This is a genomic window from Kribbella sp. NPDC048837 (genome assembly GCF_055586945.1).
In genome coordinates this window covers 347314-403313 of record NZ_JBVJHF010000006.1, presented here as the reverse complement: position 1 = coordinate 403313, position 56000 = coordinate 347314, and the positions used below count along the sequence as shown (strand labels likewise).

At 69.2% G+C, this 56000-nt stretch carries 54 protein-coding genes (2 of these 54 only partly in view); 25 read left to right on the top strand and 29 right to left on the bottom strand.

The annotated features are described in order from the left end of the window. Both ACZ6O0_RS28485 and ACZ6O0_RS28480 read right to left on the bottom strand, forming a co-directional pair. A protein-coding gene (locus ACZ6O0_RS28485) for an isocitrate lyase/PEP mutase family protein (protein WP_465768056.1) crosses the window boundary here: on the bottom strand, positions 1–720 show its 5' portion. The gene continues 3 nt to the left of window position 1, outside the view; the window shows 720 of its 723 coding nt (coding positions 1–720); its start codon is at positions 718–720; its stop codon lies beyond the left edge, outside the window. A gap of 8 nt (positions 721–728) precedes the next feature. Continuing rightward, the gene (locus tag ACZ6O0_RS28480; RefSeq protein WP_465768055.1) at positions 729–1196 is read right to left on the bottom strand and encodes a carboxymuconolactone decarboxylase family protein; all 468 of its coding nucleotides are present in this window, start codon (positions 1194–1196) and stop codon (positions 729–731) included. A gap of 175 nt (positions 1197–1371) precedes the next feature. Here ACZ6O0_RS28480 and ACZ6O0_RS28475 point away from each other — a divergent pair, with 175 nt between their 5' ends. After that, positions 1372–1839 (top strand): AMIN-like domain-containing (lipo)protein, encoded by a 468-nt coding sequence (locus ACZ6O0_RS28475; protein WP_465768054.1) that lies wholly within the window; start codon positions 1372–1374, stop codon positions 1837–1839. A 6-nt stretch (positions 1840–1845) separates the two neighbouring features. On the opposite strand, the gene ACZ6O0_RS28470 is transcribed toward ACZ6O0_RS28475, so the two are convergent. The 3 genes from ACZ6O0_RS28470 to ACZ6O0_RS28460 form a co-directional block, all read right to left on the bottom strand. Then, positions 1846–2772: a GNAT family N-acetyltransferase gene (locus ACZ6O0_RS28470; RefSeq protein ID WP_465768053.1), complete on the bottom strand. Its 927-nt coding sequence runs from the start codon at positions 2770–2772 to the stop codon at positions 1846–1848. An 87-nt stretch (positions 2773–2859) separates the two neighbouring features. Then, positions 2860–3531 (bottom strand): response regulator transcription factor, encoded by a 672-nt coding sequence (locus ACZ6O0_RS28465; protein ID WP_465768052.1) that lies wholly within the window; start codon positions 3529–3531, stop codon positions 2860–2862. Next, positions 3528–4694: a sensor histidine kinase gene (locus ACZ6O0_RS28460; RefSeq protein WP_465768051.1), complete on the bottom strand. Its 1167-nt coding sequence runs from the start codon at positions 4692–4694 to the stop codon at positions 3528–3530. Before ACZ6O0_RS28460 ends, ACZ6O0_RS28465 begins: the two co-directional genes overlap by 4 nt. A 151-nt stretch (positions 4695–4845) precedes the next feature. Between ACZ6O0_RS28460 and ACZ6O0_RS28455 the strand changes: the two genes are divergently transcribed. Next, positions 4846–5745 (top strand): ABC transporter ATP-binding protein, encoded by a 900-nt coding sequence (locus tag ACZ6O0_RS28455; protein WP_465768050.1) that lies wholly within the window; start codon positions 4846–4848, stop codon positions 5743–5745. Next, positions 5742–6548: an ABC transporter permease gene (locus tag ACZ6O0_RS28450; RefSeq protein WP_465768049.1), complete on the top strand. Its 807-nt coding sequence runs from the start codon at positions 5742–5744 to the stop codon at positions 6546–6548. Before ACZ6O0_RS28455 ends, ACZ6O0_RS28450 begins: the two co-directional genes overlap by 4 nt. Before the next feature lie 120 nt (positions 6549–6668). Here the strand turns inward: ACZ6O0_RS28450 and ACZ6O0_RS28445 are convergent, their stop codons facing one another. Together ACZ6O0_RS28445 and ACZ6O0_RS28440 are read right to left on the bottom strand one after the other, a co-directional pair. After that, positions 6669–7442: a hypothetical protein gene (locus ACZ6O0_RS28445; protein WP_465768048.1), complete on the bottom strand. Its 774-nt coding sequence runs from the start codon at positions 7440–7442 to the stop codon at positions 6669–6671. Between the two features lie 21 nt (positions 7443–7463). Next, complete coding sequence (locus tag ACZ6O0_RS28440; RefSeq protein WP_465768047.1) at positions 7464–8129, bottom strand: TetR/AcrR family transcriptional regulator; 666 nt, start codon at positions 8127–8129, stop codon at positions 7464–7466. A gap of 99 nt (positions 8130–8228) precedes the next feature. Here ACZ6O0_RS28440 and ACZ6O0_RS28435 point away from each other — a divergent pair, with 99 nt between their 5' ends. After that, positions 8229–9218, top strand: coding sequence for an NAD(P)-dependent alcohol dehydrogenase (locus ACZ6O0_RS28435; protein WP_465768046.1), 990 nt, complete (start codon positions 8229–8231; stop codon positions 9216–9218). 40 nt (positions 9219–9258) lie between these two features. After that, positions 9259–10638: a MocR-like pyridoxine biosynthesis transcription factor PdxR gene (gene pdxR / locus ACZ6O0_RS28430; protein WP_465768045.1), complete on the top strand. Its 1380-nt coding sequence runs from the start codon at positions 9259–9261 to the stop codon at positions 10636–10638. On the opposite strand, the gene mmuM is transcribed toward pdxR, so the two are convergent. From mmuM to ACZ6O0_RS28385, 9 genes are all read right to left on the bottom strand, one after another. Further along, the gene (gene mmuM / locus ACZ6O0_RS28425) at positions 10627–11514 is read right to left on the bottom strand and encodes a homocysteine S-methyltransferase (protein WP_465768044.1); all 888 of its coding nucleotides are present in this window, start codon (positions 11512–11514) and stop codon (positions 10627–10629) included. The two genes, pdxR and mmuM, sit on opposite strands and share 12 nt — an antisense overlap. Continuing rightward, a complete protein-coding gene (locus tag ACZ6O0_RS28420) occupies positions 11498–12424 on the bottom strand; it encodes an FAD-dependent oxidoreductase (RefSeq protein ID WP_465768043.1) in 927 nt (308 codons plus the stop codon). The genes mmuM and ACZ6O0_RS28420 overlap by 17 nt, the downstream gene beginning before the upstream one ends. Positions 12425–12445: 21 nt before the next feature. Continuing rightward, positions 12446–13543 (bottom strand): esterase-like activity of phytase family protein, encoded by a 1098-nt coding sequence (locus tag ACZ6O0_RS28415; protein WP_465768042.1) that lies wholly within the window; start codon positions 13541–13543, stop codon positions 12446–12448. Positions 13544–13617: 74 nt separating this feature from the next. Beyond that, positions 13618–14940 (bottom strand): enolase C-terminal domain-like protein, encoded by a 1323-nt coding sequence (locus ACZ6O0_RS28410; RefSeq protein ID WP_465768041.1) that lies wholly within the window; start codon positions 14938–14940, stop codon positions 13618–13620. Then, entirely contained in the window at positions 14937–15851 is a 915-nt protein-coding gene (kdgD, locus tag ACZ6O0_RS28405; protein ID WP_465768040.1) for a 5-dehydro-4-deoxyglucarate dehydratase, read from the bottom strand. Before kdgD ends, ACZ6O0_RS28410 begins: the two co-directional genes overlap by 4 nt. 52 nt (positions 15852–15903) lie before the next feature. Beyond that, complete coding sequence (locus tag ACZ6O0_RS28400) at positions 15904–16782, bottom strand: LysR substrate-binding domain-containing protein (RefSeq protein ID WP_465768039.1); 879 nt, start codon at positions 16780–16782, stop codon at positions 15904–15906. After that, a complete protein-coding gene (locus ACZ6O0_RS28395) occupies positions 16782–17456 on the bottom strand; it encodes a FadR/GntR family transcriptional regulator (protein WP_465768038.1) in 675 nt (224 codons plus the stop codon). Before ACZ6O0_RS28395 ends, ACZ6O0_RS28400 begins: the two co-directional genes overlap by 1 nt. After that, positions 17453–18574, bottom strand: coding sequence for an L-talarate/galactarate dehydratase (locus ACZ6O0_RS28390; protein ID WP_465768037.1), 1122 nt, complete (start codon positions 18572–18574; stop codon positions 17453–17455). The genes ACZ6O0_RS28395 and ACZ6O0_RS28390 overlap by 4 nt, the downstream gene beginning before the upstream one ends. Positions 18575–18612: 38 nt before the next feature. Further along, positions 18613–24165 carry a DNRLRE domain-containing protein gene (locus ACZ6O0_RS28385; RefSeq protein ID WP_465768036.1) on the bottom strand — a complete coding sequence of 1851 codons (5553 nt, stop codon included), beginning with the start codon at positions 24163–24165 and terminating at the stop codon, positions 18613–18615. A 165-nt stretch (positions 24166–24330) separates the two neighbouring features. Between ACZ6O0_RS28385 and glsA the strand changes: the two genes are divergently transcribed. Next, on the top strand, positions 24331–25695 hold the full coding sequence (gene glsA, locus ACZ6O0_RS28380; RefSeq protein ID WP_465768035.1) for a glutaminase A: 1365 nt from the start codon (positions 24331–24333) through the stop codon (positions 25693–25695). On the opposite strand, the gene glmS is transcribed toward glsA, so the two are convergent. Together glmS and ACZ6O0_RS28370 are read right to left on the bottom strand one after the other, a co-directional pair. Next, positions 25682–27502, bottom strand: a complete 1821-nt coding sequence (glmS, locus tag ACZ6O0_RS28375; RefSeq protein WP_329480004.1) for a glutamine--fructose-6-phosphate transaminase (isomerizing) — start codon at positions 27500–27502, stop codon at positions 25682–25684. The two genes, glsA and glmS, sit on opposite strands and share 14 nt — an antisense overlap. Before the next feature lie 36 nt (positions 27503–27538). After that, positions 27539–27820: a hypothetical protein gene (locus ACZ6O0_RS28370; RefSeq protein WP_442914021.1), complete on the bottom strand. Its 282-nt coding sequence runs from the start codon at positions 27818–27820 to the stop codon at positions 27539–27541. Positions 27821–28027: 207 nt separating this feature from the next. On the opposite strand from ACZ6O0_RS28370, the gene ACZ6O0_RS28365 reads away from it, so the two are divergent. After that, positions 28028–29902 (top strand): M4 family metallopeptidase, encoded by a 1875-nt coding sequence (locus ACZ6O0_RS28365; protein ID WP_465768034.1) that lies wholly within the window; start codon positions 28028–28030, stop codon positions 29900–29902. Here the strand turns inward: ACZ6O0_RS28365 and ACZ6O0_RS28360 are convergent. The 3 genes from ACZ6O0_RS28360 to nucS are packed head-to-tail and all read right to left on the bottom strand — an operon-like array spanning position 29874 to position 31202. Further along, positions 29874–30188, bottom strand: a complete 315-nt coding sequence (locus ACZ6O0_RS28360) for an ArsR/SmtB family transcription factor (RefSeq protein ID WP_465768033.1) — start codon at positions 30186–30188, stop codon at positions 29874–29876. The two genes, ACZ6O0_RS28365 and ACZ6O0_RS28360, sit on opposite strands and share 29 nt — an antisense overlap. After that, the gene (locus ACZ6O0_RS28355) at positions 30185–30502 is read right to left on the bottom strand and encodes a hypothetical protein (protein ID WP_465768032.1); all 318 of its coding nucleotides are present in this window, start codon (positions 30500–30502) and stop codon (positions 30185–30187) included. Before ACZ6O0_RS28355 ends, ACZ6O0_RS28360 begins: the two co-directional genes overlap by 4 nt. 40 nt (positions 30503–30542) lie before the next feature. Continuing rightward, on the bottom strand, positions 30543–31202 hold the full coding sequence (gene nucS / locus ACZ6O0_RS28350) for an endonuclease NucS (protein ID WP_465768031.1): 660 nt from the start codon (positions 31200–31202) through the stop codon (positions 30543–30545). A 73-nt stretch (positions 31203–31275) separates the two neighbouring features. On the opposite strand from nucS, the gene ACZ6O0_RS28345 reads away from it, so the two are divergent. The 4 genes from ACZ6O0_RS28345 (at position 31276) to ACZ6O0_RS28330 (ending at position 34772) form a co-directional block, all read left to right on the top strand. Then, positions 31276–31599, top strand: coding sequence for a hypothetical protein (locus tag ACZ6O0_RS28345; protein ID WP_465768030.1), 324 nt, complete (start codon positions 31276–31278; stop codon positions 31597–31599). Next, positions 31596–32477, top strand: coding sequence for a class I SAM-dependent methyltransferase (locus ACZ6O0_RS28340; protein ID WP_465768029.1), 882 nt, complete (start codon positions 31596–31598; stop codon positions 32475–32477). Before ACZ6O0_RS28345 ends, ACZ6O0_RS28340 begins: the two co-directional genes overlap by 4 nt. After that, positions 32447–32929, top strand: a complete 483-nt coding sequence (locus tag ACZ6O0_RS28335; protein ID WP_465768028.1) for an NUDIX domain-containing protein — start codon at positions 32447–32449, stop codon at positions 32927–32929. The genes ACZ6O0_RS28340 and ACZ6O0_RS28335 overlap by 31 nt, the downstream gene beginning before the upstream one ends. Before the next feature lie 64 nt (positions 32930–32993). Next, positions 32994–34772: a 3-hydroxyacyl-CoA dehydrogenase family protein gene (locus ACZ6O0_RS28330; protein ID WP_465768027.1), complete on the top strand. Its 1779-nt coding sequence runs from the start codon at positions 32994–32996 to the stop codon at positions 34770–34772. Positions 34773–34779: 7 nt separating this feature from the next. Here ACZ6O0_RS28330 and ACZ6O0_RS28325 read toward each other — a convergent pair whose 3' ends face one another. The 3 genes from ACZ6O0_RS28325 to ACZ6O0_RS28315 form a co-directional block, all read right to left on the bottom strand. Next, entirely contained in the window at positions 34780–35676 is an 897-nt protein-coding gene (locus tag ACZ6O0_RS28325; protein WP_465768026.1) for an RNA polymerase sigma-70 factor, read from the bottom strand. 13 nt (positions 35677–35689) lie between these two features. Then, entirely contained in the window at positions 35690–36886 is a 1197-nt protein-coding gene (locus tag ACZ6O0_RS28320) for an NAD(P)/FAD-dependent oxidoreductase (protein ID WP_465768025.1), read from the bottom strand. An 86-nt stretch (positions 36887–36972) separates the two neighbouring features. Next, positions 36973–37761, bottom strand: a complete 789-nt coding sequence (locus ACZ6O0_RS28315; RefSeq protein ID WP_465768024.1) for a phytanoyl-CoA dioxygenase family protein — start codon at positions 37759–37761, stop codon at positions 36973–36975. Positions 37762–37811: 50 nt separating this feature from the next. Here ACZ6O0_RS28315 and ACZ6O0_RS28310 point away from each other — a divergent pair, with 50 nt between their 5' ends. Continuing rightward, the gene (locus tag ACZ6O0_RS28310) at positions 37812–38621 is read left to right on the top strand and encodes a helix-turn-helix domain-containing protein (protein WP_465768023.1); all 810 of its coding nucleotides are present in this window, start codon (positions 37812–37814) and stop codon (positions 38619–38621) included. Here ACZ6O0_RS28310 and ACZ6O0_RS28305 read toward each other — a convergent pair. Next, positions 38599–39246 carry a response regulator gene (locus ACZ6O0_RS28305; protein WP_465768022.1) on the bottom strand — a complete coding sequence of 216 codons (648 nt, stop codon included), beginning with the start codon at positions 39244–39246 and terminating at the stop codon, positions 38599–38601. The genes ACZ6O0_RS28310 and ACZ6O0_RS28305 overlap by 23 nt on opposite strands. Then, complete coding sequence (locus ACZ6O0_RS28300; RefSeq protein ID WP_465768021.1) at positions 39198–40493, bottom strand: sensor histidine kinase; 1296 nt, start codon at positions 40491–40493, stop codon at positions 39198–39200. The genes ACZ6O0_RS28305 and ACZ6O0_RS28300 overlap by 49 nt, the downstream gene beginning before the upstream one ends. 201 nt (positions 40494–40694) lie before the next feature. Here ACZ6O0_RS28300 and ACZ6O0_RS28295 point away from each other — a divergent pair, with 201 nt between their 5' ends. The 10 genes from ACZ6O0_RS28295 (at position 40695) to ACZ6O0_RS28250 (ending at position 50293) form a co-directional block, all read left to right on the top strand. Then, positions 40695–41714: a fatty acid desaturase family protein gene (locus tag ACZ6O0_RS28295; RefSeq protein WP_465768020.1), complete on the top strand. Its 1020-nt coding sequence runs from the start codon at positions 40695–40697 to the stop codon at positions 41712–41714. A gap of 75 nt (positions 41715–41789) precedes the next feature. Continuing rightward, entirely contained in the window at positions 41790–43181 is a 1392-nt protein-coding gene (locus ACZ6O0_RS28290; protein ID WP_465768019.1) for a M28 family peptidase, read from the top strand. A 30-nt stretch (positions 43182–43211) separates the two neighbouring features. Then, complete coding sequence (locus ACZ6O0_RS28285) at positions 43212–43505, top strand: hypothetical protein (protein ID WP_465768018.1); 294 nt, start codon at positions 43212–43214, stop codon at positions 43503–43505. Positions 43506–43516: 11 nt separating this feature from the next. Beyond that, complete coding sequence (locus tag ACZ6O0_RS28280) at positions 43517–44281, top strand: alpha/beta fold hydrolase (RefSeq protein ID WP_465768017.1); 765 nt, start codon at positions 43517–43519, stop codon at positions 44279–44281. 100 nt (positions 44282–44381) lie between these two features. After that, a complete protein-coding gene (locus ACZ6O0_RS28275) occupies positions 44382–45488 on the top strand; it encodes an exo-beta-N-acetylmuramidase NamZ family protein (RefSeq protein WP_465768016.1) in 1107 nt (368 codons plus the stop codon). Further along, positions 45485–46450 (top strand): GNAT family N-acetyltransferase, encoded by a 966-nt coding sequence (locus tag ACZ6O0_RS28270; RefSeq protein WP_465768015.1) that lies wholly within the window; start codon positions 45485–45487, stop codon positions 46448–46450. The genes ACZ6O0_RS28275 and ACZ6O0_RS28270 overlap by 4 nt, the downstream gene beginning before the upstream one ends. A gap of 1 nt (position 46451) precedes the next feature. Beyond that, positions 46452–47732, top strand: a complete 1281-nt coding sequence (locus ACZ6O0_RS28265) for an extracellular solute-binding protein (RefSeq protein WP_465768014.1) — start codon at positions 46452–46454, stop codon at positions 47730–47732. Then, complete coding sequence (locus ACZ6O0_RS28260) at positions 47729–48667, top strand: carbohydrate ABC transporter permease (RefSeq protein ID WP_465768013.1); 939 nt, start codon at positions 47729–47731, stop codon at positions 48665–48667. The genes ACZ6O0_RS28265 and ACZ6O0_RS28260 overlap by 4 nt, the downstream gene beginning before the upstream one ends. Continuing rightward, positions 48664–49539, top strand: coding sequence for a carbohydrate ABC transporter permease (locus ACZ6O0_RS28255; protein ID WP_465768012.1), 876 nt, complete (start codon positions 48664–48666; stop codon positions 49537–49539). Before ACZ6O0_RS28260 ends, ACZ6O0_RS28255 begins: the two co-directional genes overlap by 4 nt. 10 nt (positions 49540–49549) lie before the next feature. Then, complete coding sequence (locus ACZ6O0_RS28250) at positions 49550–50293, top strand: PIG-L deacetylase family protein (protein ID WP_465768011.1); 744 nt, start codon at positions 49550–49552, stop codon at positions 50291–50293. A 195-nt stretch (positions 50294–50488) separates the two neighbouring features. Here the strand turns inward: ACZ6O0_RS28250 and ACZ6O0_RS28245 are convergent, their stop codons facing one another. Next, on the bottom strand, positions 50489–50968 hold the full coding sequence (locus ACZ6O0_RS28245) for a winged helix-turn-helix transcriptional regulator (RefSeq protein WP_465768010.1): 480 nt from the start codon (positions 50966–50968) through the stop codon (positions 50489–50491). Positions 50969–51140: 172 nt separating this feature from the next. Here ACZ6O0_RS28245 and ACZ6O0_RS28240 point away from each other — a divergent pair, with 172 nt between their 5' ends. Then, complete coding sequence (locus ACZ6O0_RS28240; protein WP_465768009.1) at positions 51141–52145, top strand: AraC-like ligand-binding domain-containing protein; 1005 nt, start codon at positions 51141–51143, stop codon at positions 52143–52145. A 137-nt stretch (positions 52146–52282) separates the two neighbouring features. Here ACZ6O0_RS28240 and ACZ6O0_RS28235 read toward each other — a convergent pair whose 3' ends face one another. Beyond that, a complete protein-coding gene (locus ACZ6O0_RS28235; RefSeq protein ID WP_465768008.1) occupies positions 52283–53266 on the bottom strand; it encodes a helix-turn-helix domain-containing protein in 984 nt (327 codons plus the stop codon). A 347-nt stretch (positions 53267–53613) separates the two neighbouring features. Here ACZ6O0_RS28235 and ACZ6O0_RS28230 point away from each other — a divergent pair, with 347 nt between their 5' ends. Both ACZ6O0_RS28230 and ACZ6O0_RS28225 read left to right on the top strand, forming a co-directional pair. Continuing rightward, on the top strand, positions 53614–54456 hold the full coding sequence (locus ACZ6O0_RS28230; RefSeq protein ID WP_465768007.1) for an alpha/beta fold hydrolase: 843 nt from the start codon (positions 53614–53616) through the stop codon (positions 54454–54456). Positions 54457–54474: 18 nt separating this feature from the next. After that, positions 54475–54684: a hypothetical protein gene (locus ACZ6O0_RS28225; RefSeq protein ID WP_465768006.1), complete on the top strand. Its 210-nt coding sequence runs from the start codon at positions 54475–54477 to the stop codon at positions 54682–54684. 106 nt (positions 54685–54790) lie between these two features. Here ACZ6O0_RS28225 and ACZ6O0_RS28220 read toward each other — a convergent pair whose 3' ends face one another. Continuing rightward, positions 54791–56000, bottom strand: partial view of an ABC transporter permease gene (locus ACZ6O0_RS28220; protein WP_465768005.1) — the 3' portion only. 503 nt of this gene lie beyond the right edge of the window; the window shows 1210 of its 1713 coding nt (coding positions 504–1713); its start codon lies off the right edge, out of view; it ends in the stop codon at positions 54791–54793.

Here is a 56000-nt window from a genome sequence, read left to right as displayed (position 1 = left end):
CGTCAGCTTCGGGAGCAGCTCCCGGAGGGTGTCCATCAGATGCCTGTGCAGGCTGGTGCCGTAGGAGATCCGGGTCGCTCCCGCGGCGATCAGCTCGGCGGCTGTCGGACCGGCGGGGGCCGCGTGGGCGTTGAGCGGTCCGCCGATGCCGCTGACCAGCTCGGGCAGCACTTCGACCGGAGCTGCGATCGGGTACGTGCAGTCCGCACCGGCCCGGCGATACTCCCGGCCCCGCCGTACCGCTTCGGCGACCGCGCCGGGTCCGTCACCGCCGGGGCGGACGAACGTGTCGATGCGGGCGTTGATGACCAGATCGGCGCCTGCGGCCGCGCGGACTTCGGCGAGGTAGTCGGCCTGGCGGGCCGGGTCCACCAACTGACCGTCGACCGAGTCCTCGAGGTTGCAGCCGACCACGCCCGCCTCGAGGACGCGGTCGACGAACTCCTTGGGTGGCAAGTGATACCCGGCCTCCAGGTCCGCGGTGACCGGTACGTCGACCGCACGGGCGATCCGCGCGACCGCCGTGAACATCTCGGTGGCCGGCGTCAGCTGTCCGTCGTCGTACCCGAGGACGCGGGCGACCGCCCCGCTGCTGGTGGCAACCGCGGGGAAGCCGGCGTCGGCGACGATCCGGGCGCTGACCGGGTCCCAGGCGTTCGGCAGGATCAGGGGAGTGCCGCCGTGGTGCAGCGCGCGGAATTCCTCTGCTGTCGCTGACATCGCGCGCCTCAGCTCGGCCTGTAGTGGCCGGGCTCCATCCTGCCGGTGACGCCGACCCGGGTCCACATGTTGATGGTGATGATCAGCGCGATCAACTGGGCCAGATCCTTCTCGTCGAAGACCGCCGCCGCAGCGTCGTACGCCTCGTCCGGTACGTGGTCGACGCTCACCAGCGTGATCGCTTCGGTCAGCACGAGCGCCGCCTGCTCCTGCTCGGTGTAGAACTTCTTCGCCTCCCGCCACACCGGCAGCAGCGAGATCCGCTGCTGCTGGTCCGCCCCGAACTGCAGCAGGTCCAGCGAATGCATGTCGGTGCAGTACGCACACCCGTTGATCTGCGAGGCCCGGACCCGCACCAGATGCGCCAACTTCGGATCCAGCCCCCGATCGGAGACCGCATCCAGCTCGATCATCGCCTTGTAGAAATCTGGAACCACGTTGGCGAGCTTCACCCGCCGCGTCGTCGTTGTGCTCATACCCCCACGCTATGACCGAACCGGCCCAGCCACGTGGTCCACTTCCCGGGAGAATCCAGGGGCCAATCCAGCCGGTCGCGGTCGGTGGGCGTTCAGGCACAGGAAATCACCGGGCCCCAACCTGAACTTCAGGCGTGAAGACGGCATCTAGCAGGTGTCTGAGGGGGACTCCACGATGAAGACGACAACAGCTGTCAGCACGGGTCGTGCCGAATGGGGATTATTGCCTGAGGCAAGCGAGTACGACGGTCTCGGACTGCTGACGAACGTCCGGACCGGGCGGCACACCTCCTTCGACCGCATAGTGTTCGACGTCCAGGGCCGGCCGTCCTGGCGCCGCGTGCACTACGTGAAGAACGTCGTCACCCTGCGGCGAGGTGACTTCCTGCCGCTCCGCGGCGACGCCAAGCTGGAAATCATCCTGTCGGTACCGTCGCACGACGCTGCCGGCCGCAGCACCTACAACCCGGCCGACCACGACGAACTGACCATCGTGCTCGCCTACCGAACCTTCCGGCAGGTCGCGCACGCCGGCAGTTCCGAGGGCCAGACCACGATCGGCCTCGGCGTCCGCGCCCACCTCCCGTTCCGCGTCTTCACCCTGACCAATCGTGTTGTGGTTGATGTCGCTCACAACTGGTAGCGACACCTAGTTGACCGGAAGGACGCGGCGCCAGCCTTCGCTGACGAGGGTCGGGGTCATGCCGACGGACAGGTAGAGGCCGAGGGCTGGGGTCGGGTTGTTGGTGTCGACGTCGAGGATGGTGCCGGCGCGGCCTTCGTCCGCGTCGGCGGCGAAGGCGTCCTGGAGCAGGAACCTCGCCAGACCTCGCCCGCGGAACTCCTCGAGTACGCCGAGAACGCGGATGTACCCGCAGTTCTCGGTCTCGACGTGGTCGTCGTCGCACAGGCGGATCGCGACCGCGCGCCCGTCGATCTCGAGCAGGGTGATCTGGGACCAGTCGAACGTGGATGTGGCGTCGAGGTACTCGATCCACTCCTCGTGCGGGCGGACGACGTAGCCGAACTGCCCGCGCATGCTCTCGATGATGACGTCGTGCGCGGTCCGGCGAGCGGCATCGTCGAAGGCCCCCCGCCGGACCACCACGCCGTCCGGCACCGCGGGCGTGGCGACCGGGCCGGTGTGATCGATCCGCATCCGGTGGTACGTCGTACTCGCGGTGAAATCGTGATCGGCCAGCAGCGTCCGCTGTGCTTCGTCGGCGCGATAGATGTCGGTGTCGACGGTGATCTCGGCGTGGCCGCTCTCGCGTCCCATCTCCCGGGCGCGTTGCATCGTCCGCTCGAACAGCCAATCGGCGATCGCCGGCTGCTGCGACCACACCTGGATCCCGACGACCTGACGGTCACCCTTGCCGAACGTGGTGCCGTACCCCACCGGCAGACTGTCCCCGGCGAACACCAGAAAGCCGTCGGTGCCAGGCTCGAAACCCGGCTCGACGATCCGGTCGGCGACTTCCTCCACCGTCCCGTCCGCGAATCCGATCAAGCGCGTGTTGTAGGCCGCAAGCATCTCGAACAATGCCGCGGCGTCGGCCGGCTCAGGTGCCCGCACGGTGCAACCGTGCGGCAGTACGGCGGTGGTATCCACACCTCACAGTGGTCTAGTCCTACCGCAGAGTCCAGTGCTCGGCAGAGTTGATCAGAGCAGGTCGGCGTCGTGGATGCGGTTCGCGATCTGCACGCGGTTGGTGGCTTCGAGTTTCACCATGATGCGCGAGACGTGCGCTTTGACGGTCGCCATGCTCAGGTAGAGCTCTTCGGCGATCTGCGCGTTGACCTTGCCTTCGCCGACCGCGATGGCGACCTGGCGTTCGCGGTCGGTGAGGGTCTTGGTCAAGGACCGTGCCCGGATGGCGCTCTGGGTGTCTGGCGCATCCGCACCCAACTGGGCGATGAGTTGGGCGGTCACGCTGGGGGAGAGCGTGTGGTCGCCCGCGGCGACCTTGTGCACCGCCTCGACGATCTCCGCGGGTGGGGTGTGTTTGAGGAGGAACCCGCTGGCTCCGCCGCGGAGTGCGCGCAGGACGTAGTCGTCGGCGTCGAACGTCGTCAGCACGATCACCTTGGGCGGTGCCGGTCGACCCATCAGCCGGGCGAGGGCCTCGAGGCCGTCGAGTCGTGGCATCCGGATGTCCATCAGGACCACGTCGGGCGCGACCCGCGCGACGAGTTCGAGCCCGGCCTCGCCGTCGTCCGCCTCGCCGGCCAGTTCGATCGTGGCGTCGTCGCGCAGGATCATCGCGAGTGCGGTGCGCACCAGCGCGTCGTCGTCGATGATCACGACCCGGATCGAGTCACCGGCAGGGTTCATGCCGGCCACGGCAACCAGGCCCGGACCACGAAGTCTCCGTCGGATCTGAGGTGCTCGAGGCGGCCTCCGATCAGCTCGGCGCGCTCGGTCAGTCCGAGCAAGCCGAGGCCGGAGCCGGGCGTCGCACTCACCGTGGAGCCGAGCCGCAGCGGGTTCCGTACCTCGAGCATCAATTCCCCTCCCGCTCGACCGCTGAGGGTCACGTCGACCGCGGTGTCCGGTGCGTGTTTGCGAGCGTTCGTCAAGCTCTCCTGGATCATCCGGTACGCGCCGCGCCCGATTACATCGGGCGCCTCGGCCAGGTCGCCGACCTGGTTGTGCAACCGCACTCTCGTGCCGGATCCGATGGCCTCCTGGACCAGCGCCGGAAGGTCGGCCAGCGTCGGTTGCGGACGCTCGGGTGAGGTATCGGTTTCGAGCGTACGCAGAACTCCGAGGATCGCGTGCAGGTCCTGCAGCGCGAGGTGGGCGCTCTTGCGAGTGATGGCGGCCGCTCGGGCCACCTCGACTTCACTCAGCCCTCGGCAGTACTCCAGCGCGCCCGCGTGCAACGCCACGAGCGACAGCCGATGGGCCAGTGCGTCGTGCATTTCACGGGCGATCCGGGCCCGCTCGGTGGCCTGCGCCTGCCCGACCCGCAGGCTCTGCTCGCGTTCCGCGCGGTCCGCTCGTTCCCGCAGAGTGGCCAGCAGTTCGCGGCGGGCTCCGACGTACATGCCGGCGGCGATCACGGCACTCACGAAGACGACCGTGAACACCAGGGTGAGAAGCAACGAATCGCCCGCGCCGGGATGGGTCCCGAAGAAGACGATCGAGGCGATGAAACCCACCACCGCGACCGGTACGATCTCGCGCCACTTCCGGCGGGTGGCCAGGGACGCCGTGGTGACGACCACCGCCCCTGACGCGGCCGTGGAGAGAGCCCCGAAGATATTGACGATCAGGGCGATGGCGAGCGGGCGGCGCCGTCTCCAGTGCAGCAGAACCACGCTGACGGCTCCGAGCAGCAGATCGATGGCCCAGAGCGGGCGCATCGCCCCGGCGTACGGGATGTAGTAGCTCGAGATCCAGAAACCGGCGCCGGCGATGATGGCGAAGCTGTAGCGCCACGTCGACTGCCAGTGGCTCAGCGGAGGTGGTGGCGCGGCTTCGAGGGCGTCCACCTGGCCCACGGTACGGGAGGCGCGTGGTTCAGGGCAGGGACCGCGGTCCGGCCCGACCCCTACCGCGGGCTACACAGGTCTGTCCCGTGGTTTGCGGTCATGGCACTGCGGCCGATGTGCCGGACGGGTGCTCGGGCCCAGGCTCGACCTCATGATCACAGTCGAAGAACTCAGCAAGCGCTACGGCGCACACCAATCCGTCGACCGCGTGTCCTTCCGGGCGCGGCCCGGATCCGTCACCGGCTTCCTCGGTCCCAACGGGGCCGGCAAGTCGACCACGATGCGCATGATGACCGGCCTGACCCCACCCTCCTCGGGTCGCAGCACCGTCCTCGGCGTTCCGTACGCCGACCTCCCCAACCCGGGCCGTCACGTCGGGGTCCTGCTCGACGCCTCCGCGCAACACACCGGGCGGACCGGGCGCGAGATCCTCCGCCTCGGCGCCACCGTGATGGGCCTGCGCCGCAGCCGGGTGGACGAGATGCTCGAGCTCGTCGGCCTGACCGGCGACGAAGGCGACCGCAGGGTCGGCAATTACTCCCTCGGCATGCGCCAACGGCTCGGCATCGCACACGCCCTGCTGGGCGACCCGCAAGTGCTGATCCTCGACGAGCCCGCCAACGGACTCGACCCGGCCGGCATCTACTGGATGCGCGAACTGCTCAAGGGCTTCGCCGACCGGGGCGGAACCGTGCTGCTGTCCTCGCACCTGCTGCACGAGATCGAGGTCATCGCCGACCACCTCGTCGTGATCGGCCGCGGTGTCATCGTCGCCGATGGCAGCAAGGCGGAACTTCTGAACGCCGTCGGCACCCTGGTCCGCGGACTGGATCCGGCTGCCTTGGCGCGCTGCCTCGACGGCGCCGGTTACACCTACCAGGCCACCCCGGACGGCGCGTACGTCGTGGAGGCCACCCGCGAGCAGATCGCCACAGCCGCCGCCCAACACGGCGTCGTCGTCACCGAGTTGCGTGGCGCGGACGGTGCCGGACTCGAGGACATGTTCCTGCAGCTCACCGCTGACGACGCACGAGAGAAGGTCACCGCATGAGTACCACGACCCGCCCGGCACCGTTCCACCTCGAAGTGTCACCAGATCCCGGCGTCACGTCCGTACCCTTCAGCCGGTTGCTGCGGGTCGAACTGCGAAAGCTCGTCGACACCCGGGCCGGCTTCTGGCTGCTCACCGCCATCGGCCTCATCACGGTCGCCGTCATCGTCGTGTTCCTGTTCGTCGCCGATCCGGACCAGCTGACGTTCCTGAACTTCGTCGCCGCGACGGCAACCCCGCAGAGCATCCTGCTCCCGGTGCTCGGCATCCTCGCGGTCACCGCCGAGTGGAGCCAGCGCACCGGCCTGGTCACCTTCACCCTCGAACCGAGCAGGATCCGCGTCGCGGTCGCCAAGCTGGTCGCCGTGACCCTGGTCGGCCTGCTCGCCGTGGTCGTGGCGCTCGGCGTCGCCGCCCTCAGCAACCTGGCCGGCATGGCGTTCATGGACGGCGCGGGCAGCTGGAACGTCGGAGCCGCCAACGTCCGCGACTTCTTCGCCGTGCAGCTGATCGGCATCCTCCAGGGCTTCGCCTTCGGAATGCTGCTGATGAACACCGCGGCCGCCATCGTGCTGTACTACGTGATCCCGATCGCGTGGGGTGTGCTCTTCTCGATGGTGGGCGCACTCGAGCACGCGGCTCCCTGGGTCGACCTCAACACCGCCATGGCGCCGGCCTTCGATCACCGGACGTTCCACGGTGACGACTGGGCGCACCTCGCGGTCGCCGGGACCATCTGGGTGCTCCTGCCCCTCGCCCTCGGCCTCCTCCGGCTACTCCGCCGCGAGGTGAAATCCGCCTGAGCCCGGACGCCCCCGCTTGCGGGTCCGCGCCCCGCGCACTCCCTCCAGTGGGCGGGGCGCGCCGCATGCGCCCCAGGCTGGTCACCATGCTCTGAAAGCCCACGGGTGTCAACGTCACCGCTAGTTGTCGCCGCCGCCGTAGTCGCCGCCTGCGTCGTGTCCACCGCCGAAGCCGCCGTCGTGGCCGCCGATGCCGTGAGCGTCGCCGCCGCCCCAGCTTTCGCCCCAGGTGCTGTGGCCGGTTGACTGGCCGTCGAAGCCTGACAGGGCGATGTAGGTGGCGCCTCCTCCCGCGCCGGCGAAGTAGCCCTGGCCGTAGGGGCCGAAGGCCCGGCCGGCCTCCCAGTAGGGGACCTGGCGGGAGCCGAGTTGCACGTAGCGGATCTCGGGTTCCTCACCGGCGCCGACTCGCGCCGCGTCCTGAGCGCACGCCGGCACCGTGCGAGTGCCGCGCCGCGGCTGCGTCCACACGACATCGGTGGTCGACGGCCCGTGCTGCGGATTGAAGAAACACGGAACGCGTCGCTCGGGTACGTCGACGCCGGCAACCCGGGCGCGGACACACGTTATGGCGTATCGCCCGGTGGCCAACGTGTCGGCAATCTTGCTGATCGCGTCAGCCGTCCGCAGCCCTTTGACCGCCAATTGCGCGGATTCGTACGCATCCAGTGCCACCTGGTAATCACGTCGCGTATCGCCGTCGAGTTCACGCCCGGCGACATCCTCTCCCAGCCGCGACAATTCCTCCCCGAGCAGAGTGATGTCCTCCTCGGCGACTTCCTTGATCTGCAGCACATCAGCCGCATCGATCCGCCGCGCCGTCCGCCGATCCCACAGCCGTCGCGCGGCCACCGCAATTCCCCCACCCAGGGCCAGGAACAAAAGCCACTCCATCGACCGACAGTACGCCTGCGGTCAGCGGGGAAGGGAGGCGTCGAGGGCGTCGAGGATGAGGTTGAGACCGAAATCGAATTCGTCGCCGAAGTCGTACGTGGTTTTGAAGTAGTAGCCGGTCGCCATTTCGACGAGGTGCGGATAGTCACCGGCGGTGAAGTGTTCCATGATCGACTCGGCGACGGGCGCCACGGTGTCGGGGCCTTCGAACGGCAGGCCGGCTTCCTGGAGGGCGAAGCCGTAGGTATAGCTGTCGATCAGGGCGTACGCGTGAGCCGTCATCTCCAGTGAGAAGCCCGCCGCGCGCAGGGTGGCGAGGACCGCGTCGTGGTGGCGCAGGGTCGCCGGGCCGGGGGAGGTGCGCGACTCCAGCAACCCGATCGCCCACCGGTGCCGCCGCAGCACCTGACGGGCCGACGCGGATCGTCGCCGCAGCTCCGCCCGCCAGTCGCCGTCGGCCGACGGGAGCTCGATCTCGCTGAACACCACGTCGACGATGCCGTCGAGGATCTCCTCCTTGTTGGCCACGTGGTAGTAGACCGACATCGGCTTCGCGCCGAGCTCCTGCGCCAGCGAGCGGATCGTGAGCCCGCCGATCCCACCCGCGTCGGCCACCTCGATGGCCGCTCGGAGCACCCGCTCCCGGCTGAGCCGGGGACGCTGGCGCGGCTTCTCGGAGGTTCCCATCCCCGGACCATAGCAGTTTCGTACAAAGTACGATACGGTTGCCGTACTTAGTACGAAAACCGGTGCGCTGGGGGCACCCGAACCCACCAGAGGATCACCATGGCCACCACCGTCACGACCACCATGCGAGCGATCGTCCAGGACCGGTACGGCGACGCCGACGTCCTGCGCCACGACCGGATCGCCGTCCCCGAGATCACCGGCCGCCAGGTCCTCGTCCGGGTCCACGCGGCCGGTGTCGACCGCGGGACCTGGCACCTGATGACAGGTACGCCGTACCTCATCCGCCTCGCGTTCGGACTGCGCAGACCCAAGAACCCGGTCCCGGGACGAGACGTCGCCGGCACGGTCGAGGCCGTCGGTCCCGAGGTCACCGCGTTCGCGGTCGGCGACGAGGTGTACGGCGTCGCCCCCGGCTCGTTCGCCGAGTACGCCGTCGCCCGCGAGGACAAACTCGCCCGCAAACCGGCCAACCTGTCCTTCGAACAAGCCGCCGTGGTGCCGATCTCCGCGCTCACCGCCCAGGACGCACTCACCGTCGGCCGGCTCAAGGCCGGCCAGCACGTGCTGATCACCGGGGCATCCGGTGGCGTCGGCAGCTACGCGGTCCAACTGGCCAAGGCGCTCGGCGCGGAGGTCACCGGCGTGGCCAGCACGCAGAAGCTGGACCTGGTGCGATCGCTCGGTGCCGATCACGTCATCGACTACACCCGGGACGACTTCGCCGCGCTGGGGAACCACTACGACCTGATCATCGACATCGCCGGCAACCCGACGCTGTCCCGGCTGCGGCGTGCCCTCACCCCCACCGGGACGGCTGTCATCACCGGTGGTGAGGACGGGGGCGGTCTGACCGGCGGGATGAACCGCCAGTTGCGCGGGCTGATCCTGTCGCTGTTCATCCGTCAGCGGATCGCCATGTTCGTCAACAAGGAGCGTGGCAGCGACCTGGTCCGGCTGACCGAGCTGATCGAGGCCGACAAGGTGACGCCGAGCGTCGAGCGCACCTACCCGCTCGACCAGGCCGCGGACGCGCTCCGCCACCTCGCCGCGGGCAAGGCGCGGGGGAAGCTCGCCATCACGATCTGAGCAGCGGTGGGGCTGGAGCCTCGGGATAAAGTCCCGTGCCATGGAGAGTTCGGGGGATGCCGCCGGGGCGGATCTTCACCTTGATCTGGCCGCGGCGCGGGGACGGAACGAGCTGGTCCGGGCGTTGCACGAGTCGATCCGGACCGGACGCCTGCCCGCCGGGACCCGGCTGCCGTCGTCGCGGTCGCTGGCCAAGGATCTCGGGATCGCCCGCAACACCGTCGCCGACGCCTACGGGCAGCTCGTCGCCGAGGGCTGGCTCACCGCTCGCCAGGGATCCGGCACCGTCGTCGCGAACCGCGCGAGTACCGCACCGGCGCCGGTCGCGTCGTTGCCGCAAGCAAGGAATTTCCGCTACGACTTGACGCCGGGCTCACCGGATGTGGCGACCTTCCCACGCGGGGAGTGGCTGACCGCGGCGCGGAAGGCGCTGACCGCCGCGCCCAACGAGGCGTTCGGGCTGGGCGATCCGCGCGGCCGGATCGAGCTGCGGCGGATGCTGGCCGACTATCTCGCCCGGGCGCGTGGGGTCCGGGCCGATCCGGAGCGGATCCTGATCTGCTCCGGGTACGTGCAGGCCGTGAGTCTGCTCGGCGAGGTGGTCAAGGCGCTGGGCGGGACGACAGTAGCGGTGGAGGAGTTCGGCTACAGCCTGCACCGGGACGTGATCCGGGCGCGTGGCCTGGAGGTTGCCGCCGTACCCGTCGACGAGCTGGGAGCGCAGACCTCGCACCTGACCGGGCAGGGGGTGTTGCTCACGCCGGCCCACCAGATGCCGACGGGCGTGCCGCTCGCGCCAGAACGCCGTACGGCGGCGGTCGAATGGGCTCGCGATGCGGGGGCGGTGCTGATCGAGGACGACTACGACGGTGAGTTCCGGTACGACCGGCAGGCCGTGGGTGCTCTGCAGGCGCTGGATCCCGAGCGGGTCGTGTACACGGGGACGGCGAGCAAGAGTCTCGCGCCCGGACTCCGGCTCGCCTGGATGGTGTTGCCGCAGCGGCTGATCGAGCCGGTGATCGCGGCCAAGCGGACCGCGGACTTCCAGACCGCGACGCTCGACCAGCTGACCCTCGCGGAGTTCATTGCCTCCGGCCACTACGACCGGCACGTACGCCGGTCCCGTCTGCACTACCGCCGGCGCCGCGACCGCCTGGTCGAGCTACTCGCCGTCCGCGCGCCCGACGTCAAGGTCGCGGGTATCTCCGCCGGCCTGCACGTCCTCCTCGACGTCCCCGGCGACGCCGACGACATCGTCACCCGCGCCGCCCGCCAAGGCCTCGGCCTCGCCACCCTCAGCAACTACCACGTCAACCCGACCCGAGCCACCCGCCAAGCAGTCATCGTCGGCTACGGCACCCCACCCGACCACGCCTACCCCGGCGCCCTCGACCTCCTCTGCCAGGTCCTAGGCGTCTAGCGCGGCGGCCAGTGCTCGGATGTCGGCCGGGCCGACCCGGCAGCAGCCGCCGATGTACGTCGCTCCCGAGCGGAGCCACCCGGGTGCGAGGGTGGCGAGGGCCGTGGCGGTTGCCGGACCGCTCCACCGGTGGCCGGCGGCGTCCCAGGACTCGCCGCTGTTCGGATAGGCGATCGCGGGTTTGCCGGTGATCTCGACGGCCGTCCCGACGGCGGCCTGGACGTCGTCCGGCCTACAACAGTTGATGCCTACGGCAACCACTTGGGAGATGGCGGCCACCACCCCGAACGCGTCGGCCAGGGGCTGTCCGGCGCGGGTGCGCGAGCCGGCGATCGAGTACGAGAACCAGGCCGGGAAGTCCAACTCACGCAGCAGCTCGACCAGGACGAGCGCTTCGTCCACATCCGGGATCGTCTCGACCGCGAGCAGGTCGGGGCCGGCGTCGATGAGCAACTCCAGCCGCGGTCCGTGGAAGTCACGCAGCACCGCCGGGCTCACGCCGTACCGTCCGCGATACTCCGAGCCGTCCGCGAGCATCGCGCCGTACGGTCCCACCGAAGCGGCCACCAGCCGGTCGCCGGCGAACTCGTCGCGCACCTCGCGCGCGATCCGCACGCTGTCCCCGATCAGCCGTTCCGCCTCAGCCCGCGGCACCCCGGCGCGCTCGAAGCCGACCACGCTCGCCTGGTAGCTGGCCGTCGTGGCCACCATCGCCCCGGCCTCGTAGTACGCGCGGTGCACCGCGGCGATCTCCTCCGGCGCGTCCTTCAGCAACCGCGCCGACCACAGCGCGTCGGACAGGTCGTGCCCGCGGTCCTCGAGCGCGTTCGAGAGACCGCCGTCGAGGATGATCGGGCGGTCAGACGCCTTGGACAAGCTCGAAGACCTCATCCGCGCAGCCCCAGGAGAGGGTGACGCCGGAGCCGCCGTGGCCGTAGCAGTGGATGACGGGCTCGCCGGTGCGGGTACGGACGAGTTCGCAGCGGATCGCGGGACGGGCGGGGCGGAGGCCGACGCGCTGGCGGAGGACCTTCGCCTTCCGGAGCTGGGGAACGAGCTCGGCCGCGCGGGCGAGGATCTGGTCGGCCGTCTCGGGGTCGACGGCCAGGTTCCAGTCGCCGGGCTGGCTGGTGCCTCCGACGACCACGTCGTTCTCACGCGGAACGACGTACGTCAGTTCGTGCGGGGCGCGGTCGGCGATCAGCCACTCGCTCAAGCCGCACTGCTCGACCGTCATCACCTGGCCGCGGACCGGCGTCACGGTCGGGTCGCCGGCGGTCAGGCGGGCGCCGAGGCCGGTGCAGTTGATGACCAGGTCGGCCGTGGTCGGCAGCGCGGACAAGGCCGAGCGGGTCAGCGTCCCTCCGGCCTGCTCGAGCCGCTTCACCAGCGCCTGCAGGTAGATCGGCATGTCGACCACCGGGGTGGTGAACGACCATCCGTCGGCGAATCCGGTCGGCGGCGACGGAACGCGCGCCAGATCAGGCAGTACGTCGGCCCAGCGCGGATCCGGCCTCCGCTCCACCAGGAACTCGCGCCCGTGCCGCATCCGCACCGACGGCTCGATCTCCGCCAGCTTCGCGAACTCCTCGTACGACGTCCTGGACCAGGCGGTGACGCGGTCCTCGGGCGCCGACAGGTACGGGTACCACAGCGCGGCCGCCACCGCGGACGTCGTCTCCAGCGGCAGATCGCGCGCGAACACCGCCACGTCGTACCCACCCTCGGCGAGCCGGACCGCGCAACTCAGCCCGATCACGCCCGCACCCACCACGATCACGCGCATTCACACATTGTGACGCGTCGGTCAGTGCAGGTCGACCGCCAGCGAGTAGAACCGGGTGATCTGGGTCGCGCCGTTGTTGTCGTCCGAGATCAGGTACAGCTGCCGCCGCCCACCCGGCAGCGAACCACCGAGCGCGAGCCCCTCCACGTTGTCCAGCAACGGGTTCGGCTGCGGCTGCTTGGCGACCGCGCCCGACGGCGGGCAGTTCACCAGGTCGAACAGCAGCTTCTTCTGCAGGAAGACGCTCGCCGGGGCATCCGCCAGCGAGACCTGCTTCGTCACGTCGACGGCCCGCTTGAGCGAGACCGTGAACACCCGGATCGTGTTCCCGACACCTGGCGTGAACGTGCGCTCCATCGAGACCAGTTCGGTCGGGTTGACCCAGGCGAGCTCGACCAGCGCGAGCCCCGGGTCCGGCTGGTAGGCGTACTGCGCGATCGGACGGTAGTCGTGCCCGGGCAGACCGACGTACCGGATGATGCGGTTGCGCGTGCGGCCGTCGGCGTCCGTACCGTCGGGCGCGAGCGGGCCTTCCATCCCGGCGAACAGCGACAGCCCGTCCCGGCTGACCGCGAGCGACTCGAACGTCGCGTTGCTCGTCGCCTCACCGGCGGGCGCGACCTGGAACCGGGCCGGGACCGGCAGCGAGCCGATCTGCAGACCGTCGGACAGCCGGAAGCGCCGGATCGACGGCTCCCGCTCGGAGGTCGCGAGGATGGTCCGGTCGCCGCGCTCGACGACCAGTCCTTCACCGTCGAAGTCGGCACCGTTGTACGGCGTACCGTCCGGGCGGCGCAGGATCGTCATCCCGTCGACGCTCGCCCAGGTCGGCGTGCTGTTGATCTTCAGGTCGAACACGCGGGCCGGCGTGGTCCCGACGTTGTCCACCAGCGCGATCGCACTGTGCCGGCCGGTCACGTTGATCGCCGACAGCCCGGCCACTGGCTGCCCGTCGAACGTCGTCTTGTCCAGTGCGTCGCTGAACCCGAGGAACGTCGCGTCCTTCGAACACGCACCCCCACCACCACCCGAGTGCCCGGACGGCGTCGCCGACGCGGTCAGCGTCGCGGTGAGAGCGGTCAGGACAACGGCAGCGGCGAGCGGCTTCTGCCAGCGCATTCTGTGCACCTTCGGGCTCCTTGATCGAGACGACAGCACCGATGGAAACCTATCCCGGGCAACGCCAGTGAACATCACCGCACCAGACAGGGCCGCTTCGGGTCGAAGGTCCAGCCGTCGATCAGGTACTGCATGGCGATCGCGTCGTCGCGGGCGCCGAGACCGTGCTCCAGGTAGAGCTGGTGCGCCGCGGCCAACGCGCTCCGATCCAGTTCCACCCCGAGACCAGGACGGTCCGGTACGGCGATCTCGCCGTCGGCGATCCGCAACGGCTCCTTCGTCAACGCCTGGCCGTCCTGCCAGATCCAATGCGTGTCCAGCGCGGTGATGTCGCCGGGCGCCGCCGCGCCGGTGTGGGTGAACATCGCGAGCGAGATGTCGAAGTGGTTGTTCGAGTGCGAGCCCCAGGTCAGCCCGAAGTCGTGGCACACCTGCGCGACCCGGACCGACCCGGCCATCGTCCAGAAGTGCGGATCCGCCAGCGGGATGTCGACCGCGTCGGCGCGGATCGCGTGGGCCAGCTCGCGCCAGTCGGTCGCGATCATGTTCGTTGCCGTCCGCAACCCGGTCGCCCGCTTGAACTCGGCCATCGTCTCCCGCCCGGAGAACCCGGGCTCGGCGCCGCACGGGTCCTCGACGTACGCGAGTACGTCGTCCAGCCCGGAGCACACCGCGATCGCCTCCCGGACCGGCCAGGCGCCGTTGGGATCGACGGTGATCCGCGCCGACGGGAACCGTTTCGCCAGCGCACGGACGGCGTCGATCTCCACGTGAGCGTCGAAGACGCCGCCCTTCAGCTTGAAGTCCGCGAACCCGTACCGCTCCTGGGCCGCCTCCGCCAGCGCCACCACCGCGTCCGGCGTCAACGCCGGCTGCCTGCGCAGCTGCGACCAACGATCGCCAGTGCCATCGTCAGTCAGGTAGGGCAGATCGGTGTGCGTCGGATCGCCGACATAGAAGAGGTAACCGAGCACGGGCACGGCCGAGCGCTGCTGGCCGTCGCCCAACAGTTCGGCGACCGGTACGCCGAGGTGCTGGCCGAACAGGTCGAGCAGCGCGGACTCGAGTCCGGTCACCGCGTGGACTGTGGTCCGGAGGTCGAAGGTCTGCAGCCCGCGGCCGCCCGCGTCCCGGCCGGCGAAGGTCTGGGTCACGGAGCGGAGGAGCTGGCGGTAGCGGGCGAGTTCCCGGCCGACGACGAGCGGCGCGGCCTCCCGGATCGTGGAGGCGATCTTCTCGCCGCCCGGGACCTCGCCGAGACCGGTGTTGCCCGAGCTGTCGGTGACGATCACGACGTTGCGGGTGAAGAACGGTCCGTGCGCGCCACTCAGGTTGAGCAGCATGCTGTCGTACCCGGCGACGGGCACGACCTCGACGGACGTGATCGTCGGGGTCACTTGATCTTGCCGATCAGATCGGTGAGCTCGGCCAGTTCGTCCTCGGTCAGGTCCTGCAGTGGTGGGCGGACCGGTCCGGCGGAGCGGCCGATCGCAGTCACGCCGGCCTTCACGATCGAGACGGCGTACCCCTTCGTCCGGTCGCGGATGTCGAGGTAGGGGATAACGAACTCGTTCAGCTTGCGGTAGACCTCCGAGCGATTCTGCGCGCGGACATCGGCGTAGAAGCCGAGCGCGAACTCGGGGACGAAGTTGAAGATCGCCGAGGAGTACGTGCTGACGCCCAGTTGCAGCAGCGGCAGCGCGAACGTCTCGGCCGTCGGCAGGCCGCCGATGTAGGTGAGCCGGTCGCCGACCCGCGCGTACGTGCGGGTCATCATCTCGATGTTGCCGACGCCGTCCTTGAGGCCGACCAGGTTCGGGTTGCGGTCGGCGAGCGCGGCGACGGTGACGTCGGTCAGGATCGCGTTCGCCCGGCTGTAGACGGTGACCCCGAGATCGGTACTGCGGCAGACGGCCGACACGTGCTCGATCAGACCACGCTGCCCCGCCTCGGTCAGGTACGGCGGCAACAGCAGCACACCGTCCGCGCCGGCTGACTCGGCGGCCCGGGCCTGCGCGATCGCGGTCGCCGTACCGCCGGTGGCAGGGGCGATCACCGGGACCTTGCCGTTCACCTCGGACACCGCCGTCCGGACGACCGTGTCGATCTCCGCCGGGGTCAGGCTGAAGCCCTCGCCGGTGCCACCCGCGGCGAACAGGCCGGCGACGTCGTACTGGCTCAGCCAGGACAGGTGCTCGCGGTAGCCGGCCTCGTGGAAGCTCAGGTCGGCGTTGAAGTGCGTGACCGGGAAGGACAGCAGTCCGGTCTTGAGCTGCGCGGCCAGTTCGGCGGGGGAGTAGTGGGTCACGTCCAGCAGCCTAGGAAGCGCGATGGATACCTGTCCAAGAGCATTTTTGGATCTAGTGATGCTCTGGGAGCATCGCCAGCACCCGGTGCACGACCGGGTTGGTGGAGTCGCGGCTCCAGATGGCGTGCAGCTCGACCGGCTCACCCGGTACGCCGAGCTCGCAGTACGTGACGCCCGTGACGCCGAGGCTGCGGGCCGAGGCGGGGACGAGCGCGACCCCGCGACCGGCCGCGACCAGCAGGATCACGGTGAGGATCTGCTGGACCCGCTGCTCGATCCGGGGATGCGCGTCGGCCAGGAACCGGACCGTCAGCTCGTGGAAGTAGCGGGCCTGGGTCGGGGAGTAGCTGATCACCTGTTCGCCGGCGAAGTCGGCCGGGGTCAGTGGGCGGCCGAGCTGCGCGAGCCGATGGTTGCCCGGGACAACGGCACACAGCGGCTCCCGGAACACGATCCGCGAGTCGAGCACGCGGGTGTCGAACGGCGGCCGGCCCAGCCCGAGATCCAGCTCGCCGCGGAGCAGCCCGTCGATCTGGCCGGGCGTCACCCGCTCGTGCAGGATCACGTCGACGCCGGGCAGCTCCTCGGACATCCGCCGAAGCAGGGGACCGAGTGTCCGGATCGCCGAGGTGGCGGTGAAGCCGAGGCGCAGCGTCCCGGCCGCACCTTGATCGACCCGGCGGGCCAGATCGCCCGCGGTCTCGACGAGCGCGAGCACGCGGCGAGCCTCGGTCAGGAACGCCTGACCCGCTTCGGTCAGCGCCACCCGGCGGTTGTCCCGCTCGAGCAACTGGACGCCGACCGCGCGTTCCAGCTTCTGCACCTGCCGGCTCAGCGGTGGTTGGGTCATGTTCAGCCGCTCCGCGGCGCGGCCGAAATGCAGCTCCTCGGCAACGGCCACGAAGGCGGTCAACTGATCGAGCGAGAACATCAGGTGAGCCGCTCGCGGGTGTTGGTCAGGTGGACGCGTGCCGCCGCGCGGGCGCAGTCGGGGTCGGAGCGGGTGATGGCGGTGTAGATGTTCTCGTGCTCGTGGACGACGCGGGTGAGGTGGTCGGGGTCCGACATCTCGTAGGCCGGATCGAGCCGGGTCCGCGGCAGCATGATCATCATCGGGCCGAGGGAGGCGATCAGGTCGGAGTAGAACCGGTTGCCTGAGGCAACCGCGATCTTCAGGTGGAACGCGAAGTCCGCCTCGACCGAGCGGCCCGGGTCGTCCCCGATCCGGCGGAACTCGTCCAGCGCCCGCTCGACCCCCTTCAACTGGTGCGGCGTACGCCGTCCTGCCGCCAACGCCGCGGCCTCGGTCTCCACGCCGATCCGAAAGTCCATCAGCTCCAGCACGTCCTGATGCGACCGAACCTCCCGCAACCCGGACGTCCGCTCAGGCACGCCCAGCACGAACGACCCTCGGCCCTGGAACGTCTCCACCAACCCAGCAGCCTGCAGTCGCGAAACAGCCTCCCGCACCACCGTCCGGCTGACCCCGAACTCCGCCACCAGGCTGTTCTCGCCCGGCAGCTTGTCCCCGGGTGCGATCTCCCCGCTGAGGATTCGCCGCTTCAGGTCCTCGACCAGGTCGTACGCCAAGCCTCGCCCGCTCATCGGGTGCCGAACTCACACGCGTCGACGGTCCAGGCCGCGCACTGTTCTGACGTCGTGAAGCCCAGGCCGGGGCGGTCGGGGACGAGCATGCGGCCGTCGAGGGTCTCCAGACGCTCGTTGAACAAGGGATTCAGCCACTCGAAGTGCTCCACCCACGGCTCGCGCGGATAGGCCGCGGCCAGGTGCAAGTGGATCTCCATCGCGAAGTGCGGCGCCAGCTGAAGCCCGTGATGATCGGCCAGCGTCGCCAGCTTCAGGAACGGCGTGATGCCGCCGATCCGTGGCGCGTCCGGCTGGATGATGTCCGCGGCCCGCGCCTCGATCAGCCGGACGTGTTCGCCGACGCTCGACAACATCTCCCCGGTCGCGATCGGCGTGTCGAGTGCCGCCGCCAGTTCGGCGTGCCCGAGAGCGTCGTACGCGTCGAGTGGCTCCTCGATCCACACCAGGTCGAACTGTTCCAGCACCCGCCCGAACCGCAGCGCCGTCGGCCGGTCCCACTGCTGGTTCGCGTCCACCATCAGCGGTACGCCGTCGCCGAGGTGCTCGCGGACCGCGCGGACCCGCTCGAGATCGACCCGGGTGTCCGGCTGCCCGACCTTGAGCTTGATCCCGCCGATCCCGTCGGCCAGCGACTTCGACGCGCGCTCCTTCACCTCCTCGATCGGCGCGTGCAGGAACCCGCCGGAGGTGTTGTACGCCCGCACCGAGTCCCGGTGCGCCCCGAGCAGCTTGGCCAGCGGCAGCGACGCCCGCTTCGCCTTCAGGTCCCACAGCGCGATGTCGATCGCCGCGATCGCCTGCGTCGCCACCCCGGACCGCCCGACCGACGCACCCGCCCACAGCAGCTTGTCGTACACCTTCCCGATGTCCGACGGATCCTCTCCGATCAGCCCCGCCGCGATCTCCTTGGCATGCGCGTACTGCGCCGGCCCACCGGCCCGCTTCGAGTAGCTGAACCCGATCCCGTGCTGGTCCTGCTCGGTCGCGATCTGCGCGAACAGGAACACGATCTCGGTCATCGGCCGCTGCCGGCCGGTCAGCACTTTGGCGTCACTGACCGGCCGGTCGAGCGGGAGGACGACGGACGAGAGCCTCACGTGGCGGATGCGATCCATCCAGTGATCGTACAAGTCATCAACTTGTCTGACAACGATCAGCCGAACAGCTTCCGCCACCCCCGCTTCGTCTGCTTCCAGGTCCACTTGCCCAGGCTCCGGTACTTCTTCGCACCCCACTTGTGGAACCGCCAGACGCCCTTCCAGTACGACGTCCACAGTCGCGACGCCTTCTTCCCCAGCCACGACCCGAACCGCTTGAGCGGGCCTACCCAGAACAGCAGATCCGACTTCCACTTCTTCTTTTTCTTCGCCTTCTTGCCGTCAAGATCGATCTTGTCGATCGGATCCGCGCACGTGTACTCGTACGCGTTGCAGCTCCCGCCGTACACCGGATCCGTCTGCAGGAACCGGCCGGTCGCCGGGTTGTAGACCCGCACTCCCATCAGCACCAGACCGCCGGGCGTGTCCGCGGCCCGCTGCTCGGCACCGAGCCAGCCGTACCGCTGCTTCCCGACCGCCTCCGGATCCCGCGGTACGCCGTACTCGTCGGCCTCGGACGTCGTCGACAGACCGGCGTCCCCGTCGTGGATGGTCGCCACCACGTCACCTGAGAGGTCGGTGACCTGCCACTCGGGTACGCCGCTGTCGCTGTCGACGACCGCGGTCAGTCCGGCCAGCCCGCTGACGAACCGCGTGAACCGGTCCGGTCCCTCCTGGGTCCACACCGGCTTGTCGTCGTCGCCGTCGTAGTGCTGCACGTTGTCCACGACCACACCGGTCGCGTTGTCGGTCCACGCGCGTACGCGTTCACCAGTCACGTCGATGGCGTAGTCCGTGGTCCGGCCGCCCTGCGTGATCGTGTCCACGAGGTCGCTCACGTGATAGGTCAGCGTGAGGTCCCCGGCCGTGGTCGTGCGACCCAGTGCGTCATAGCTGTAGTCCGCCGACGTGACCCGATCTGCTGTGTCATAGGTCCAGCTCCGGGACGAGGCGGGAGTGGTCGACTGGCATGAGCCGTCAGCCGATGGGCCATAGACGGCACTGGCCGTCCGGTCGGTCGCGGTGTTGAAGGTGTACGTCCGCGTGGTGCAGTGCTCGCCCACGGTGTCCTGCACCGCGGTGACCCGGCCGGCCGCATCGTGCGTGTAGCCCTCAGTGGACAGCGTCGAGACGCGCTTGGCTGTCTGACCATGTGCTGTGTGCGTGAGCGACTCCCGGAACAGCACACAGTCGGATCCCGGACACCCGGGCCTGCTGTAGGTGATACCGGCCTCGGCGCCACTCTCGTCGTACGCGGTCTCGACCTTGACGCCGTTCGGCCAGATCTCGCTCACCAGCCGGCCGTCCGCATCGTAGCCGCCGGTGTAGGTCCCCGCGTCGTCGTCGGTCAGCGACGTGACCAGGCCACGCGCGTCGTACGTGTAGCTCCGAGTGGCCTTGCCGTCGGAACTGGTCGCCGGCCGTCCGGCCGCGTCGTACGTCGTGGTCGAGACGTTGCCGTCGGCATCCTTGTACGCCGTCAGCCGGCGCAGCGTGTCGTACCCGCGGACGAGCTCGGCGGTGATCGTGCCGTTCACGACGGACTGGCTCCGCAGCAGGTCGCCCGTCACACCGTCGTACAAGTTCCGCTGTGTCGGCACCGCCGTACCCAAACCGGTCACTGCGGTCTCCAGCACCCGCCCGGCCGCGTCGTACGTCGTGGTTGTTGTTCGCAACGTGCCCGCACTGGTCTTCTCGGTCTTCACTCGCGGCTGGTGGTAGATGTTGTACGTCGTGACTGTGGCTGGCAACTCGGGTCCGGTCGCGGGCTGGCCGCCGGGCTGGACTCGGCACGGGAGGTTCGCCCACTCCGGTCGCAGGTCGCACTCGGCGTACCCACTGCCGCTCGTCGCGCGGTAGTAGATCGTCTTCCGCGTCGCGGGCGTGTTGGTCGTCGTACCGCCCGCCGCTTGGGTGGTGGAGGTTGCCAGACCAGTCGCCGGGTCGAGAGTCGTCCGCACGGTCTGTCCGAGGCCGCCCGGGTCGACGGTCGTCACGGTCGGCTCCCGGAGCGACCAGTTGTAGCCGGTGGTGGTCACTCGGCGGTCCGCGTCGACGGTGGTGCCGCTCGTACCCCAGTGCCGGACCAGAGTCTCTTCCGTCGTGACCAGGTTGTACGGACCACCGCTGGTGGGTGCGCCTTGGTCGTAGGTGTTGCGAGTGACCTGGCGGCCGCGCGTCGTCGTGCCGTCGCTCAGTTGCACGTCGGTCTCCGGCTCGGACGTGCTCTCGAGACGGAGTCCGTCGAAGGAGTAGGTGTTCAGCGTCGAGTTGGCCAGGGACAGCGTCTGTTCGGTGGCGTCGTCGTCGGACTGCGATCGGTTGAGTGCTCTGGCGCGGTTCTCGGCCGTCAGCGAGCGGGTCACGTTGCCGAAGCCGTCGTACCACGTGGCGGTGAGGTTGCCGCCTGGAGTGGCTGTGTTGACGAGACGACCGTTGGCGTCCAGATAGCTCACCGTTGGTTCCTCGGTGGGCGGGGAGATGGCCGTGGCGTCGGTGGGTGCTTCGAGCTGGCCCCAGCGCTTGGTCTGAGCAGGGGACCGGTCGTTCGGTGCACCGGTCCCGGACAGCGGCACCTTGTAGGTCATGGTCGCGTCGGCCAGCGTCGGGCGGGTGATCTTCTGCAGCCGGCCCGCACCGGAGTCCCCGGAGACCGTTGTGTAGCTGAACTGCCACGTCTCTTCAGCGGCCGGTTTCACGGTGCTGAGCACACCGTCTGCCTGGTAGGTGTACGCCACCTTGGAGGCCGGACCGATCCGTGGGTCCCAGGTCCCGCGCAGTCGTCCGGAGCTGTCGTACTCGTACGCCGCCATCGGTACGGTCCGCATCGCCGCGGTGTCCGGATCCCAAGCGGTGAAGGAGATCTCCTTCACCCGTCCGGCGTAGTCACCAGTGCCGTTGGTGGTGGTGGCGTAGGTGAAGTTGAGTGCCCGGCAACCACGGGTCAGTGTGGCGCAGTTGACCCCGTCCGGCACCGGAGCGAGCATCCGTGTCGGCCGGACCGCTTCACCCACCTTCTCCCAGAGGTAGGTGGTGGTCTGGTTGCTACCGGGCTGCGTGGTCGCAGTCGGGTAGTAGGTGCCGGCGGCCGACCCGATCACCCGAGTGAACGTGACCGACGTGCCGTCCTGGTCGGACAGCTTGTACGAGTCCGTCGTACTGGCGTAGGTCAGCTTGAGGAACTCCTGTCCCACCTCAGGATCGAAGTCGGTGCCGTTGCGCGCAGTGAAGCCCACAGTGTCCCCGTCGGGCAGCCCCACCTGCACGAGCGAGCCGAACACTCCCAAGGAGGTGTACGGCGTCTCCGCCTCCGCCACGAGTGCGCCCGAGATCCAGCCCGGCCCGAACATGCCGGATGCGTCCGTCTTGGTCGCCTGCCGGCTGTTGTACGTGCGACTGACGGTCAAGTCGCTGCCGTAGGCATCCACCGAGACATCGGCGTCGGCGAGACTGAAGTTGCCGGTGAGTAGGTTGACCTCGCCGGGACCGATCTGACTCGTGGCAGCGGTCGCCAGGTTGCGGTCGAACGTGAGCTTCACCGCGCCGGACGACGTACCGCCGGTGAAGGTGCCACGAAGCTGCACCGGCCCGTCGCGGGGGATGGACTGCGCGTCGGCCGCAGTGAGCGTGGCCTCCAGATCCCAGTTGAGCTTGGGGAACTGGCCGTCGCCGCTGGTCGGCAGTGGCCAGGTCACCGCGCCGCCTCCCGCGGCCAGGGTCACGTGGGCGGCCGGAATGGTCGTCCAGGTGTCTGTGTCGCCGCGACGCCACTGGTAGATGACACCGGTCGCCGTACTGCGTCCCGCACCGACGATGGCCGTTTTCGCGGCACTGACATCACCGGTCTTCGGTGCGATCACCGCTCCACCCCCGACCGAGAACACGTACGCCGTCAACGGCGACCTGTTGCCCGCCCGGTCCCGCGTGCGCACCCAGAGCGTGTGCGGTCCGTCCGCGGTCGGTGTGATGCTGACACTGGGAGTCGCGGCGTTGACGACCTGGTCGGGCGGATTCACGTCCACGCCGTACTCGTACGCCGCCACGTCGCTCACCCCGGATGCGCCGAAGGTGAACGTCCCGGCGACACCTGCTCCACCGGACCACTGTCCAGCCGGGTACGTCGTCGACGAGACCGTGGGTGCAGCACTCGGGGCGATGGTGTCGACGGTGAACTCACACCACGGTGACCAGTCGCCGGCCGTCGTTCCGTCCGTGCCTTGGACTCGCCACGCGTAGCTGCCGCCTTCGGTCAACGGTCCGGTGGTTGCCCCGAGCCACGAGCCGGATGCGCCGGGGCCGGCCGTCAGCGTGGTGACGCTGCCGCCCACTGGCTTCCATTCGAAGGTGGCGGAGACCTGTGCGCCGACGCCGTCGGTGATCTGGGCGCGTAGCTGCGGAGTGAGGCTGGAGAGGTACGGGCGCGCCGTGCCGGTCGCACACACGGTCTGGGGCGAAGTCGCCTGCGCGGTCACGGCTGTCTTGGTCTGGTAGGTGATGGTCACCGACGGCGGGTTCGATGCGGCCTCACGGGACGCAAAGCGTTTCCAGCCGTAGTTGTCCGTCTCACTGGCCTGCAGACCTATGGTCGTCTTGGCCTGCTTGGCAGTGGCCGTGTACTGGAAGGCCGCAGTCACCGGGATCGTCACCCAGCCGTCCCCGCAGGAGGTGGAGAAGCCCTTGGTCTGCGTGGACGTGCCGACCTTCTCGATCCATGTGGGCTGGTTGGTCCAACGGACCGCACTGGTCACCTCGGGAGTCCGCCAGGCCTCCCAGGCGCGCGCCGTACACGAGAAGGAATGGTTCTCCCAGAGGTTGAGCGTCGCGGCCTGGATCTGCTTGTCCCAGAGCCAGTCCTGGTTGTCGAAGCGTACGTACGAGCGGGCCTTGTTCGTGCCGCCGTCGTACGTGCCGATCTTCAGCTCGGTCGCCGTGGACCGGTCGGTCGTGTAGGTGTTCTGCACGAAGGCGTCGAAGTTGGCACCGGACGTCTGCGCCGGGCCGGCGGTCGCGCCGTTCGTCGCCACCAGACGCTGCTCGTAACCGGTCCGGGTTGCCTCGACGACGAGGTCCACACCCGGCTTGACCGCGCGATAGGTGGCCGTGGTGCCGTCGAGCTCGGGTGCCGGCAGCGGACCGGTCCAGCGCAGCGCGGGACCATTGCCCGCAGCAACCAGCACGTGGTTCCCCGGACCAGCCGCACCGGACAGCGTCAGTCCTTCCGGATGCGCCTTGGTTCGGACCGAGCCGTCCGCCTGCCGCTCCAGCGTGACGTCGATGTCGATCCACTGCCCGGCGCTGCCGCGCATCCGCACCGGCCCGGCACTGATCACCGCTTCGGTCTGCCCCGACGGCAGCGCGAAGAACTCGGTGGTCTCGGTCGTCTTCCCGCTGATCAGTACCTTCTGCCCGGTCGTCCGCGCGGTGACGTACGCCGCGGCCTCGTCGGTGCGCGCCAGTGGGCCGGTGGGCTCGGCCGGCGGGGGAGTGGCCCCGGCCGGGAGTGCGTGGAGAGCGGAGGCGGCGAGCGCGAGGGCGGCGACGATGCCGATCCAGCGTGCTGATCGGGGAGTCGGGTACGGCCGCGAGAAACAGGTCCGGGGAAACACCATGAGCTGACCTCTCTGGGGCGGGGCGGTCGCGACCAGGGTGCGGGTGCGGCGCCGTGCCGGGACAGGTCAGAAGTGGACAGCTTCCGCATCTGGCCAACGTGTGTTTGACGCTGCCGTAACACCAGGGAACCGGCGCGGAAACACGGACCCGAGAGGCTCGGCCGCATGGCCGAATTCGACGTGGAGACGCTGTTCCGCTCGCTCGACACCGACCGGGCGAACGTGGTCTGGAAGTGGAAGCTCCTCGAGGAGCTGAAGCAGGCAGGTCTCCGCGCGGACGACCCACGCGTCGAACGCGCGGTGAACTGGTCGGTGAACTCCGGTACGCCGTTCGAGCCCGGCCAGCCGGAGTGGCTGGAGCTCGAGCAGTTCCGGGCGGTCGTCCGCGAGCCGGTGATCTGGCGGGCGTTGCAGGGGCAGCTGTCGATGCCGCCGAGTGAGTTCGCCGAGTTCACCCAGAGCATCGAGCGGATCTACGCCGACCTCCAGGACGAGCGGTCCGGCGAGGTCGCGCAGTACATCCCGACGCTGCGCAACGCGGACCCGGACCGGTTCGGCATCGCAGTGTGTACCGGTGACGGCCAGGTCTTCCAGATCGGCGACGCGAACGTCGGGTTCAGCGTGCAGTCGACGTCGAAGCCGTTCAGCTACGCGATGGCGCTCGAGGAGCGCGGCGCGGCCGACGTGCATCGGTGGGTCGGGCAGGAGCAGAGCGGCGGGACGTTCAACGACCCGCGCCTGTCACTGGACGCCCGTGGCAAGCCGCAGAACCCGATGATCAACGCCGGCGCGATGGCGACCCTCGCACTGGTGGAGTCCGATCAGGACGTGTCCGAGCGGTTCGCCAAGGTCGAGCAGACCTGGGCCCGGATGATGGGGACGCCGCCCGGCTTCGACCACCGGACCTTCCTGGCCGAGCGCGACACCGGCCACGGCAACAGGGGTCTGGCGAGCCTGATGGCCGCGCAGGACATGCTGAACGTGGACCCGAAGGACCCGGACGGACCGCGGAAGGCGGCCGAGTTCTACTTCGCCGTCTGCTCGCTCGAGCTGGACGCCCAGCGTCTCGCGGCCGCCGGTGCGACCCTCGCCAACGGCGGTGTGGCGCCGTACTCGGGTGAGCGGGTGTTCTCCCAGGAGACCGCCGGCCGGGTGCTGGCCGTGATGGGCCACAGCGGGATGTACAACGACTCCGGCCAGTTCGCTGACCACGTCGGGCTGCCGGCCAAGTCCGGCGTCTCCGGCAACGTGATGATGGTCGTCCCGGAGAAGCGGCTGGCCGTCGTGACGTTCTCCCCGCGCCTGGACGCGGCGGGCAACTCGGTCCGCGGCGTCGAGGTCTGCAAGCGGCTGGTGAACGAGCACGGCCTGCATCCGTACAAGGGCCTGGGCGCCGAGCGCGAGGTCGCGCGGCTCGCCTTCGGCGGTGTGGCCAAGGCCGGCACCCAGAGCGCCTCGGCAACGACAGATCCCCACCACAGCAAGCGTGGTGGGGACCGGTCGAGTCAGCAGACCGTCACTCGACAGTGACGGACTTGGCCAGGTTCCGCGGCTTGTCGACGTCGTGGCCGAGGGCAACGGCCGCGTAGTACGCGATGATCTGCAGCGGGATCGTGAGCAGGATCGGGTCCAGCTCCGGCTCGTTCTTCGGTACGACGATCTTCGCCGCGACCCCGTCCGGGACCTCGACGCCCGGGTGGGTGACGACGTACAGCGGACCCGAGCGAGCGCCGATCTCGTGCAGGGCGCCGATGTTGCGGTCGAGCAGCTCGTCGTCCGGGACGATCGCGACGCTCGGCACGTCCGGCGAGATCAGCGCGAGCGGGCCGTGCTTCAGCTCCGAGGTCTGGTACGCCTCGGCGTGCCGGTAGGAGATCTCCTTCAGCTTCTGCGCACCCTCGCGGGCGACCGGGTAGCCGCGGGTCCGGCCGACGAAGAACAGGCTCTCGTGCTGGGCCAGCCGGCCGGCGATCTTGGCCAGCTCCTCCTCCTGGGCGACGATCGACTGGATGTGCTCGGGGAGCTTCTTCAGGCCCTCGATCAGCCGGCGGCCGTCGGCGGGGGAGACGTCGCGGATCCGGCCCAGGTGGATACCGAGCATCGCGAACGCGACCGCCATGTTGGTCAGCGCCTTGGTCGAGGCCACCGAGACCTCCGGGCCGGCGTGCAGGTAGACACCGCCGTCGACCTCACGGGCGATGCTCGAACCGACCGCGTTGACCAGACCGATGACCCGGCCGCCCTTGCGCTTCAGCTCCTGCACCGCGACCAGGGTGTCCAGGGTCTCGCCGGACTGGCTGACGGCGATGTACAGCGTGTCCCGCTCGACCACCGGGTTGCGGTAGCGGAACTCCGAGGCCGGCTCGGCGTCGGCGGGGATCCGGGCGACCTCCTCGATGAACTGCGCGCCCATCTGGCCGGCGTAGTACGCCGAACCGCAGCCGAGGATCTTGACCCGCTTGATCTCGCGCGCCTCGCGGGCGTCCATGTTCAGGCCGCCGAGGTGGACGGTGTGGAAGCGCTCGTCGAGGCGGCCGCGGATGGCCCGGCCGACCGCGTCCGGCTGCTCGTGGATCTCCTTCATCATGAAGTGCTCGTGCAGGCCGCGCTCGTACTCGTCGGCCTCCCACTCGACCGTCTTGGCGGTCTTGGTGGTGGGGGCGGCGTCCTGGGTGAAGGTGCGGTAGCCGTCGGCGCGGACGGTCGCCATCTCGCCGTCGTCCAGGTAGACGACCTGGCGGGTGTAGCGGATCAGCGCGGCCGCGTCCGAGGCGACGTGCATCTCGCCGTCGCCGATGCCGAGGATCAGCGGGCTGCCGTTACGGGCGACCACGATCCGGTCCGGGAAGTCCAGGTCGATCACGGCGATGCCGTAGGTGCCCTCGATCCGGCGCAGGGCGGCCATCACCTTCTCCTCGAGGGTGGCGCCCTCGGACTGCTCGATCAGGTGCGCGAGAACCTCGGTGTCGGTCTCCGAGCGGAGCTTGACGCCCGCGTCCTCGAGCTGGGCGCGGAGCGCGCCGGCGTTGTCGAAGATGCCGTTGTGGACGACGGCGATCCGCTCGTTGCCGCTGGCGTGCGGGTGCGCGTTGTCCTTGCTCGGGCCACCGTGGGTCGCCCATCGGGTGTGGCCGATCCCCAGCTTGCCGCCGAACCGCTTCGGCAGCGACGCCTCCAGCTCACGCACCCGGCCGGCGTCCTTGTGCACCTTCAGCTCACTCGAGCCGAGCACGGCGACACCCGCCGAGTCGTAGCCGCGGTACTCCAGCCGGGCCAGTCCGTCCACCAGGATGGGCGCGGCCGGCTTGGTGCCGACGTACCCGACGATTCCGCACATGTAGTGGTGCCCTTCGTAGGTCGGTTGTTGTCCCGGTCAGCCGTAGACGATCCGTCGCAGCTGCCGGGCGGAGAGTTCGGGTGAGCGGACCGGCCAGTGCCGGAGCTCGGTGCCGAGGCGGGCGAAGATCTCGTCGTTGCGGGCACCGTAGGTCTGCAGTTCCCGGTGCCGGCGCCGGACGTACTCCTCGGTCGTCTCGGTGAAATACGCCAGTACGTCGGCGACCACGCGCCGCGCGTCGTCCGCGGACAGGCCCGTCGTCCGGCTGACCTGCTCGGCCAGCTCGTCCACCGGCCCCACCGCCGCCTCACTGATCACCCGTCAACTCTGCAGTGACTTGAGGTTCAACGCCAAGGTTTTGCCCGAAATCGGGCAGATATGGTTTCCTTGTCAGTCTCAGGTGACGTGCGCCACGTCTTGCCGGTCCATTCACGTGAGCGTACGAATGGCACTGTACGGGCCGGCTCTCGGGCTCGTGGATCGGCCGGCCCACCCGATGTCCCATCCGCTCGGGAGGTCCTTCGCATGTCCCGAATCCGCGTCCTGGCCGCGATCGCGGCCCTCGCCCTCGTCACGGCCGGCGGTACCACCGCAGCCGCCCGGCAAGTGACAACGACCCAGCTCCGCGGCGGCTCGATCGCGCTGTCCGGAGCGGAGGCCCGCGCCTTCGCCGTACCGCCGGGAATGGTCAAGCTCTGGACCGCCCAGCGGGCGGGTGGTGGCGCCCAGACCCGGTACCAGCAGGTGGTCGGCGGCGCACAGGTCGTCGGCGGCCAGTTGACCGTGCTGACCGACTCGGCCGGCCGGACGACCGCCGTCATCGGCGCGTACTTCCCCGGCTTGACGGCCAAGAACAGTGTGGCGGTGTCGGCCGCGAGCGCCCGCGGTATCGCGGCGAAGCGCGTCGGCGCGGCCGGTCAGTGGACCTCGACACTCCGCATCGACCCGAAGGACGGCCGGCTCTTCCACCAGATCGTGTCCCAGCGGGCGGATCAGCGCTGGGTGCAGTGGGTCGACGCCGGCACCGGCGTCGTCAAGAAGCAGTACGACGCTGTCGCGCACGGAGACGGGACCGGCGTGAAGGGCGACCCGAAGACCTTCTCGACCATCCGGATCGGCAGCACGTTCTTCCTGCGGTCCGCGGACGGCCGCCAGGAGACGTACGACGCCGGCAACAAGGCGGTCCAGCCCGGCACGATCATGACCGACGCCGACGACCACTGGACCTTCAACAGCCCGAAGATGCTGTCGCCCAGCCAGGCTCCCGGCGTGGACGCCCACTACTACGCGAACGTGGTCGACGACTTCTACGCGGCCACCTTCGATCGCAACAGCATCGACGACCACGGGATGAAGATCATCTCGACCGTGCACTACGCGAATCGCTACTGCAACGCGTTCTGGAACGGCGAGCAGATGACGTACGGCGACGGCGACGGGAAGATCTGCCTCCCGCTGTCCGGCGGCCTCGACGTGGTCGGGCACGAGCTCACCCACGGCGTCACCGAGTTCACCTCGAACCTGATCTACGAGAACGAGTCCGGTGCGCTGAATGAGTCCTTCAGCGACATGATGGGCAACACGATCGAGTTCTACGCGGCACAGAACCGGCTCGACCCGGCCGGAACGCCCGACTGGCTGATCGCTGAGGACGTCTACAAGGCGCCCGATCTCGCGCCGGGGTTCCGGAACATGGGCGACCCGCAGGAGGACGCCGATCCGGACCACTACAGCGAGTTCATCGTCACCACCGCGGACAACGGAGGCGTGCACTCCAACAGCGGAATCCCGAACCACGCCTACTACCTGGCGGTCAACGGCGGGAAGAACGCGGGCTGCGGCGGAAGCCTGAGCGGCCACACGCACACGGCCGACTGTGACGTCACAGTGCCCGCGCTCGGACTCGCCAGGGCCGCGCAGGTCTTCTACGACGGCTTCACCAGCCTGCCCGAGTTCGCGAACTTCTGCGACGCCCGCAACGCCACCGTCGCGGTCGCGGGCTCGAGCCGCGCAGCGGTCAGCGCCACCTGGGCGGCCGTCGGCATCCACGACGGCTGTACGCCGGCCACCCCGCCGCCTCCGCCGTGCGTGAGTGACCCGAACGCGACCATCCCGTTCGGCTCACCGCACCCGTACGGCAACAACGGCGACTGCACGTGGACCTACGACAACGGCACCGGCGGGTTCGCGTTCCACTTCAGCCTGCTCGACACGGAGAAGAACTTCGACTACGTCATCGTGTACGACGGCAACGGGAACGAACTCGCCCGCTACACAGGCACCGACCGCAACGGCGCCACATCACCCTGCATCACCACGCCGACCGGCTCGGTCCGTCTCCTGACCGACCCCGCCGTCACAGCCCAGGGATTCACCGTGGACGCGGTGGTCGCCTGCTGAACCTGTTGAGCCATTGGACTCCGACCCCGAACAGGGGGCCGGAGTCCAATTGGTATACCCGCTCGCGGCCGCGGGTCGCGACGTGGACGAGGCCGGCTTGCTCGAGGATGCGCAGGTGCCGGGTGATGGTCGGCCAGGAGTGGTCGAAGCGGCCGGCGATCTCGCCCGAGGTCATCTCCCCGCCACGCAGGTGCAGCACCAGCAGGATCGTCCGCCGGGAGTGGTGGGCCAGCGCGGTGAACACCTGGTCGAGCTCGTCCAGTTCCCGCCCGCCGCGGCTGGTCAAGCCGACAGATCCTGCGGCAGGTAGTGCGGAAACTCCCACTTCGGCCGCCCGTCCCGCTCCTCGAGCAGCGGGTCCATCCGCTCCCACAGCATGAGCACATCCGGATGCTCGTGCGCCCGGGCGAACCCGCCGTCCACCCACGTGAAGATCTCGACGTACGTCGTCTCGTCCACGTCCCGCAACACCACCGACCGCTCCTCGGTGACGAAGCCGAGCTCCCGGAGCGTCGACCAGTGCTCCGCCAGCAGCTCGCGGAACTGGTTCTCCGCGTCCGCCCGGACGCGGTACGTGCAGATCACCGTTTCCTTAGCCATGTTGCTAAGTAACTCTCCGGCACCGCGCCGGGTCAAGAGGTCAGAACAGGCGGAGGACGTCGGATTCCATGCCTCGGAGGGCGTCGTAGTCGACGGTGAGGCATTCGAGGCCCCGGTCGGTGGCGAGGACCTTGGCCTGGGGCTTGATGAGCTGGGCGGCGAAGATGCCGCGGACGGGGGCCAGGAGCGGGTCGCGGTTGAGGAGTTCGACGTACCGGGTCAGCTGCTCGACGCCGTCGATCTCGCCGCGGCGTTTGATCTCGACCGCGACGTGCCTGCCGTCGGCGTCGCGGCAGAGCAGGTCGACCGGGCCGATCGCGGTCGGGTACTCGCGGCGGACCAGGGTCCAGCCCTCGCCGAAGGTGTGGACGTGCTCGGCCAGCAGTTCCTGCAGGTGCGCCTCGACGCCGTCCTTGATCAGGCCGGGGTCCGTGCCGAGCTCGTAGGCGGTGTCGCTGTGCACCTCCTCGAGGGTGATCCGCAGCTCCTCACCCGCCTTGTTGGTGACGCTCCAGACGCCGTCGTCCTCGGTCAGCTTGCACGGCGGCGACATCCAGTTGAGCGGCTTGTACGACCCGCCGTCGGCGTGGATCAGCACGGAGCCGTCCGCCTTCACCATCAGCAACCGCGGGGCCATCGGCAGATGAGCCGTGAGCCGGCCGGAGTAGTCCACAGAACACGTAGCAATCACCAAGCGCACGAGAAAGCACCGTAGTCCACAACCGGCCCGGAACCTATGTCGCCTGGCCGTCCGGAGTGGGAGGCTGGTCGGCATGATGCCGAAGGTCAGTGACCAGGCGATCGCGGAGTACGACGCGGTCGCAGCGGGACTGGAGTCGGCCGGCGTGATCCGGGGAAGCATGTTCGGCATGCCCTGCCTCAAGGTCGGCAAGAAGGTGCTCGCCGGGATGTTCGGCGACGCGATGACGTTCAAGCTGCCGCCGGAGCCCCGGGAGAGGGCGCTCGCGCTGCCCGGCGTCGAGCCGTTCGACCCGGGGATGGGCCGGCCGATGAAGGAGTGGGTGATGATCCCGTTGGCTCAATCGGCGGTCTGGCCGGACTACGCCGCCGAGGCGCTGGAGTACGTCCGCGGATGAATCTCATGTGTCCCGCGCGGATTCTGTTGCTGCCTGGGGATGTGCAGGATCCGGCGGTCGGTGAGCGGATCGCCCAGGTGTACGCCGGCCCCTTCGAGGCGGCCGCCGGTGCGCGGCTCGCGGATCACCTCGGTGTCCGGCTGACCGTCGTACCGGAGCTGGTCCGCCGTCCCGACGACGAGTTGCAGTCGATCGCGGACTCGCATCGAGGGGAGACCGTGGTCGTCCTCGGGCTGGATCTCGGACTCCGGCTCCCGGCGATCGTCGAGCACACCGGGGACGGGTGGTCCCGGGTGCCGAGCGACAACGAGGTCACGCTGGCGACGTACGAGCAGGCGGCGGACAGGTTCCGGGAGTCGATCCCCAAGGAGCCGAACACCGACCTGATCGGCCAGCTCGCGGAGCGGATCACGCCGGGCGCGCGAGTGCTGGAGCTCGGCAGCGGGACCGGCCGGGACGCCGTCGAGCTCGAGCGCCGCGGCTTCGTCGTACGCCGGACCGACGCGACGTCGGCGTTCATCGAGATGATGCGCGCGGACGGGTACGCCGCCGACCGGCTCGACGCCCTGCACGACGACTTCGGCGGACCGTACGACGCGGTCTTCGCCGACGCCGTCTTCCTGCACTTCGACCGGGCCCAGCTCGCCGACGTCCTGCGGAAGGCCGCCCGCGCGGCGAAACTGCTGGCCTTCAGTACGCGGGAAGGCAAGGGCGAGGAGTGGTCGAACCGGCACCTCGATCTGCCTCGGCACTTCGTCCTCTGGCAGGAGGAGCCGCTGCGCGACCTCCTCACCAGCACCGGCTGGACGGTCCAGGATCTGCGCCGGGTCCAGCTCAAGGGCGGCGGATGGTTCTCCGTCCTGGCGGCGCGCGCATGATCCGGGCCGGGATCGTCCTGCTGTCGGGTCAGGGTGTCGCGGCGATCGAGCGCGTCCGGGACGGCATGACCTACCACGTGCTGCCCGGCGGGCAGGTCGAGCCGGGGGAGAGCCCACCGGAGGCCGCGCGGCGCGAGGCGCAGGAGGAGCTCGGGGTGCTGGTGAAGATCCGCGGACCCGTCGCGGTCGTGCACTTCGGCAACAGCACGCAGCACTACTTCCTGGCCGAGCTGATCGGCGGTGAGTTCGGCACCGGCGACGGGCCGGAGATGGCGAGCCCGGCGGAGTCCGAGCGGGGCAGCTATCGCGCGGTCTGGCTGCCCGTGCGGGATCTCGTCGTACGGCGGCTGAAGCCGAAGCCGATCGCGGCCGCGCTGGCGGCGGCGCCGGATCCGGACTGGATCATGGACGGGTGGCTGGAGACGCCGGCGGTCTTCGACGAGGGTGTGTGAAGTTGACCTCGCGGGTGACTCAGCTCATGGGCGGACCAGTGGCCGGACTGGCATAGTTCGCTCCATGGCTCGGGAACTGAAGACAGTGGGTGTGGTGGGTCTCGGCACGATGGGCGCCGGGATCGCCGAGGTGTTCGCGCGCAACGGGCTGACCGTGGTCGGCGTCGAGCGTGACGAGCAGGCCGCCGAGCGCGGCCGCGGGCACATCCAGCACTCGACCGACCGGGCGGTGAAGCGCGGCAAGCTGTCGGTCGACGAGCAGCAGGCGCTGTTCGACCGGGTGACGTTCGCCACCTCGATGGACGCGCTCGCCGACTGCGATCTGGTGATCGAGGCGGTGATCGAGCGGCTCGAGCTGAAGCGGGAGATCTTCGCCGAGCTGGACAAGGTGGTCCGCGAGGACGCCATCCTGGCGACCAACACGTCGAGCCTCTCGGTGACCGAGATCTCGGTCGCCACCCAGCGTCCGCGCCGCGTCGTCGGCATGCACTTCTTCAACCCGGCGCCGGTGCAGGAGTTCGTCGAGGTGATCAAGACCGTCGTCACCGAGCCGGACGTGGTCGAGGACGTGCTGGCGCTGGCCCGCCGTCTCGACAAGGTCCCGGTGGTCGCGGCCGACCGGGCCGGCTTCATCGCGAACGCCCTGCTGTTCGGCTACCTGAACCACGCGGTCTCGATGGTCGAGTCGAGGTACGCCACCCGCGAGGACGTGGACGCGGCGATGCGGCTCGGCTGCGGCTACCCGATGGGCCCGCTGGCGCTGCTCGACCTGATCGGCCTCGACACGGCGTACGAGATCCTCGACACGATGTACAAGCAGGGCCGCAACCGGCTGCACGCGCCGGCCCCGATCCTCAAGCAGATGGTCACCGCCGGCCTGCTCGGCCGCAAGACCGGCCGCGGTTTCTACACCTACGAGGCGCCGGACTCGCCGGTCGTCGTGGACGACGAGCACACCCCGCGCCCGAACGGCGACCAGACCGCGGTCCGCCCGATCAAGCAGGTCGGCGTGGTCGGCTCCGGCACCATGGCCGTCGGCATCATCGAGGTCTGCGCCAAGGCCGGGTACGACGTTCTCTACGTCGCCCGCGGCACCGAGAAGGTCGACCGGGTCCGCGCCGGCCTGGAACGCTCGCTGGAGAAGGGCGTCCAGCGCGGCAAGCTGTCCTCGGACGAGCGTGACGCGGCGCTGCGCCGGATCACCGGTACGGCGAAGCTCGACGACCTCGCCGGTGTCGACCTGGTGGTCGAGGCCGTGGTCGAGGAGCTGAGTGTCAAGCAGGCGCTGTTCGAGACCTTCGACGAGATCTGCAAGCCGGGCGCGATCCTGGCGACCACCACGTCGTCCCTGCCGGTGATCGACCTGGCGATGGCGACCAAGCGGCCGGCCGACGTGGTCGGGCTGCACTTCTTCAACCCGGCGCCGGTGATGAAGCTGGTCGAAGTAGTCAGCACAGTGAGCACGGCCCCCGAGGTCGCCGACTCGGTCGCGGCCCTGGCCGTTGCCGCGGGCAAGCACCCGGTCCGGTGCGGCGACCGGGCCGGCTTCATCGTCAACGCGCTGCTGTTCCCGTACCTGAACGACGCGGTCCGGATGCTGGAGGCGCACTACTCCAACGTCGACGACATCGACGCCGCGATGAAGCTCGGCTGCCGGCTGCCGATGGGTCCGTTCGAGCTGCTCGACGTGGTCGGCCTGGACGTGTCGCTCGCGATCCAGCGCACCCTCTACCTCGAGTTCCGCGAGCCCGGCTTCGCGCCGGCCCCGCTGCTCGAGCACCTCGTCACGGCCGGCTACCTCGGTCGCAAGACCGGGCGCGGCTTCCGCGACTACAGCAACTGAGGTCGCCTCAGCGCCGGGTGAGTGCGGTTTCGGACTCGAGGCGGGACAGCTTCTCCGGGTTGCGGACGTAGTAGATGCCGGTGACGAGGCCGTCCTCGATCCGCAGCGCGACGACGCCGTCGAGCTCGCCGTCGAAGCTGAACAGCAGGGCCGGGCTTCCGTTGATCACCGTCGGTTCGGAGGTGAGCGTGCCGCCGATCTTCTGCAGGCTCCCGACGAACAGGCGGATCACCTTCTCCACGCCGACGATCGGCTTCAGCGCGGTCAGTTTGAGCCCGCCGCCGTCGCTGACCGCGACCACGTCGGGCGCGAGCACGTCCATCAGGGCCTGCAGATCGCTGGCTTCGACCGCACGCTGGAAGGCCTCGAAGGCCGCCCGCCCTTCGTTGGCGGAGACGACCGTGCGGGGGCGGCGGGCATCGACGTGCTGCCGGGCGCGGTGCGCGATCTGGCGGACGGCCGCCGGGTTCTTGTCGACGGCCGCCGCGATGTCGTCGTAGCTGATCCCGAACGCCTCGCGCAGGACGAACACCGCCCGCTCGGTCGGAGTCAGCGTCTCGAGAACGAGCATCATCGCCATCGACACGCTCTCGGCCAGCTCGACGTCCTCGGCCGTGTCCGGTGAGGTGAGCAGCGGTTCGGGCAGCCAGGGACCGACGTACGCCTCCCGGCGCCGCTGCAGGGTGCGCAGGCGGTTGAGCGACTGGCGGGTGGTGATCCGGATCAGGTACGCGCGCTGATCGCGGACCTGGTCCAGATCGACCTTGCTCCACCGCAGCCAGGTCTCCTGCAGTACGTCCTCCGCGTCCGCCGCCGATCCGAGGATCTCGTAGGCGACGGTGAACAGCAGGTTGCGATGAGCGACGAAGGTCTCGGTCGCCGGGTCGCTGGCCTGGTCGCTCATCTCGTCCCTCTCCTCAGGCCGCCCGGCCCACGGTCGCCTTGCCCGCCTTGGTGTTCAGCATCTTCCGGCGTTGGCGATCCTTGAACCAGAGATCGAGCATGCCGGGTCTGCGCGCCTCCTGCCGCATCTGCCAGACCGTGCTCTTGCACACGCCTTCCTTGAGCATCGCCATGGATCGGCTGCCCAGGTAGTACACCCCGGTCGGAGTGTCGTCCCGCTTGGCGTACTGGACCACGCCGGCGCCGCGTCCCAGGCTGATGCACTCGCCGAAGAAACCGACGTCGAAGTTGGCAGGCTCCCGGCCGGCGATCCGGCTCAGCACCGTCTCGGCAGCCTGCGGGCCCAGCTGGATCGCGGACTGGCAGCTCATCCGCACCGGAAGCTCCGAGGGTGCTCCCGAGTCCCCGGCCGCGATGATGCGTACGTCGTCCACGCTGGTGAGCGTCTCGTCGGTGATCAGCCGTCCCAGGGCGTCCGTGGTCAGCCCGCTGCGGGCAGCCAGATCCGGCACGCTGAATCCCGCGGTCCAGATCGTCACGTCGCTGCGCAGTTCGCGGCCGTCGGCGAGCTGGACCGCGTCGGCGGTCACGCCCGTCACCGTCGTACCGGAGCCTTGGAGCACGGTCACACCGAGCTTGGCGAGCCGCCGGGCGACCGAGCGCCGGGCTCGCGGATGCAGGTACGGGCCGAGCACCTTTCCGCACACCAGGGTCACTGTACGGCCCTGTTCTGCCAGCTCGGAGGCGGTTTCCAGACCGGTCGGGCCGGCGCCCACCACCGTCAGCGCGGCCGATGCCGGCGCGGCGTCGACGACCGGCTGGAGCCGCCGTGCCTGCTCCAGCGTGGAGATCGGGTAGGCGTACTCCGCCGCGCCGCTCACGGTGGGGTCCCCGCTGCCGCTGCCCACGGCGTAGATCAGGTAGTCGTAGCCGAGGTCGCCGCCGCTCGCCAAGGTCACCCGACGGCCGGCCGCGTCGATCCGGGTGACGGTGTCGACCACGAGTTCGACGCCGCCGGCCAGGATGCTCCGGTAGTCGACCAGCGCGTCGTCGGAGCCGCCGACGAGCTGGTGGAGCCGGATCCGTTCCACAAAGGCCGGGCGCGGATTGATCAGGGTCACGTGCACGTCGTCACGCTGGGTCAGGCGGTTGGCAGCCATCACGCCGGCGTATCCGCCGCCGATCACGATGACATCGGTTTTCTCGGTCATGGCCACTCCTTCGTGTCAGAGATGGCCTTAAAGACACCGGATCCCCGGTGGTTTGTGACAGGCGTGATTCAGATCTCGTTGCGGCCTCAGGGCTCGGCGTCGGCGTAGTCGCCGCAGGGGCCGCCGCCGATGGCCTCGGGGAGAACCGCCGTACGGCGATCCGGCCGGACGAGCGGGTTGTAGAAGGCGGCGATCTCGGTGCTGTCCTCCGGGATGTAGTGGAAGATCAGCGCGCGGCGGAAACGGTCCGCGGTGGTGTTGGGCCGGGAGCCGTGGACGACGCTGCCGTGGAAGAAGAGCACGTCGCCGGCCCGCATCTTCGTCTGGACTCTGTGCAGGCCGTCCGGAACCGGGACCTCGGCGTTCGTGAAGGACTCGGTGAGGTCGGCCGGTTCGGGGCAGGCGAGCTCGGTCCGGTGCGAGCCAGGGACGACCGCCAGCCCGCCGTTGTCCGCGTCCACGTCGTCGACCGCGATCCAGGCGGCCAGGCAGGTCTCGGGATCCGCGCGCAGGAACGTGTTGTCCTGGTGCAACGCCTGGCCCCGGGCGCCCGGCGGCTTGAAGTAGAACATCGACTGGGCGCCGAGGGCCGGGCCGATCAGCGCGGTCACGACATCGAGGATCCGGCTGTCCAGCATCAGCTCGAGTGCGCGCCGACCTGCGGGCACGTCGGTCCGGCGATGCGGGTGCACGAACCGCGGGAACCGCGCCAGCGGGTCGTCGTCGGGTACGCCGTCGTCGATGGCCAGCGAGTGGTCCACGGCCACCTGCTCCATGAAGACCGACTTGAGCTCCTCGATTTCGGCGGCGTCGAGCAGTTGCGGAACCTGCACGATGCCGTCCCGCCGGTAGATGTCGGCGACTGTGATCGTCATGCTTCAAGGATCGGTGTGCAGCGGCCGGAGCGGCGATAGCCTATCGAGCTGTGAACCTTCGAGATCCTGCTGAGTCGCCCCACCCGAGGGTCCGCCGGCTGGAGACCGGTGAGTTCGACGAGGGGCCGGAGTACGCGACCTATCGCCGTCGCGGGACGACGGACTGGCTGCTGGTGCAGACCCTCGACGGCGCCGGACGGTTCGGCGACGTCGCCGCCGATCCCGGCACGGTCGTCCTGGTCCGGCCCCGGACCAGGCACGACTACGGCACCGTCGGGAGCCGCTGGCATTTCCTCTACGCGCACATGCACCCGAAGTCCGACTGGCTGCCGCTGCTCGACTGGCCGGAGGTTGCCCCCGGCACCCTTCTGCTCCGGCCGGCCACCGGTGCCGCCGAGCGGATCGCCGGTCATCTCCGCGACGCCGTCCGGCACCAGCGCAGCGTTCTCACCCAGGGCGAGCAGCTCAGCGCGAACGCCCTCGAGGCCGCGCTGCTGTGGTGCGACACCCAGAACCCGAAGGCGGTCCGGATCGACGACCGCCTGCTGCGCGTGATCGAGCTGATCGACCAGGACCTGAAGGCCCGGCTCGACCTGGCCGGCCTGGCCCGCTCGGTCAACCTGTCGGTGTCGAGGTTCGCCCATCTGTTCCGCGAGCAGCTCGGTGTCAGCCCGCAGCAGTTCGTCGAACGCCGCCGCCTCGACGCGGCCTGCCGGCTGCTCGAGCTCACCACCCGCCCGGTGGCCTCGGTCGCGGCGGAGGTCGGCTATCCGGACCCGCTCTACTTCTCGACGCGATTTCGCCTGCACACGGGGCTGAGCCCGACGGAGTACCGGGCTAGCGGGACGACAGGTAGGTGAGGACGGCCATCACGCGGCGGTTGTCGTCCTCGGACGGGGGCAGGTCGAGCTTGGCGAAGATGTTGTTGGTGTGTTTGCTGACGGCCTTCTCGGTGACGAAGAGGGCGCCGGCGATGGCGGCGTTCGAGCGGCCTTCGGCCATCAGTCCGAGGACCTCGGCCTCGCGCGGGGTGAGCCGGCTGATCGGTTCGTCCCGGGTGTTGCGCGCCAGGAGCTGGCCGATCACGTCCGGGTCCATCGCGGTCCCTCCGGCGGCCACCCGGCGTACCGAATCGAGGAAGTCGGCCACGTTGGAGACGCGGTCCTTGAGCAGGTAGCCGACCGCGCCACCGCCTCCGGTGAGGAGCTCCCGCGCGTACAGCTGCTCGACGTACTGCGAGAGCACCAGGATCGGCAGGCCGGGGACCTGGCGGCGGGCCTCGATCGCGGCCTTCAGGCCCTCGTCGGTGAACGTCGGCGGCAGCCGGACGTCGACGACGGCCACGTCCGGCCGGTGCTCCACCAGGGCGGGCACCAGCCGGGGACCGTTGTCGACTGCCTCGACCACCTCGAAGTCGTGCGCCTCCAGCAGGCGGATCAGTCCGTCCCGGAGGAGGGCGTGGTCTTCAGCGATGAGGACTCGCAAGGCAGCTCCATGATCACGGTGGTCGGCCCGGCGCTCGGGCTCACCACGGTCAACGTACCGTCGAAGGCGGCCAGCCGCCGCTCGATACCGTACAGACCGCCACCGGGCCGGATCACCGCACCGCCCACGCCGTCGTCGCCGACGATCATGTGCAGCTTCTCGTCCTCGTGGGTGATCTGGATCCACGCGTTCGTCGCGGCCGAGTACTTGACCGCGTTGGCGAGACATTCGGCCACCGCGAAGTACGCCGCCGACTCGACCGGCGCGGGCGGGCGGCCGGGAACGTCGAAGGTCACGTCGACCTTGAACGGGCAGGACAGCGCGAGGGCCTTGACCGCACCGTCCAGCCCGCGATCGGCGAGCACCGGCGGGTGGATGCCACGGACCAGGTCGCGCAGCTCGGACAGCGCTGTACTGGCCGACAGGCGGGCCTCGGTCAGCAGGGCCGCCGCCTGCGCCGGGTCGCGGGCGACCATTTCCTCGGCCATGCCCAGGTTCATGCTCAGCGCGGCCAGCCGGGCCTGGGCGCCGTCGTGCAGGTCCCGCTCGATCCGGCGCAGCTCGGCCGCCTGGGTGTCGACGGTCTCCGCGCGGGACTCGGCCAGCTCGCGGACCCGCAGCGCCAGCTTGGCGCTCTCGGTCGGGCCGAGCAGCGAGCGGGCCATGTACGCGTTCGCCTTCAGCAGCCGCTCGCCGGCGGCCAGCCAGATCAGGAACGCGACCAGCGCGACCGGCATCAGCAGGAAGCTGGTCCAGAAGTTCACCGTGAACAGCCCGCCGAACGGCTCGGTGAAGACACCCTCCGGGGTGACGCCGACGAGCAGCGGATAGACCAGGTAGAACAGTGCGGCCAGGAACAGTACGGCGCTCAGCAGGCAGAGCGTGAAGCCGATCACGGCGTTCACCAGCAGCCAGACGATGTCACGCCAGGTCGCCGGATCGGTCAGCGTGGTCCGCAGCCACATCAGTACGCCGGGCATCGGCGGCTTCTTGTACGGGCGCGGGATCGCCTCGCCGGTGAACCCGGCCAGCATGGTCCGGTGGCAGTTCGCGAACCAGCGGGTCGCCGGGACGAACACCAGCAGCATCGGGATCCCGACCCAGACCGCGATCAGCGGAACGGCCACCACGTTGAGCACGAAGAAGGCGATCCCGAGCTCGGCCAGCACGGCCAGGAACAGCGCGATCCACGGCTGGGCGAGTTTGGGGTACCGCATCGGCGGCGCCTGGGTGGCAAGGGTGGTCATGTCATCCATCATGACGCAGCGTGGGATCGGTCTCAGTGGAGTTAGGTCCACTGTCCTGTGGGGCACTGGACCCCCGTCGATTCGGGTAGTAGCACTCATGTTCCGGGCTGTTAGGACCGCCAGGGTTGATGCCGTACGCTGGCCGTGGCTGTAAGCCCAGGCCTCCACCGATCTCGAGACGAGGACCTGATGGCTCAGCCCATGGCTTCTTCCCCTATTGCCACCCGCGGTAGTGACTTCTCGCCACTGTTGCGCGAGGTCAAGGCCGCCGGCCTGCTGGAACGCCGTACCGCGGCGTACGCGATGGCGATCGGTATCAACGTGGTGCTGATGGGGCTGACCTGGGCGGGGATCGCCGTCCTCGGCGCCTCGTGGTGGGCGTTGCTGCTCGCGATCCCGCTGGGGATCCTCACCACCCGGGCCGCGTTCTTCGGGCACGACGCCGGCCACCAGCAGATCGCCGGCTCCCGCAAGCTGCACGACTGGGTCGGCATGCTGCACGGGAACCTGCTGTGCGGGATGAGCTACGGCTGGTGGAACGACAAGCACAACCGCCACCACGCGAACCCGAACCACACCGACAAGGACCCGGACGTCGGCGAGGGCATCCTGGTCTGGACGATGGAGCAGGCCGAGGGCCGCAAGGGCCTGTACGGCTGGCTGACCCGCAACCAGGCCCGCATCTTCTTCCCCCTGCTGACCCTCGAGGGCTTCAACCTCAAGGTCTCCAGCGTCCGCTACCTGCTCGGCCGGCCGCGCCGCGAGTCCCGGCTGGAGCTCGGCCTGATGGCCGCGCACCTGGGGCTCTACCTCGGCGCGCTGTTCGTGATCCTGTCGCCGGGCCAGGCGGTGCTGTTCGCGCTGATCCACCACATGGTCTTCGGCCTGCACCTGGGCAGCGTGTTCGCCCCCAACCACAAGGGCATGGAGATGCCCGACGGCGAGACCGGCTGGGGCCACCTGGAGAAGCAGGTCCTGACCTCGCGCAACGTCAACGGCGGCCTGGTCACCGACTGGATGATGGGCGGCCTCAACTACCAGATCGAGCACCACCTCTTCCCCAGCATGCCGCGCGCCAACCTCCGCTTCGCCCAGCCGATCGTCCAGTCCTACTGCGACCGCATCGGCATGCCCTACCTCACCACCACCCTGATCGATTCGTACCGAATGGGTCTCCACCACATGCACGAAGTCGGCGCAGAACTTCGCGATCGGCGCTAGTCACCTCTAGGCGACTCAGTCGCAGATCGGTTAGGTTCTCAGGTCTCGGGGCCGCCCACCTTTGAGGAGACCTTCATGACCGAAAGATCCGGTTTGAGTCGCCGAGGCCTGCTCGGCGCTGTCGCCGGGGTTACCGCCGCCACTGCCCTTCCCGCCGTTCCCGCCTGGGGCGTGGACGACCTGCGGCCGGGGGCGGTGAACCGGCCGACGCTGGACAAGTACGACCGGCAGATCGTGTCCGGTCTGTCCTCGGAGCGCGCGCTGCGCCACCTGCAGGTGCTGTCCGAGACGATCGGCCCGCGGATCGGCGGGACCACGAGTGAGAAGCGGGCGGCCGACTACATCGCCGGCCAGCTCGACAAGTTCGGCTACCGGACCCGGCTCGAGCCGTTCCCGGTGGCGGACAAGTTCCTGGCCCAGATCGAGGACGTCCGGGGGATTCTGCCGGACGACCTGTGCTGGCAGGCCGGAGCGGCCCCCGGCGGCAAGCTCGACGTCACCGTCGAGGGCCTGGTCCGGGACGTCGGCCCGGCGACGGCACCGGTCTGGCCGGCCGATGTGGCCGGTTCGATCGTGATCGCGGACGACGTGGCAGCATCGCGCCCGGCCTTAGTCGCGGAGGCCGCGGCGCGGGGTGCTGTCGGAGTCGTCCTGTTGCCGGCCGACCTGGTGTTCCCACGCCGGGCCTCGGCGTTCTCGCCGAGCGGCCTGACCGACGCACCGATCCCGGTGATCGGCGTCGCCCAGGTGCAGAAGCGGTTGATCCGGGAAGCTCTCGCAGTGGTGAACTCACTGCCGCTGCGGATCAGTACGGCGGCCCACCGCGGACTGATCTCGAACAACGTGATCGGCGAGCGGCGCGGCAAGTCCGGCGCCGACGGGCCGATCGTCGTGATCAGCGGTCACTACGACTCGGTGATCGGCGCACCGGGCGCGAACGACGACGGCTCGGGCACCGTGCTGACTCTCGAACTGGCCCGGGTGTTCAGCCGGCTCCCCACCAACGCGACACTGCGGTTCGCGCTGTGGGGTTCGGAGGAGCAGGGCCTGATCGGGTCCCGGTACCACGTCGCGCAGCTGGCGCAGGACCAGCGCGACCGGCACCGGGCGGTCTTCCAGAACGACATGGTCGCCACCAGTTGGGACCCGGCGATCACGTACTGGCTGCTGTCGTTCACCGGCCTGGCGAACGCGGCGACCGACGCGGTCCTGGCGGCCGGTCAGCGGCTCGGGTACGACCCGCAGATGGTCGGCCCGGTCCTGCGTGGCGCGTCGGACCACCAGTCGTTCCAGGAGGTCGGGATCGCGGCCGCCAACTTCTCCTGGCGCGGCGAGATCTCGCCGGCGTTCCTCGAGCCGCCGTACCACTCGCCCGAGGACACCATCGCGAAGAACGTCAGCCTGGAGCGCCTCCAGGTGTCGATGGAGCTGATCGGCACCGCGGCGTACGCCGTCGCCCGGGGGTGACCTAGCTCATACGGCTAGCCTTGAAGGGCTATGTCGCGCAGAAGGCCTTCCAAGTGGCAGCGGCCGGTCGGCGACCGGCCGCTGCTCGGTGGTACCCAGGCCCGCGAGGAGCGGTCCGACGGCGAGTGGATCGTCCGCCGGGTGTCCGGCGCCGCCTCGGCGAAGTCCTACCGGTGCCCCGGCTGCGACCAGCTGATCCCGCCCGCCACGCCGCACGTCGTGGTCTGGCCGGAGAACCCCAGCCTGCTCGCCGCGATCAGCGGCGCCCAGTCCCTCGACGAGCGACGCCACTGGCACTCGGCCTGCTGGCAGCGCCGCCGCTGAAAGGTGTGTGGATGAAGCTCCCGGTCACGTCGTACGGCTCGTCGGGGACGCCCGTGGTCGTGATGCACGGGCTGTTCGGGTCCGGCCGGAACTGGATGACCGCGGCCCGGCGGCTCGCCGACCGGCGCCGGGTCTTCGCGTTCGACCTGCGCAACCACGGGACGTCGCCACACACCGACACCATGAGCTATCCGGAGATGGCCGACGACGTCCGCGAGACGATCGAGTCGCTCGGGGTCGGACCGGTCGCGCTCGTCGGGCACTCGATGGGCGGCAAGACGGCGATGCTTACCGCGCTGCAGTACCCGCAGGTCGTCGAGCGGCTGGTCGTGGTCGACGCAGCGCCGGTCGGCTACCCGCCCGCCTTCGTCGAGTACGCCCAGGCGATGCGTAACGCCGACCTGTCCGCGGTCACCCGCCGCGCGGAGGTCGACGCCCAGTTGACCGCCGCCGTACCGACCCCCGGGACCCGCGCGTTCCTCTTGCAGAACCTCATCCTCGATTCCGACGGCGCTCGCTGGCGCCCGAACCTCCCGGTCATCGAGGCTGCCTTGCCGGCGATCTCCGGCTGGCCTGCTGTCGAGGGTCTGAGGTACGACGGTCCGACGCTCTTCATCTACGGCGGCAAGTCCGACTACGTCCAGCAGGACCACCGCGCCACCATCGCGGCGTACTTCCCGCACGTCCAGTACGCCGAAGTCCCCGAGGCCGGCCACTGGGTCCACGCCGAACGCCTCGACGACTTCCTCGCCGCGCTGACGCCGTTCCTGCCCTGATCCTGGTAAACGTTCGCCGGTAATCCATTGACCTTCGCCTGAACATATCGGTAAGTTTTCAACCCAGTTCCTGCACGATCCACGATCTGGGGTGGTGGCGATGGCAGTCCGGACCGGCGCGGAGCGTCTGACCGGAGAGCCGGGGCTGGCGGTTGACGGGCGCCTCGGACTGATCACGAACTTCACCGGCGTTCTGCCGGACCTGCGCCCGACTTCGGTTGCCTTGCTCGAAGCCGGGCTGCGGCTCACGGCTCTGTTCGGCCCCGAGCACGGCCTGCGCGGTACGGCGCAAGCCGGCGCGAGCGAGGCCGAGGGCGTCGACCCGGACACCGGGCTGCCGGTCTTCGACACGTACCGCCGGCAGGGCCGCGCACTCGACGAGCTGTTCTCCGGTGTCGATGCGCTGCTCTTCGACATCCAGGACATCGGGACGCGGTTCTACACCTACATCTGGACGATGTACGACTGCCAGCAGGCCGCCGCGCGGCTCGGCAAGCCGTTCATCGTGCTCGACCGGCCGAATCCGCTCGGTGGTGTCCGGGTCGAGGGACCGCTGCTGCAGTCGGGCTTCGAGAGCTTCGTGGGGCGCGCCCCGATTCCGCTCCGGCACGGGCTGACCGTCGGCGAGCTCGCACTTCAGTTGGGTTCGGCAACGGTCATCGAGATGGAGGGTTGGACGCGGGACATTTCTGAGACCGGCCTGCCGTGGGTGCCGCCGTCGCCGAACATGCCGACGCCGGACACCGCACTCGTCTATCCCGGCACCGGTCTCTTCGAGGGCACCAACCTCAGTGAGGGACGCGGGACGACGCGACCGTTCGAGACGATCGGGGCGCCGTTTGTCGACGACCGGCTCGTGCCCGCGTTGCGCTCGTGCGAGTTGCCCGGTGTCGTCTTCCGGCGTACCTGGTTCGAACCTGTCTTCAGCAAGTACGCCGGCCAGGCGGTGCCCGGCGTGCAGCTGCATGTGGTGGACCGATCGGCGTACGAGCCGGTGCGGACCGCGCTGGTCATGCTCCGGGTGCTGAACGAGCTCTATCCGCACGACCTCAGCCTGCTTCCGTCGCTCGACAAGCTGTGGGGATCGGACTCGCTGCGCAAGGCGCTCGAGGCCGGCGACGACCCGCTCGATCTTTTGCCCGAGGCAACCACGCCGGCCGGCTGGGTGCGGCCCGGCGTACTGCTCTACGAAGGGACGGCCGGATGATTCGCTCGTTCGAGGTCGGAGACGGCCCGGCGCTCGCCGACGCGTGGACCGCGGCGGCTCCGGCCGACCCGATCGGCTACCCACGCTTCCGCGACCTCTTCCTGCTCGACCGCAACTTCGACGCCGCCGGTCTGAAGGTCGCCGTTGTCGACCATCGGATCGTCGGCGCGGCCTACGCCGTCCGCCGCCTGATCGCGGCCTCAGGTGACGACCTCGAGCCGTCGAGCGGGTGGATCCCGTTCTTCTTCGTCCACCCCTCGTTTCGTGGCCGCGGCCTCGGCCGGGAGTTGTTGATCGCGGCAACGGATTGGCTCCGCGGCACCGGTCGTACCGAGGTGTTCTTCTCCTCGTACACGCCGAACTACTTCCTTCCGGGTCTCGACACCGCGCGCTACCCGGCCGCCGCCCGGCTGCTGTCGAGCCTCGGCTTCGAGCGCCAGTACGACGCGGTTGCGATGGACCTGAGTCTGGTCGGGTACGAGATCCCGGAGGACGTCCGGAAACGGATCGCGACGCTCGAGGCCGACGGCTACAGCTTTGGTATACCAACCGGCGACGAGCTGACCGCGCTGATCGCCATCGCCGGTGACGACTTCACCCCGGACTGGGCCCGCGCGATCCGCGAGGCCGTCGTCGCCGGGATGCCCCTGGACCGCATCGTGGTGGCCCGTGACCCGGGCCGCGGGATCCTCGGCTGGGCGATGCACGGCACCTACGAAGGGGTGATCGATCGCTTCGGGCCGTTCGGCGTACTGCCGGCGTCGCGGGGGACCGGCCTCGGCAAGGTGCTGCTGCATCTGACGCTCGAACGGATGGTTGCCCTCGGCGCGCACTCCGCCTGGTTCCTGTGGACCGGTGAGAAATCCGCGGCCGGGCAGCTCTATCTGAAGACGGGGTTCGGCATCACCCGCACGTTCACCATTCTCCGGGCGCCGCTGGCCCCGGCCGAAGGGACTGACTGACATGCGCATGTTCTCGAAGGGACTCCGGCTGGCGGTGGTCGTGGGGTTGCTGGCCACCGGCGCGGCCTGTGGCGGCGGCAGCGGCTCGGGCGGCAGCGACGGGATGGTGCAGCTCACGCTGCTCAGCCACTACAGCGACGGCCCGTCGAAGACCGGGCTGGACAAGATGATCGCCGAGTGGAACAAGGACAACCCGGACATCCAGGTGAAGGCGGAGGTCGTCAAGTTCGACGACCTGCTGACGACCATGACGGTCCGGCAGACCGGCGGCCGCGGTGCCGACATCGTCAGCGCGTACGGCTTGTGGGGCGGGCAACTGCAGAAGGCGAACGTGGTGGCGAAGGTGCCGGACGACATCGCGGCGAAGATCAAGTCCGAGTACAGCCCGGCCGCACTCGGCGCGGTCACCACCGGTGACACGCTGCTCGGATACCCGACCGAGCTGAACACCTACGTGCTGTTCTACAACAAGAAGATCCTCGCCGCGGCCGGCATCACCAAGCCGCCGAGCACCTGGGCCGAGCTCCAGGACGCGGCGAAGAAGACCGTCAAGCGGGACGGCAAGGGCAACATCCAGGTCGAGGGGCTGAGCCTGATCCAGGACGGCGACAACAAGTCGGTGCACCCGTTCCTGTCGCTGCTCGACTCCGCAGGCGGGAAGTTCCTCGGTCCCGACGGGACGCCGCAGTTCGACAACGAGCAGGGCAAGGCCGCGCTGAAGTTCGAGGGTGACCTCGCGGCGGCCAAGGCGACGAACCCGTCGATCTCGCCGACCAAGCAGTTCCGCAGCGGCGGTGTCGCGATGGCGATCCAGGCCGGCTGGTGGATCGGCAGCCTGCGCGAACAGATGAAGGACAAGTACTCCGACGTCGGCGTCGCGGCGATCCCCGGGCCGAACCCTGGCGACAAGGGTTCGCTGGCCTACGGGTTCTTCATGGGTGTGAATCAGCGCAGCAAGCACGCGGACGAGGCGTGGAAGTTCCTCACCTGGCTGAACGAGCACCAGACCGAGGGCGGCGTCACCGAGGTCGGCAAGTGGCTGGCCGACCAGGGCCTGATCCCGCCGCGGACCGCGGACCAGGCGACGTACAAGAAGTCGCTGTCGGATCCCAACCTGGTCCCGATCTACGACGCGGCGACGTACGCGATGGCCGAGCCGAACCAGCCCGGCGCGTACGAGGCGAAGACCGCGCTGCACAACGCGATCATGACCGTGCTTGCCGACGGCAAGAGTCCCGACGATGCGCTGGCGCAAGCCGCCAAGGCCGTCAAGCCCCAATGACGACCGCGGTCAGCAGGGTCGGAGCCGTCGCGGCGCCGGCCCGGCGGGTCGGCCGGCTGTATCGGGAGGGGCGGGCGGCGTACCTGTTCCTCGCACCGGTGCTGCTGTTCTTCTGCGTGTTCCTGATCCTCCCGTTCATCTTCGCGATCGTGCTCGCGTTCTCGGACTGGGGCGGGTTCGACCTGGGCACGATCCAGTGGGCCGGGGCGGCGAACTTCCGCGAGGTGCTCAGCTTCGACGGGACCTTCGTCAAGCCGATCCTGGTGAACACACTGCTGTTCGCGTTCGGGTCGGTGCTGCTGGCAACGTTCGGCTCGGTGCTGGTTGCCTATTGCATCGACCGGCTGCCGTTCCAGGGCTTCTGGCGGGTGCTCTACTTCCTGCCGGTGGTCGCCACGGTGGTGGCCATCGGCAACGTGTGGAAGATGATGTACCAGCCGGCCGGGCTGATCAACGGTGTGCTGAACAAGCTCGGCGTCAACAGCGTCGGGTTCCTGTCGGACGCGTCGTACGCGCTGCCGTCGGTGACCGTCGTCCACGCGTGGGCTTCGATCGGTGGCGCCGTACTGATCCTGACCGCGGGGCTCAAGGCGATCCCGGAGATGTACTACGAGGCCGCCGAGGTGGACGGGGCCGGGTCATGGCACCGGTTCTGGTCGATCACGTTGCCGTTGCTGCGGCCGGCGTTGCTCTTCGTCCTGATCACCCAGTTCATCGGCGGGCTGCAGTCCTTTGCCTTGATCATCGTGATGACGGGTGATGGCGGGCCGGTCAACGCGACCAACGTGGCGGCGTTCGAGATGTATCAGCGGGCGTTCAAGTTCGGTGCGTGGGGGACCGCGAGCGCGATGGCGATGGTGCTGTTCGTGATCATCCTCGTCATCACGTTGCTGCAGCTGTGGATCGCCCGGCGGCGCGGAGAGGAGACCTCGTGAAGCGTCGCGGTGGTTTCCCTTGGTTCGCGTACCTGGTCGTCGTCGTCGGCGGGGTCGCGATGGTGATGCCGTTCCTCGACATGGTGATGAGCTCGTTCAAGGGCCCGGGGGAGTACGGCGTGATTCCGTACAAGCTGTTTCCTTCGTCCTTCGACCTGTCGAACTATCGGGAGGCGTTCTCGCAGCTCGAGCTCCTCCGGTTGTTCCGGAACAGCGTGATCGTCACGGTCAGCGTGACGGTGTCCGTCCTGGTGACGTCGTCGATGGCCGGGTACGCACTGGCGAAGCTGCGGTTCCGCGGGCGGGCGGTGATCTTCCGGTTCATCCTCGCGACGATGATGTTGCCGCCGTTCCTGCTGCTGATCCCGACGTTCCTGATCATGCTCAACTGGCCGCTTGCCGGAGGCAACGACATCCTCGGGCGCGGCGGCGACGGTGGGCTGACGACGAGCCTGGTCGCGCTGATCCTGCCGTTCGCGGTGTCCGGTTTCGGGATCTTCCTGATGCGGCAGTTCATGGTGTCGCTGCCGGACGAGATGCTCGAGGCGGCCAAGATCGACGGCGCCAACCAGTGGCAGACCTGGCGGCTGATCGTGCTCCCGCAGACCAAGCCGGTCGCGATCACGCTCGGCCTGATCACGTTCATCGGCACCTGGAACGAGTACATCTGGACGCTGCTCATCTCGTCCTCCGACCCGGCCCTGCAGACCCTGCCCGTCGGCATCCAGCTGCTCCAGAGCTTCCTCGACCCCGACCGCACCATGCCGATCGTGATGGCCGGCCTGGTGATCAGCACGCTGCCGGTGCTGATCGTGTTCCTGCTGTTCCAGAAGTACTACGTCCGCGGCGTCGTACTGAGCGGCCTGAAATGAGGAGACCCTTGTGACCAGAACAGTGCTCGCCATCGGGGCGCACATCGGCGACATGGACCTGACCGCCGGCCCGACCCTGGCCAAACTCGTCCTCGAGGGCGCGTCCGCCACCATCGTCGCGTTGACGCCGGGGGAGCGCGGTCACCCCCGGCTGACGCCCGCCGAGTACAAGAAGCAGAAGATCGCCGAGGGTACGGCGTTCGCGGAGGCGATCGGCGCCGACTTCCTGGTCTTCGACCAGAGCGACGGCTTCCTCCCCGACACCGACGACGTCGCCCTCGAGCCGGCCGCGGTGATCCGGGAGAAGCAACCCGACATGATCATCACCCACTGGAAACACTCCATCCACCGGGACCACGAACACACCGCCCGCCTGTCCGAACGCGCCCGCTTCCTGGCCGGCCTCCCGCTCGACCCCTCCGACGACTTCTCGGCGTCGCCGTACCCCGAACTGACCGCGAAGCTCGCCGCCCTGCCCCGGCACGGCGTCCGTCACTTCCTCCACGCCGAGAACTGGGAAGACATGGAGGGCTTCCACCCCACCCAGTACGTCCCCATCCCCGACGAGGCCTTCTACCGCTGGATCTCCGCCATCCGCCACCAGGCCTTCGCCCGCGGCGAAACCTACGGCTTCCGCTACATCGACTACTACACCGCCCTCATGACCACCCGAGGCTGCCTAGCCGCCTACCCCCGAGCCTGCGCCTTCCACTCCACCCCCACCCCAGAAGTCACCAAACTCGCCGGCCCATAGAGAAAGACCATCCCGCGCGGCACCACGCCCGCTCCTCCGCCGCGTGCTACGCACCGCTCCCACCCACCCGAAGAGGTGCGTGCTGCGCCCGCTCCCGGCGCTGCCGCGCGGCCAGGAATTTGCCCCGTTACACGAATCTGAGGATCGGCGCTCGTCACGTCCTGCCGTTGTCCACTGGCGCCCTGGGATGCGAAGTCAGGAAACTGTGATCAGCCCCGGGCCTGCCTCGATCGCGACGTCACCCGGATCCACATCGTGGCCCGCGTCGCAACGGATGCGGACTCCGACGGCTGCGCCGCAGGCGCGGTGGGTCGCACGCAGGGGCGGGCCCGCCTCGTCGGTCTCCCACTTCGAACCCCATTGAAGCAGGGCATAGACAACGGGCTGGAAGTCCATTCCCTTGGCGGTCAATTGGTATTCGTGCCGGGTCCGCTGACCGGGCTCCTGGTAGGGCACCCGCTCCAGCAGCCCGGCAGCGGTCAGTTCCTTGAGCCGGGCTGCCGCCGCGGGCTCGCCGATCCCGACCCGGCGGACAAAGTCCTCGAATCGGCGGGTGCCGAAGATCGCCTCCCGCAGGACCAGGATCGCCGAACGAGTGCCGACGACGTCGATCGAGGCGGCGACCGAGCAGTTGGCCATCGACCAGGTCTCCCGGTGGCTGAGCAGATCTGTCATGTCACGAGTGTAGGGGCTGACTTGCGTGGGCAATAGTCTGGGCCGTAGTCTGCTAACTGACTTAGATAAACAGAAGTCAGCCTCGCGACAGTAGTCGACTGCTGCGGCGTCGGAAAGACGGCCGCCTGGGTCGACGGTTGTGAGCTGGTGCCGCGGATCGAAGGTGGGCGGGATGACAGACATTCTTGATACGCGGAGCGTGCCTGCCGCCGTTCGCGCCGAGGTGGTACGGGAGACGATTGCCAGCGCGAAGGTCCGGGTCGAGATCGATTTCCCAGCCGAGGCCGGGCCCGCGGCCGCGTACGGCGCCATCAGTCAGCTCGGACAGTTGACGGTGTGTTCGGTCCGCTCGAACGCGCTCAGTGTGGAGCGGACACCGGCCCTGGCCCGGGACGGGCTTGCGCCGAGCATCTTCCTCGGTCTCCAACTGGCCGGTACGAGCCTGATCGTCCAGGGTGGCCGGGAAGCGGTCCTCAAACCACGCGATCTGGTCATCTACGACTCGACCGCGCCGTACACGCTGGTCGATGCCGACGGCATCCGCCAGCACTTCTTCCGGATCCCCATCGCCGCCCTGGGTCTGCCGCACGACGCGATCAGACAGATCTGCGCCACGACTCTCAGCCCCGGACATCCGATCGCCGACCTGGTCGCCACCTATCTGTATCGGCTGGCAAGCCGCCCGGACATTTACACCCACCCGGATGCTGACGCGGTGAGCCACCCGAGTGTCGCACTGGTCCGTGCGCTCATCACCACCCACCTGGATGCCACCGCAGTCGGGAGGGAACCACTGCACGCGACACTGCGGTTGCGGATCCTGGAGTACGTCCGCGCCCGGCTGGGCGACCCCGGGCTGCACCCCGGCCAGATCGCCGCCGAGCACCACATCTCGGTGCGGCATCTCTACAACGTCCTCGCCGCGGGCGGGATCTCGCTCGGTGACTGGATCCGCAATCAGCGGCTGGAGGGATGCCGCGAAGACCTCGCCCGGCCCGGGTTGCGATCGTTGACGATCGCAGCGGTCGCCCGGCGTTGGGGATTCACCGATCCGTCCAGCTTCGGCCGCGTCTTCCGTGCTGCCTATGGGCTCTCGCCGCGCGAGTGGCGAACCCTGGCACACCGTGATCCGGTAGGTGCCACCGGTGTCTCGGCCCTGATCTCGCCGCCGGACTAGCCGCTGAAACGTGCGCCGACCGCCGGTGTCTGCACTGCGTGCGCGGTCTTCGGCAGGGTGCGCACGACGTGTCTGCGACGCGCCGGCCGCACGCAGATCCACCTGGCGTCTGCACTGCCGGGCCGTCCGGCCCCGCATCACGGGGTGGGGTCGCTCGCTAGGGCAGGTCGCGCGTTGGTCGCCGTCTGGCGCCACTGCCGTGGTGAGAGTCCGTACTCGGCGCGGAAGAGGCGCGCGAAGCTCGATGGGTCGCGAAATCCCCAGCGGTGGGCCACGGAGGCGATGGTGACGTGCTGAGCCAGGCCACGGCCGAGCTCGTCCCGGCACGCCTCCAGGCGGCGGCTGCGGATCCACTCGCCGAGGGAGACGCCGCCGGCGGCGAGGACGTTGTACAGGTGGCGAACGGAGATGTGGTGTTCGGCCGCGATTTGAGCGGCGTTGAGGCTCGGATCACCTAAGTGCGCTCGCGCGTACTCCAAGATCCGCAGGTGCAACGTGGCCCGCAGTGATTCCCTGGCCGCCGTTGAGGTGACGTCGAGATGCGTGCTGATCACTGCCCGGACGAGTTCCATGGAGGGCTGGCTGACCGCGTCGGCCCCGGCGTCGGCGAACGCTCTCGGCCGGCCGGCGAGGTGCCGGAAGTAGACTGCGGCCAGGTCTGCGACCGGATGCCCGGGACTCAGTCGCGTTGCCGTCACCTGCCGCACGACATCCCACGGCAGGGCCAGCCTCTCCAACCGCATGCGGAACTGGTGTTGCCGGTAACCCTTGGAGTCGACCAGTGTGTATGGAGATGTCGAGCTGTACACCACCAGGTCCCCGGGGCGCACAACGGCTTCGCGGCCGTCTTGAACGACGAGGCTCGACCCGCTGACCTGCAGACCAAGCATCAGGCTGGGTGCCAGATCGTCGCGCGCCAGGCGGGGGGTCCGCTCGACTTTGGTGACGTTGGATCGGACGGAGGAGATCCGCAACGCACCGATGTCGGCGAGCATGCCTCGCACGACAGGGCCTGTTACGGGGAAGTCGAGCTCGACCGGAATGATCCTGGCGGCCACCGCGTGCATGGACTCGGCCCGCACGCCGGCCGCAAACGAGCTCGAGTCGACAATCTGTATCACGGTAATCCTTCGTAGTTCCCCTGCTCCCCGAGCGCAGGCTCGAGCGGGCCGCGAGCAAGGCGCGACACGCGCTGTCGGCGCCGGCTCGCACAGGCGATGCTACGCGCTCTCGGAGATCGGTCACCGGGAGCGCAGACCGCGCCGAGTCCGACCCTAGGTCGGCGGCGGTGGACCATTCGTGCACGGCTATCTGCACGTTGTGCAGGATCACGCGTGCAACGGCGCCGGCGGCTGCGTCGCGCCCTAGCGTCTCTTCCGACAGCACGAACGGTGTCCTCGGCGGGCGGCCCTCACGCCATCGTCCGGGCGCACGCCGAGCAGATGACAACACCCGCAAAGGACAATCCATGCGTACCCCGAAGAAGACATTCCCCGCGGCCGTCGCGGCTCTCACCGCCGGCGTGCTCGCGCTGGGCGTCGGTAGCGCCCGCACCAGCAGCGCGCAAACCGTGCAGAACGACGCGGCGCTCAAACCGACGATCGTGCTCGTGCACGGCGCGTGGGCCGACGGCTCGAGCTGGTCTGCCGTCACAGCAAAGCTGCAGAGCGCCGGGTACACCGTCGATGTCGAGGCAAACCCTTTGCGCGGCCTCGCCACCGACGCGCAGTACCTGCGTGATCTGCTGGCCACCATCCCTGGCCCGGTCGTGCTCGTCGGGCACTCCTACGGCGGCATGGTGACCACCAGCGCTGCCACCGGCAACCCCAACGTCAAGGCCCTCGTCTACGTGGATGCCTTCATCCCCGACCAAGGCGACAGCGTCGGCGCGCTCGCCGCCGCACAGCCCGGCTCCGAACTGGACCCGAACAGCTCGATCACCACGGTGCCGATCCACGACGCCGGCGGAAACGTCATCAACGCCGACGTCTACATCAAGCCGAATCAGTTCGCGGGCCTCTTCGCCGGTGGCATCCCGGCCAAGCAGGCAGCCGTCCTGGCCGCCACCCAGCGGCCACTGACCGCCAGCACGCTCAGTGAGACCCTCGCCGGTGTTCCGGCGTGGAAGAGCATCCCGTCCTGGGACCTCATCGGTACGGCGGACAAGGTGCTGCCACCGGCGGAGCAGCAAATCATGGCGCACCGCGCCGGCGCGCACATCACCAAGGTCGACGCGCCGCACCTGTCGATGATCTCCGACCCGGACGCGGTGACCGGCGTGATCGTCGACGCCGCCCGTGCCACCAGCTGATCGACCAACCGCCAAGAAGTGCACGGATCGAGGACCGATGTCGCGCTCGTCGCCACTGCGATCGACAACGGACCCGACGGCCTGCTGGACCTCGTCGACGGGCGACGAGGCTTCCAGCAGGTCCGCGTCGCCGACCTCGAAGGCGAGATCCTCATCGAGCACACCAGGCCCGCGCCCGGAGTGACTTACGTCGGCAACGGCCGCTCCCGCGGCCTCTGGTGCCCATGAACTGACCAGGCCTGCCCGCAGGCCACGGACTTCTTGGCCCGCGTCCGGTTGGTGGCTCGGGCGTCGCGAAGGCGGATCGCGCGTAGCGGCGCGGGTTGAACGCGGGCTATTCGTAGCGGAGGGCTTCGGTGGTGGGGAGGTGGGTGGCTAGGCGGGCGGGGAGGGTGGTGGCCAGGGCTACCAGGAGGATGGTGGCTGGGGGGACCAGGGCGAGGGACCACCAGGGGGCGAGGGCTCGGTCTTCGGGGCTGCCGCCGGAGAGTGCGTAGACGGTGATGTAGAGGAGGATGCCGGCGGGGATCGACAGCAGGGCGGCGACCGTGGCGAGGGTGACGTTGGCGCCGACGACGCTGGTGGCGATCTGGCGGGGCGTGAGGCCGATGGACTTCAGTACGCCGTACTCGCGGACGCGCTCGCGGACCGACAGCAGGGCCACCGCGATCAGGGTTGTGACGGTGATGAGGAGGAGTACGGCGTCCAGGGTGTAGACGAGGACGGGGAGTTCGCGTGGGACGTCGCTCACCTCGCCCTCCGGGCGGGCGGCGAGGTTCGATTGCATCGAGAGGGCGAACACGACAGCCGCGCCCGTGACCACGATGGCAGCGGCCAAGCGGATGGCGCGGTGTCGCCGGGTGAGCAGGTCCTTGAGGCCGAGCGAGAGGGAGACCGGGAGCGCGAGCCGTCCGACCAGTCGGCCGAGGCGTGATCGCGACGCGGGCGTGGGGGACCCGGCCTGAATCGCCTGCAGAACGCTGGACCTCGTACTGCGCCGCGCCGCCGAGGCCGCGCTGCCGATCAGGACAAGCAGAACAGGGAACCCGGCGATCACGAGATGCCAGGGATTCACGGCGATGGTCGGCGAACCCACCATCGTCGCGACGCTGGACGCGGCCAGCCGCGGCGCGAGCAGAACCCCGGACACGAAGCCGATCCCCACAGCGACCAGACCAAGCACGGCCGACTCCAACGCGAACACCGCCGTGATCTGCCGCGGCGTGACGCCAACAGCCTTCAGCAACCCGATCTCGCGATGCTGCGCACTCGCCCGCGCCGTGACGAGGATCGCCACCACCGCGAAAACCACTGCGAGCAAGACGACGGTGTACGTCGTCAGCACGAGCTGAGTGGGCGCAGCGTCTTGCAAAGCGCTATCACGCTGCTCCCGCCAAGTCTCAAACCCCGCAGTGCTCGGCGGCACGGCCCCAGCAGCGCGTACGGCGAACTCCGATGCGGCGGCCGGATCCGTCAGCCGGACGGCCTCGGTCCACCGCCAGCGCCCGCTGTCCGGTTGGACTCGCTCCAGCGTGGCCCGTGAT

Bases quoted from the DNA above. Each gene is read 5' to 3' on its own strand.
- ACZ6O0_RS28480 (WP_465768055.1), bottom strand. From the start codon at position 1,196: ATGAGCACAACGACGACGCGGCGGGTGAAGCTCGCCAACGTGGTTCCA.
- ACZ6O0_RS28475 (WP_465768054.1), top strand. From the start codon at position 1,372: ATGAAGACGACAACAGCTGTCAGCACGGGTCGTGCCGAATGGGGATTA.
- ACZ6O0_RS28465 (WP_465768052.1), bottom strand. From the start codon at position 3,531: ATGAACCCTGCCGGTGACTCGATCCGGGTCGTGATCATCGACGACGAC.
- ACZ6O0_RS28455 (WP_465768050.1), top strand. From the start codon at position 4,846: ATGATCACAGTCGAAGAACTCAGCAAGCGCTACGGCGCACACCAATCC.
- ACZ6O0_RS28450 (WP_465768049.1), top strand. From the start codon at position 5,742: ATGAGTACCACGACCCGCCCGGCACCGTTCCACCTCGAAGTGTCACCA.
- ACZ6O0_RS28445 (WP_465768048.1), bottom strand. From the start codon at position 7,442: ATGGAGTGGCTTTTGTTCCTGGCCCTGGGTGGGGGAATTGCGGTGGCC.
- ACZ6O0_RS28440 (WP_465768047.1), bottom strand. From the start codon at position 8,129: ATGGGAACCTCCGAGAAGCCGCGCCAGCGTCCCCGGCTCAGCCGGGAG.
- ACZ6O0_RS28435 (WP_465768046.1), top strand. From the start codon at position 8,229: ATGGCCACCACCGTCACGACCACCATGCGAGCGATCGTCCAGGACCGG.
- pdxR (WP_465768045.1), top strand. From the start codon at position 9,259: ATGGAGAGTTCGGGGGATGCCGCCGGGGCGGATCTTCACCTTGATCTG.
- ACZ6O0_RS28420 (WP_465768043.1), bottom strand. From the start codon at position 12,424: ATGCGCGTGATCGTGGTGGGTGCGGGCGTGATCGGGCTGAGTTGCGCG.
- ACZ6O0_RS28415 (WP_465768042.1), bottom strand. From the start codon at position 13,543: ATGCGCTGGCAGAAGCCGCTCGCCGCTGCCGTTGTCCTGACCGCTCTC.
- ACZ6O0_RS28400 (WP_465768039.1), bottom strand. From the start codon at position 16,782: ATGTTCTCGCTCGATCAGTTGACCGCCTTCGTGGCCGTTGCCGAGGAG.
- ACZ6O0_RS28395 (WP_465768038.1), bottom strand. From the start codon at position 17,456: ATGAGCGGGCGAGGCTTGGCGTACGACCTGGTCGAGGACCTGAAGCGG.
- ACZ6O0_RS28390 (WP_465768037.1), bottom strand. From the start codon at position 18,574: ATGGATCGCATCCGCCACGTGAGGCTCTCGTCCGTCGTCCTCCCGCTC.
- ACZ6O0_RS28385 (WP_465768036.1), bottom strand. From the start codon at position 24,165: ATGGTGTTTCCCCGGACCTGTTTCTCGCGGCCGTACCCGACTCCCCGA.
- glsA (WP_465768035.1), top strand. From the start codon at position 24,331: ATGGCCGAATTCGACGTGGAGACGCTGTTCCGCTCGCTCGACACCGAC.
- glmS (WP_329480004.1), bottom strand. From the start codon at position 27,502: ATGTGCGGAATCGTCGGGTACGTCGGCACCAAGCCGGCCGCGCCCATC.
- ACZ6O0_RS28365 (WP_465768034.1), top strand. From the start codon at position 28,028: ATGTCCCGAATCCGCGTCCTGGCCGCGATCGCGGCCCTCGCCCTCGTC.
- ACZ6O0_RS28355 (WP_465768032.1), bottom strand. From the start codon at position 30,502: ATGGCTAAGGAAACGGTGATCTGCACGTACCGCGTCCGGGCGGACGCG.
- ACZ6O0_RS28345 (WP_465768030.1), top strand. From the start codon at position 31,276: ATGATGCCGAAGGTCAGTGACCAGGCGATCGCGGAGTACGACGCGGTC.
- ACZ6O0_RS28340 (WP_465768029.1), top strand. From the start codon at position 31,596: ATGAATCTCATGTGTCCCGCGCGGATTCTGTTGCTGCCTGGGGATGTG.
- ACZ6O0_RS28335 (WP_465768028.1), top strand. From the start codon at position 32,447: ATGGTTCTCCGTCCTGGCGGCGCGCGCATGATCCGGGCCGGGATCGTC.
- ACZ6O0_RS28330 (WP_465768027.1), top strand. From the start codon at position 32,994: ATGGCTCGGGAACTGAAGACAGTGGGTGTGGTGGGTCTCGGCACGATG.
- ACZ6O0_RS28325 (WP_465768026.1), bottom strand. From the start codon at position 35,676: ATGAGCGACCAGGCCAGCGACCCGGCGACCGAGACCTTCGTCGCTCAT.
- ACZ6O0_RS28320 (WP_465768025.1), bottom strand. From the start codon at position 36,886: ATGACCGAGAAAACCGATGTCATCGTGATCGGCGGCGGATACGCCGGC.
- ACZ6O0_RS28315 (WP_465768024.1), bottom strand. From the start codon at position 37,761: ATGACGATCACAGTCGCCGACATCTACCGGCGGGACGGCATCGTGCAG.
- ACZ6O0_RS28300 (WP_465768021.1), bottom strand. From the start codon at position 40,493: ATGACCACCCTTGCCACCCAGGCGCCGCCGATGCGGTACCCCAAACTC.
- ACZ6O0_RS28295 (WP_465768020.1), top strand. From the start codon at position 40,695: ATGGCTTCTTCCCCTATTGCCACCCGCGGTAGTGACTTCTCGCCACTG.
- ACZ6O0_RS28290 (WP_465768019.1), top strand. From the start codon at position 41,790: ATGACCGAAAGATCCGGTTTGAGTCGCCGAGGCCTGCTCGGCGCTGTC.
- ACZ6O0_RS28285 (WP_465768018.1), top strand. From the start codon at position 43,212: ATGTCGCGCAGAAGGCCTTCCAAGTGGCAGCGGCCGGTCGGCGACCGG.
- ACZ6O0_RS28280 (WP_465768017.1), top strand. From the start codon at position 43,517: ATGAAGCTCCCGGTCACGTCGTACGGCTCGTCGGGGACGCCCGTGGTC.
- ACZ6O0_RS28275 (WP_465768016.1), top strand. From the start codon at position 44,382: ATGGCAGTCCGGACCGGCGCGGAGCGTCTGACCGGAGAGCCGGGGCTG.
- ACZ6O0_RS28270 (WP_465768015.1), top strand. From the start codon at position 45,485: ATGATTCGCTCGTTCGAGGTCGGAGACGGCCCGGCGCTCGCCGACGCG.
- ACZ6O0_RS28265 (WP_465768014.1), top strand. From the start codon at position 46,452: ATGCGCATGTTCTCGAAGGGACTCCGGCTGGCGGTGGTCGTGGGGTTG.
- ACZ6O0_RS28260 (WP_465768013.1), top strand. From the start codon at position 47,729: ATGACGACCGCGGTCAGCAGGGTCGGAGCCGTCGCGGCGCCGGCCCGG.
- ACZ6O0_RS28245 (WP_465768010.1), bottom strand. From the start codon at position 50,968: ATGACAGATCTGCTCAGCCACCGGGAGACCTGGTCGATGGCCAACTGC.
- ACZ6O0_RS28240 (WP_465768009.1), top strand. From the start codon at position 51,141: ATGACAGACATTCTTGATACGCGGAGCGTGCCTGCCGCCGTTCGCGCC.
- ACZ6O0_RS28230 (WP_465768007.1), top strand. From the start codon at position 53,614: ATGCGTACCCCGAAGAAGACATTCCCCGCGGCCGTCGCGGCTCTCACC.